Source organism: Rhizobium sp. LEGMi-198b, from assembly GCF_054114205.1.
In genome coordinates, this window is record NZ_JBSYVH010000004.1 from 507,691 (window position 1) to 564,010 (window position 56,320).

At 60.9% G+C, this 56,320-nt stretch carries 52 protein-coding genes, 1 tRNA gene and 1 pseudogene (2 of these 54 running past the window's edge); 29 read left to right on the plus strand and 25 right to left on the minus strand.

Annotated features, from left to right (window positions below; all coding sequences use genetic code 11):
* The 8 genes from ACXHXG_RS18940 to ACXHXG_RS18975 form a co-directional block, all read left to right on the plus strand.
* Positions 1–178 carry the 3' portion of a hypothetical protein gene (locus ACXHXG_RS18940; RefSeq protein WP_104824576.1) on the plus strand. It extends 38 nt beyond the left edge of the window, so only the last 178 of its 216 coding nucleotides appear in the window; the start codon falls outside the window, past its left edge; it ends in the stop codon at positions 176–178.
* 225 nt (positions 179–403) lie between these two features.
* Complete coding sequence (locus ACXHXG_RS18945) at positions 404–1,300, plus strand: LysR family transcriptional regulator (protein WP_104824575.1); 897 nt, start codon at positions 404–406, stop codon at positions 1,298–1,300.
* A 117-nt stretch (positions 1,301–1,417) separates the two neighbouring features.
* Positions 1,418–1,897, plus strand: a complete 480-nt coding sequence (locus tag ACXHXG_RS18950) for a formate dehydrogenase subunit gamma (protein WP_104824574.1) — start codon at positions 1,418–1,420, stop codon at positions 1,895–1,897.
* Entirely contained in the window at positions 1,894–3,450 is a 1,557-nt protein-coding gene (locus tag ACXHXG_RS18955) for a formate dehydrogenase beta subunit (protein ID WP_104824573.1), read from the plus strand. Before ACXHXG_RS18950 ends, ACXHXG_RS18955 begins: the two co-directional genes overlap by 4 nt.
* Positions 3,451–3,456: 6 nt before the next feature.
* A complete protein-coding gene (gene fdhF, locus ACXHXG_RS18960; protein WP_104824572.1) occupies positions 3,457–6,336 on the plus strand; it encodes a formate dehydrogenase subunit alpha in 2,880 nt (959 codons plus the stop codon).
* A gap of 52 nt (positions 6,337–6,388) precedes the next feature.
* A complete protein-coding gene (gene fdhD, locus ACXHXG_RS18965) occupies positions 6,389–7,216 on the plus strand; it encodes a formate dehydrogenase accessory sulfurtransferase FdhD (RefSeq protein WP_457900251.1) in 828 nt (275 codons plus the stop codon).
* Positions 7,206–7,463, plus strand: coding sequence for a formate dehydrogenase subunit delta (locus tag ACXHXG_RS18970; protein WP_104824570.1), 258 nt, complete (start codon positions 7,206–7,208; stop codon positions 7,461–7,463). The genes fdhD and ACXHXG_RS18970 overlap by 11 nt, the downstream gene beginning before the upstream one ends.
* Before the next feature lie 118 nt (positions 7,464–7,581).
* Positions 7,582–9,240: an OFA family MFS transporter gene (locus ACXHXG_RS18975; protein ID WP_457900252.1), complete on the plus strand. Its 1,659-nt coding sequence runs from the start codon at positions 7,582–7,584 to the stop codon at positions 9,238–9,240.
* An 85-nt stretch (positions 9,241–9,325) separates the two neighbouring features.
* On the opposite strand, the gene ACXHXG_RS18980 is transcribed toward ACXHXG_RS18975, so the two are convergent.
* The 3 genes from ACXHXG_RS18980 to rocF all read right to left on the minus strand — a co-directional run bounded on the left by ACXHXG_RS18980 (position 9,326) and on the right by rocF (position 12,094).
* Positions 9,326–9,802, minus strand: a complete 477-nt coding sequence (locus ACXHXG_RS18980) for a chemotaxis protein CheW (RefSeq protein WP_104825238.1) — start codon at positions 9,800–9,802, stop codon at positions 9,326–9,328.
* A gap of 134 nt (positions 9,803–9,936) precedes the next feature.
* Positions 9,937–11,139: an ornithine--oxo-acid transaminase gene (rocD, locus tag ACXHXG_RS18985; protein WP_285168385.1), complete on the minus strand. Its 1,203-nt coding sequence runs from the start codon at positions 11,137–11,139 to the stop codon at positions 9,937–9,939.
* Positions 11,140–11,158: 19 nt separating this feature from the next.
* Positions 11,159–12,094, minus strand: a complete 936-nt coding sequence (gene rocF, locus ACXHXG_RS18990) for an arginase (RefSeq protein ID WP_457900253.1) — start codon at positions 12,092–12,094, stop codon at positions 11,159–11,161.
* 197 nt (positions 12,095–12,291) lie between these two features.
* On the opposite strand from rocF, the gene ACXHXG_RS18995 reads away from it, so the two are divergent.
* Positions 12,292–12,720, plus strand: coding sequence for an Lrp/AsnC family transcriptional regulator (locus tag ACXHXG_RS18995; RefSeq protein ID WP_028751246.1), 429 nt, complete (start codon positions 12,292–12,294; stop codon positions 12,718–12,720).
* 222 nt (positions 12,721–12,942) lie between these two features.
* On the opposite strand, the gene ACXHXG_RS19000 is transcribed toward ACXHXG_RS18995, so the two are convergent.
* The 3 genes from ACXHXG_RS19000 to ACXHXG_RS19010 all read right to left on the minus strand — a co-directional run bounded on the left by ACXHXG_RS19000 (position 12,943) and on the right by ACXHXG_RS19010 (position 19,786).
* Positions 12,943–17,133: a translocation/assembly module TamB domain-containing protein gene (locus ACXHXG_RS19000; RefSeq protein WP_457900254.1), complete on the minus strand. Its 4,191-nt coding sequence runs from the start codon at positions 17,131–17,133 to the stop codon at positions 12,943–12,945.
* Positions 17,134–17,196: 63 nt separating this feature from the next.
* Positions 17,197–19,122 carry an autotransporter assembly complex protein TamA gene (locus ACXHXG_RS19005; protein WP_457900255.1) on the minus strand — a complete coding sequence of 642 codons (1,926 nt, stop codon included), beginning with the start codon at positions 19,120–19,122 and terminating at the stop codon, positions 17,197–17,199.
* A gap of 367 nt (positions 19,123–19,489) precedes the next feature.
* Positions 19,490–19,786, minus strand: coding sequence for a YMGG-like glycine zipper-containing protein (locus ACXHXG_RS19010; RefSeq protein WP_104824564.1), 297 nt, complete (start codon positions 19,784–19,786; stop codon positions 19,490–19,492).
* Between the two features lie 301 nt (positions 19,787–20,087).
* Here ACXHXG_RS19010 and ACXHXG_RS19015 point away from each other — a divergent pair, with 301 nt between their 5' ends.
* From ACXHXG_RS19015 to hemA, 4 genes are all read left to right on the plus strand, one after another.
* Positions 20,088–20,576 carry a (2Fe-2S)-binding protein gene (locus ACXHXG_RS19015; RefSeq protein ID WP_283047738.1) on the plus strand — a complete coding sequence of 163 codons (489 nt, stop codon included), beginning with the start codon at positions 20,088–20,090 and terminating at the stop codon, positions 20,574–20,576.
* Between the two features lie 83 nt (positions 20,577–20,659).
* A complete protein-coding gene (locus tag ACXHXG_RS19020; protein ID WP_457900256.1) occupies positions 20,660–23,005 on the plus strand; it encodes a xanthine dehydrogenase family protein molybdopterin-binding subunit in 2,346 nt (781 codons plus the stop codon).
* A gap of 19 nt (positions 23,006–23,024) precedes the next feature.
* On the plus strand, positions 23,025–23,819 hold the full coding sequence (locus ACXHXG_RS19025; RefSeq protein WP_283047734.1) for an FAD binding domain-containing protein: 795 nt from the start codon (positions 23,025–23,027) through the stop codon (positions 23,817–23,819).
* Between the two features lie 214 nt (positions 23,820–24,033).
* Positions 24,034–25,245 carry a 5-aminolevulinate synthase gene (gene hemA / locus ACXHXG_RS19030; RefSeq protein WP_104825237.1) on the plus strand — a complete coding sequence of 404 codons (1,212 nt, stop codon included), beginning with the start codon at positions 24,034–24,036 and terminating at the stop codon, positions 25,243–25,245.
* 81 nt (positions 25,246–25,326) lie between these two features.
* On the opposite strand, the gene ACXHXG_RS19035 is transcribed toward hemA, so the two are convergent.
* Complete coding sequence (locus tag ACXHXG_RS19035; RefSeq protein ID WP_457900257.1) at positions 25,327–26,241, minus strand: pyridoxal-phosphate dependent enzyme; 915 nt, start codon at positions 26,239–26,241, stop codon at positions 25,327–25,329.
* A gap of 38 nt (positions 26,242–26,279) precedes the next feature.
* Positions 26,280–27,473, minus strand: coding sequence for a 1-deoxy-D-xylulose-5-phosphate reductoisomerase (gene dxr / locus ACXHXG_RS19040; protein ID WP_457900258.1), 1,194 nt, complete (start codon positions 27,471–27,473; stop codon positions 26,280–26,282).
* A 204-nt stretch (positions 27,474–27,677) separates the two neighbouring features.
* On the opposite strand from dxr, the gene ACXHXG_RS19045 reads away from it, so the two are divergent.
* On the plus strand, positions 27,678–27,944 hold the full coding sequence (locus tag ACXHXG_RS19045; protein ID WP_104824557.1) for a BON domain-containing protein: 267 nt from the start codon (positions 27,678–27,680) through the stop codon (positions 27,942–27,944).
* 50 nt (positions 27,945–27,994) lie between these two features.
* Here the strand turns inward: ACXHXG_RS19045 and ACXHXG_RS19050 are convergent, their stop codons facing one another.
* From ACXHXG_RS19050 to ACXHXG_RS19070, 5 genes and pseudogenes are all read right to left on the minus strand, one after another.
* Complete coding sequence (locus tag ACXHXG_RS19050; RefSeq protein WP_457900259.1) at positions 27,995–28,495, minus strand: P-loop NTPase family protein; 501 nt, start codon at positions 28,493–28,495, stop codon at positions 27,995–27,997.
* A gap of 94 nt (positions 28,496–28,589) precedes the next feature.
* Positions 28,590–28,904 (minus strand): BrnA antitoxin family protein, encoded by a 315-nt coding sequence (locus tag ACXHXG_RS19055; RefSeq protein WP_457900260.1) that lies wholly within the window; start codon positions 28,902–28,904, stop codon positions 28,590–28,592.
* Positions 28,898–29,148, minus strand: a pseudogene (locus ACXHXG_RS19060) (BrnT family toxin). The gene ACXHXG_RS19055 and the pseudogene ACXHXG_RS19060 overlap by 7 nt, the downstream one beginning before the upstream one ends.
* A gap of 594 nt (positions 29,149–29,742) precedes the next feature.
* Positions 29,743–29,819, minus strand: a tRNA-Arg gene (locus ACXHXG_RS19065).
* A 118-nt stretch (positions 29,820–29,937) separates the two neighbouring features.
* Complete coding sequence (locus ACXHXG_RS19070) at positions 29,938–31,098, minus strand: M20 aminoacylase family protein (RefSeq protein WP_457900261.1); 1,161 nt, start codon at positions 31,096–31,098, stop codon at positions 29,938–29,940.
* Between the two features lie 216 nt (positions 31,099–31,314).
* Here ACXHXG_RS19070 and ACXHXG_RS19075 point away from each other — a divergent pair, with 216 nt between their 5' ends.
* Together ACXHXG_RS19075 and ACXHXG_RS19080 are read left to right on the plus strand one after the other, a co-directional pair.
* Complete coding sequence (locus ACXHXG_RS19075; RefSeq protein ID WP_457900262.1) at positions 31,315–32,481, plus strand: D-alanyl-D-alanine carboxypeptidase family protein; 1,167 nt, start codon at positions 31,315–31,317, stop codon at positions 32,479–32,481.
* 13 nt (positions 32,482–32,494) lie between these two features.
* Positions 32,495–33,685: a CobW family GTP-binding protein gene (locus tag ACXHXG_RS19080; protein ID WP_457900263.1), complete on the plus strand. Its 1,191-nt coding sequence runs from the start codon at positions 32,495–32,497 to the stop codon at positions 33,683–33,685.
* A gap of 222 nt (positions 33,686–33,907) precedes the next feature.
* Here ACXHXG_RS19080 and ACXHXG_RS19085 read toward each other — a convergent pair whose 3' ends face one another.
* From ACXHXG_RS19085 to ACXHXG_RS19105, 5 genes are all read right to left on the minus strand, one after another.
* Positions 33,908–34,141, minus strand: coding sequence for a sulfurtransferase TusA family protein (locus ACXHXG_RS19085; protein WP_457900264.1), 234 nt, complete (start codon positions 34,139–34,141; stop codon positions 33,908–33,910).
* Positions 34,134–35,411 carry a L,D-transpeptidase family protein gene (locus ACXHXG_RS19090; protein ID WP_457900265.1) on the minus strand — a complete coding sequence of 426 codons (1,278 nt, stop codon included), beginning with the start codon at positions 35,409–35,411 and terminating at the stop codon, positions 34,134–34,136. Before ACXHXG_RS19090 ends, ACXHXG_RS19085 begins: the two co-directional genes overlap by 8 nt.
* 231 nt (positions 35,412–35,642) lie before the next feature.
* Positions 35,643–36,596, minus strand: a complete 954-nt coding sequence (locus ACXHXG_RS19095; protein WP_285168402.1) for an acetyl-CoA carboxylase carboxyltransferase subunit alpha — start codon at positions 36,594–36,596, stop codon at positions 35,643–35,645.
* 63 nt (positions 36,597–36,659) lie between these two features.
* Positions 36,660–37,616, minus strand: a complete 957-nt coding sequence (xerD, locus tag ACXHXG_RS19100) for a site-specific tyrosine recombinase XerD (RefSeq protein ID WP_285168403.1) — start codon at positions 37,614–37,616, stop codon at positions 36,660–36,662.
* A 14-nt stretch (positions 37,617–37,630) separates the two neighbouring features.
* A complete protein-coding gene (locus ACXHXG_RS19105) occupies positions 37,631–37,798 on the minus strand; it encodes a hypothetical protein (RefSeq protein WP_028754795.1) in 168 nt (55 codons plus the stop codon).
* A 160-nt stretch (positions 37,799–37,958) separates the two neighbouring features.
* Here ACXHXG_RS19105 and ACXHXG_RS19110 point away from each other — a divergent pair, with 160 nt between their 5' ends.
* The 3 genes from ACXHXG_RS19110 to ACXHXG_RS19120 are packed head-to-tail and all read left to right on the plus strand — an operon-like array spanning position 37,959 to position 40,986.
* Complete coding sequence (locus tag ACXHXG_RS19110; RefSeq protein WP_283047712.1) at positions 37,959–38,549, plus strand: shikimate kinase; 591 nt, start codon at positions 37,959–37,961, stop codon at positions 38,547–38,549.
* The gene (aroB, locus tag ACXHXG_RS19115; protein WP_104824545.1) at positions 38,546–39,679 is read left to right on the plus strand and encodes a 3-dehydroquinate synthase; all 1,134 of its coding nucleotides are present in this window, start codon (positions 38,546–38,548) and stop codon (positions 39,677–39,679) included. The genes ACXHXG_RS19110 and aroB overlap by 4 nt, the downstream gene beginning before the upstream one ends.
* Positions 39,676–40,986 carry an HlyC/CorC family transporter gene (locus tag ACXHXG_RS19120; protein WP_104824544.1) on the plus strand — a complete coding sequence of 437 codons (1,311 nt, stop codon included), beginning with the start codon at positions 39,676–39,678 and terminating at the stop codon, positions 40,984–40,986. Before aroB ends, ACXHXG_RS19120 begins: the two co-directional genes overlap by 4 nt.
* Positions 40,987–40,990: 4 nt before the next feature.
* Here ACXHXG_RS19120 and ACXHXG_RS19125 read toward each other — a convergent pair whose 3' ends face one another.
* Complete coding sequence (locus tag ACXHXG_RS19125; protein WP_457900266.1) at positions 40,991–41,278, minus strand: BolA family protein; 288 nt, start codon at positions 41,276–41,278, stop codon at positions 40,991–40,993.
* A 105-nt stretch (positions 41,279–41,383) separates the two neighbouring features.
* On the opposite strand from ACXHXG_RS19125, the gene ACXHXG_RS19130 reads away from it, so the two are divergent.
* The 4 genes from ACXHXG_RS19130 to ACXHXG_RS19145 all read left to right on the plus strand — a co-directional run bounded on the left by ACXHXG_RS19130 (position 41,384) and on the right by ACXHXG_RS19145 (position 46,417).
* On the plus strand, positions 41,384–42,004 hold the full coding sequence (locus tag ACXHXG_RS19130) for a J domain-containing protein (RefSeq protein WP_104824542.1): 621 nt from the start codon (positions 41,384–41,386) through the stop codon (positions 42,002–42,004).
* A gap of 309 nt (positions 42,005–42,313) precedes the next feature.
* Complete coding sequence (gene cobS / locus ACXHXG_RS19135) at positions 42,314–43,303, plus strand: cobaltochelatase subunit CobS (protein ID WP_104824541.1); 990 nt, start codon at positions 42,314–42,316, stop codon at positions 43,301–43,303.
* Between the two features lie 18 nt (positions 43,304–43,321).
* Positions 43,322–45,214 (plus strand): cobaltochelatase subunit CobT, encoded by a 1,893-nt coding sequence (gene cobT / locus ACXHXG_RS19140; RefSeq protein ID WP_104824540.1) that lies wholly within the window; start codon positions 43,322–43,324, stop codon positions 45,212–45,214.
* Between the two features lie 186 nt (positions 45,215–45,400).
* On the plus strand, positions 45,401–46,417 hold the full coding sequence (locus ACXHXG_RS19145) for an esterase-like activity of phytase family protein (RefSeq protein WP_457900267.1): 1,017 nt from the start codon (positions 45,401–45,403) through the stop codon (positions 46,415–46,417).
* A gap of 47 nt (positions 46,418–46,464) precedes the next feature.
* Here the strand turns inward: ACXHXG_RS19145 and ACXHXG_RS19150 are convergent, their stop codons facing one another.
* Together ACXHXG_RS19150 and rpmB are read right to left on the minus strand one after the other, a co-directional pair.
* Positions 46,465–47,100, minus strand: a complete 636-nt coding sequence (locus tag ACXHXG_RS19150) for a queuosine precursor transporter (RefSeq protein ID WP_457900268.1) — start codon at positions 47,098–47,100, stop codon at positions 46,465–46,467.
* Between the two features lie 117 nt (positions 47,101–47,217).
* Positions 47,218–47,520, minus strand: a complete 303-nt coding sequence (gene rpmB, locus ACXHXG_RS19155; protein WP_104824537.1) for a 50S ribosomal protein L28 — start codon at positions 47,518–47,520, stop codon at positions 47,218–47,220.
* 237 nt (positions 47,521–47,757) lie between these two features.
* On the opposite strand from rpmB, the gene ACXHXG_RS19160 reads away from it, so the two are divergent.
* On the plus strand, positions 47,758–48,534 hold the full coding sequence (locus tag ACXHXG_RS19160; RefSeq protein ID WP_457900269.1) for a DUF3108 domain-containing protein: 777 nt from the start codon (positions 47,758–47,760) through the stop codon (positions 48,532–48,534).
* Positions 48,535–48,583: 49 nt separating this feature from the next.
* The gene (yddG, locus tag ACXHXG_RS19165; protein ID WP_260303177.1) at positions 48,584–49,483 is read left to right on the plus strand and encodes an aromatic amino acid exporter YddG; all 900 of its coding nucleotides are present in this window, start codon (positions 48,584–48,586) and stop codon (positions 49,481–49,483) included.
* Between the two features lie 21 nt (positions 49,484–49,504).
* Here the strand turns inward: yddG and ACXHXG_RS19170 are convergent, their stop codons facing one another.
* The 3 genes from ACXHXG_RS19170 to gloB form a co-directional block, all read right to left on the minus strand.
* A complete protein-coding gene (locus ACXHXG_RS19170) occupies positions 49,505–50,617 on the minus strand; it encodes an esterase (RefSeq protein WP_457900270.1) in 1,113 nt (370 codons plus the stop codon).
* A 174-nt stretch (positions 50,618–50,791) separates the two neighbouring features.
* A complete protein-coding gene (locus ACXHXG_RS19175) occupies positions 50,792–51,217 on the minus strand; it encodes a cupin domain-containing protein (protein ID WP_457900271.1) in 426 nt (141 codons plus the stop codon).
* Positions 51,217–51,987, minus strand: coding sequence for a hydroxyacylglutathione hydrolase (gloB, locus tag ACXHXG_RS19180; protein ID WP_457900272.1), 771 nt, complete (start codon positions 51,985–51,987; stop codon positions 51,217–51,219). The genes ACXHXG_RS19175 and gloB overlap by 1 nt, the downstream gene beginning before the upstream one ends.
* 53 nt (positions 51,988–52,040) lie before the next feature.
* Between gloB and ACXHXG_RS19185 the strand changes: the two genes are divergently transcribed.
* From ACXHXG_RS19185 to ACXHXG_RS19195, 3 genes are all read left to right on the plus strand, one after another.
* The gene (locus tag ACXHXG_RS19185) at positions 52,041–52,820 is read left to right on the plus strand and encodes a class I SAM-dependent methyltransferase (RefSeq protein ID WP_104825233.1); all 780 of its coding nucleotides are present in this window, start codon (positions 52,041–52,043) and stop codon (positions 52,818–52,820) included.
* A gap of 103 nt (positions 52,821–52,923) precedes the next feature.
* Positions 52,924–54,033, plus strand: coding sequence for a histidinol-phosphate transaminase (hisC, locus tag ACXHXG_RS19190; protein WP_457900273.1), 1,110 nt, complete (start codon positions 52,924–52,926; stop codon positions 54,031–54,033).
* Positions 54,030–54,959, plus strand: coding sequence for a prephenate/arogenate dehydrogenase family protein (locus ACXHXG_RS19195; protein WP_283047690.1), 930 nt, complete (start codon positions 54,030–54,032; stop codon positions 54,957–54,959). Before hisC ends, ACXHXG_RS19195 begins: the two co-directional genes overlap by 4 nt.
* 44 nt (positions 54,960–55,003) lie before the next feature.
* Here ACXHXG_RS19195 and ACXHXG_RS19200 read toward each other — a convergent pair whose 3' ends face one another.
* Positions 55,004–56,017 carry a DUF2125 domain-containing protein gene (locus ACXHXG_RS19200; RefSeq protein WP_104824529.1) on the minus strand — a complete coding sequence of 338 codons (1,014 nt, stop codon included), beginning with the start codon at positions 56,015–56,017 and terminating at the stop codon, positions 55,004–55,006.
* A gap of 51 nt (positions 56,018–56,068) precedes the next feature.
* Between ACXHXG_RS19200 and ACXHXG_RS19205 the strand changes: the two genes are divergently transcribed.
* A protein-coding gene (locus ACXHXG_RS19205) for a gamma-glutamylcyclotransferase (protein WP_104824528.1) crosses the window boundary here: on the plus strand, positions 56,069–56,320 show its 5' end (the start). The gene runs 282 nt beyond the window's last position; only the first 252 of its 534 coding nucleotides appear in the window; the start codon lies at positions 56,069–56,071; its stop codon lies beyond the right edge, outside the window.

A 56,320-nucleotide genomic window follows, 5' to 3' on the forward strand; every position in this document is an offset into this window, starting at 1 on the left:
AGATCCGATGATCCGCCAGATGCTCCGTGCCGATCGCGTATCGTTGAGCGACTTTGCGAAACTTCTGGAAAAAACGGCCCGTGCGAGAAATGCTGCCTCTGCCGAACAGGATGCGATACCGTTTATCCCTCGCGTTTTCATTGAGCGCTCATCGGCTGGTGGCGAGACCGCTCTCTAGGGAATCTTCGGAGGGGCACGATTTCCGACGACAGCAGTAGAAGCTAGTGAATGCAGCCGGATTTGGCGAAAGCCTTTCCGGCTGCATTCTTACTTGCGCCTTCAGAGGCAGGAACGGGGTGTGATTGCTGGAGGAGTGCGGTGAACCGCCCCAATGCCTCACTTCTATTTTCCAATGTTGCGCTGATGCCCTGGCCCGTTTAACTCTCGCATTCAGGAGAGTTAAATGATCGATAAGCTGGAATTCTTCATCGCGCTTGCCAACCAGAAGCATTTCGGCCGTGCTGCGGAGGAATGCGGGGTGACGCAGCCGACATTGTCGGCGGCGATCAGGCAGTTGGAGGATCAGCTCGGCGTCATGCTCGTCAGCCGCGGCTCGCGCTTTCAGGGGCTCACGCCGGAGGGCCAGCGGGTGCTGGAATGGGCGCGACGCATCGTCGGCGATACCAGAACCATGCGCGAGGAAATGCGGGCTGCGCGCAAGGGGCTTGCCGGCCATCTCCGCATCGCCGCCATTCCGACGGCGCTTGCCATGGTGCAGAAGATCACCGCGCCGTTTCAGGAGCGGCATCCCGACGTCACCTTCTCCATTACCTCGCGCAATTCGCTGCAGGTGCTGAGCCTGCTTGAAAACCTCGAGATCGATGCCGGCATCACCTATCTGGAAAACGAGCCGCTCGGCCGCGTCACCAGCGTGCCGCTTTATGCCGAGCGCTATCATCTGATAACGGCGGCCGGCAGTCCGCTGGCGGAGCGCACAAGCGTAACGTGGAAGGAAGTGGGCGATCTTCGGCTTTGTCTATTGACGGCCGATATGCAGAACCGCCGGATCATCAACCGGCATCTCGGCGAAGCCGGCGCGACCGCCCGGCCGACGCTGGAATCCAATTCGATGATCGTGCTGTTTTCCCATGTCCAGACCGGACGCTGGGCGAGCATCATGCCGAAGAATATCGCCGATTCCTTCGGCTTTCCGGCCGATATTCATAAGATCCCCATCACGGAGCCGGAGGCGGAGCATCTCGTCGGCCTGGTAGCCACCCATCGCGAACCGTTTACGCCGCTTGTCTCCGCTTTGCTGCACGAGGCACGATTGCTGGCCGAAGGCAATAAGAGTCGATAGGAGTTTTCTATCGACTGACGGGATTACCTTATTGATCCCCCGCCTCTTCCTTGCGATTTTTGTTTGGTGAGCACGCGTCGACGCCTGTTTACGGAGGAAAGCCTGGGAGGGCTGCATATGAATTTGCATCTTGGTTCGGGCGAGATCGCGGCCCGCGCCGGCGTTATCATCGACAGCATGAAGTCGATGGAAGGTCCGCTCCTGCCGATCCTGCACGGGATCCAGGAGGAATTCGGTTATGTGCCGCAGGATACGCTTCCGTTGATCGCCAAGGCCCTGAACCTATCGCGCGCCGAAGTGCATGGCGTGATGACCTTCTACCATGATTATCGCGATCATCCCGCTGGCCGTCATGTCCTGAAGCTCTGTCGTGCCGAAGCCTGTCAGTCGATGGGCGGCGATGCGCTGGCCGAGCACGTCAAGCGGCTGCTTGGTATCGATTTTCACCAGACGACGCTGGATGGCAGCGTGACGCTGGAGCCGGTCTACTGTCTCGGCCTCTGCGCCTGCGCGCCGTCGGCGATGCTGGACGGCGAGCTGCACGGCCGCCTGGACGATGAGGCCGTCGAAGACCTCGTGAAGGAGGCGCGCCGATGACGGTGAAGATTTACATTCCCCGCGATGCTGCCGCTCTTTCCCTCGGTGCCGAAAAGGTGGCGAAGGCGGTCGCGCAGGAGATCGCCAGCCGGGGTCTTGATGCGCAGATTGTGCGCAACGGCTCGCGCGGCATGTTCTGGCTGGAGCCGCTGGTCGAGGTCGAAGTCGACGGCAAGCGTATCGGTTATGGGCCGGTGAAGGCCAAGGACGTGGCTGATATTTTCGATGCCGGGCTGATCACCGGCGGCGCTCATCCGCTCTGTCTTGGGGAGGTCGAAAACCTCCCATTCCTCAAGGAACAGACCCGTCTCACTTTCGCCCGTTGCGGCATCACAGATCCTCTTTCACTGGAAGACTATGAAGCCCATGGCGGTCTGAAGGGGGTGCGTCGCGCCGTCGACATGGCGGCAGGCGATATCGTCAAGGAGGTCACCGATTCCGGCCTGCGCGGTCGCGGTGGTGCAGGTTTCCCGACCGGTATCAAATGGAAGACGGTGCTCGACGCGCCGGGCGACCGCAAATACATCGTCTGCAATGCCGACGAGGGCGACAGCGGCACCTTCGCCGACCGTATGATCATGGAAGGCGATCCCTTCGTGCTGATCGAGGGCATGGCGATCGCCGGCCTAGCGACCGGCGCGACCAAGGGTTTCGTCTACACGCGCTCGGAATATCCGCATGCGATTGCCGTCATGACCGAGGCGGTCGAGATCGCCAGAGCTGCCGGCATTCTCGGTGCCTCGGTGCTTGGCTCCGGCAAGGCTTTCGATATGGAGATCCGCAGCGGCGCCGGTGCCTATGTTTGTGGCGAGGAAACGTCGCTGCTCAACAGCCTGGAAGGCAAGCGCGGCGTTGTGCGCGCCAAGCCCCCGCTGCCGGCGCATAAGGGCCTGTTCGACTGTCCGACCGTCATCAACAATGTCATTTCGCTCGCCTCCGTCCCGGTCATCATGGACAAGGGGGCTGCCTTCTACCGCGATTTCGGCATGGGCCGTTCGCGCGGCACGATTCCTCTCCAGATCGCCGGCAACGTCAAACATGCTGGCCTCTATGAGACGGCCTTCGGCCTATCGCTTGGCGATATCGTCGACAGGATCGGCGGCGGCACGAGGTCTGGCAGGCCGGTGAAGGCGGTGCAGGTCGGCGGGCCGCTGGGGGCTTATTTCCCTCGCAAGCTCTTCGATACGCCCTTCGACTATGAAGCCTTTGCGGCCAAGGACGGGCTGATCGGCCATGCCGGCATCGTCGTCTTCGACGATACGGCCGACATGTTGAAGCAGGCGCGTTTCGCCATGGAATTCTGCGCGGTGGAAAGCTGCGGCAAGTGCACGCCCTGCCGTATCGGCTCGATCCGCGGCGTCGAGACGGCAGACAAGATCGCACGCGGCATCGAGCCGGAACAGAACCGGGCGCTGCTTGCCGATCTCTGCAACACGATGAAATTCGGCTCGCTTTGCGCACTCGGCGGGTTCACGCCCTATCCGGTCATGAGCGCGATGACGCATTTTCCGGAGGATTTCTCTCCGGTTCCCCTGATTGAAGCGGCGGAGTAAGACCAGATGTCCCTTGTTTCCGAAATTGATTACGGTACTCCAGCCTCCCGCTCCGAAAGCATGGTGTCCTTGACCATCGACGGGCAGCAAATCACCGTGCCGGAAGGCACCTCGGTCATGCGCGCGTCGAGAGAAGCCGGGATCATGGTGCCGAAGCTGTGCGCCACCGACATGATCGATGCCTTCGGCTCCTGCCGCCTCTGTCTGGTCGAGATCGAGGGAAGGGCAGGCACGCCGGCTTCCTGCACGACGCCGGTGGCGCCGGGCATGGTGGTGCACACACAGACCGGACGATTGAAGGATATTCGCCGTGGCGTGATGGAGCTTTATATCTCCGACCATCCGCTCGACTGCCTGACCTGCGCCGCCAATGGCGATTGCGAATTGCAGGACATGGCAGGCGCTGTCGGTCTGCGCGACGTGCGCTATGGCTACGACGGCGACAATCACGTCAAGGCACGCAACAACGGCGACATCAATCAGAAATGGATGCCGAAGGACGAGTCCAATCCCTATTTCACCTATGATCCGTCGAAATGCATCGTCTGCTCCCGTTGCGTGAATGCCTGTGAGGAGGTGCAGGGCACCTTCGCGCTGACTATCGAGGGCCGCGGTTTTGGCTCGCGCGTCTCGGCGGGCATGCATGAGCATTTCATCGATTCGGAATGCGTTTCCTGCGGCGCCTGCGTGCAGGCTTGCCCGACCGCGACTCTGACCGAGAAATCGGTGATATCGATCGGCCAGCCGGAACACTCCGTCGTCACCACCTGCGCCTATTGCGGCGTCGGCTGCTCGTTCAAGGCGGAAATGCGCGGCGAGGAACTGGTACGCATGGTGCCCTGGAAGGACGGCCAGGCCAATCGCGGCCATTCCTGCGTCAAGGGCCGCTTCGCCTATGGCTATTCGACCCACAAGGACCGCATCCTCAATCCGATGGTTCGCGAGAAGATCAGCGATCCCTGGCGCGAAGTCACCTGGGATGAGGCGTTTGCGCACATCGCTACGGAATTCAAGCGCCTGCAGTATCAATACGGCCGCGACTCCATCGGTGGTATTACCTCGTCGCGCTGCACCAATGAGGAGACCTACCTCGTGCAGAAGCTGGTGCGCGCCGGCTTTGGCAACAACAATGTCGATACTTGCGCCCGCGTCTGCCATTCGCCAACCGGCTACGGCCTCGGCCAGACCTTCGGCACTTCGGCCGGCACGCAGGATTTCGACAGCGTCGAACATTCCGATGTCGTCGTCGTCATCGGCGCCAATCCGACGGACGGCCATCCGGTCTTCGGTTCGCGGCTGAAGAAGCGGCTGCGCCAGGGCGCCAAGCTTATCGTCATCGATCCCCGCCGCATCGATCTGGTGCGCACGCCGCATGTCGAGGCGAGCTATCACCTGCCGTTGAAGCCGGGCACCAATGTCGCCATGCTGACGGCGCTCGCCCATGTCATCGTCACTGAAGGCTTGTTCGACGAGAAGTTCATCCGCGAACGCTGCGACTGGTCCGAATTCGAAGATTGGGCTGCCTTCGTCGCCGAGCCGCAGCATAGCCCGGAGGAGACGGAAAAGTTCACCGGCGTTCCCGCCGATCTCGTGCGTGGCGCGGCCCGCCTCTATGCCAAGGGCGGCAATGGCGCGATCTATTACGGCCTTGGCGTCACTGAGCACAGTCAGGGCTCGACGACCGTTATGGCGATCGCCAATCTCGCCATGGCGACGGGCAATATCGGCCGTCCGGGCGTCGGCGTGAACCCGTTGCGCGGCCAGAACAATGTGCAGGGCTCCTGCGACATGGGGTCCTTCCCGCATGAGCTGCCGGGCTATCGCCACATCTCCGACGATGCGACGCGTGACATCTTCGAAAAGCTCTGGGGCGTAAAGCTCAACAACGAGCCCGGTCTGCGCATCCCCAACATGCTCGATGCCGCCGTCGATGGCACCTTCAAAGGCATCTACATCCAAGGCGAGGATATTCTGCAGTCCGATCCGGACACCAAGCATGTCGCCGCCGGCCTTGCCGCCATGGAATGCGTCGTCGTTCACGACCTCTTCCTGAATGAGACGGCCAACTACGCCCACGTCTTCCTGCCGGGCTCGACCTTCCTCGAAAAGGACGGCACCTTCACCAATGCCGAGCGTCGCATCAATCGCGTGCGCAAAGTCATGACCCCACGCAACGGCTATGGGGATTGGGAAGTGACGCAGAAGATGGCGCAGGCCATGGGCCTTGCCTGGAACTATACGCATCCGTCCGAGATCATGGACGAGATCGCCGCGACCACGCCGAGCTTCGCGCTTGTCTCCTATGACTATCTGGAAAAGATGGGCTCGGTGCAGTGGCCATGCAACGAGAAGACGCCTCTTGGCTCGCCGATCATGCATGTCGATGGTTTCGTGCGCGGCAAGGGCAAGTTCATCCGCACGGAATATGTCGCGACCGACGAACGCACCGGCCCGCGCTTTCCGCTGCTGCTCACCACCGGGCGTATTCTCAGCCAGTACAATGTCGGCGCCCAGACGCGGCGGACGGATAATGTTGTCTGGCATGCGGAGGACCGGTTGGAGATCCATCCGCACGATGCCGAACAGCGCGGCATCCGCGACGGCGATTGGGTCAAGCTCGCCAGCCGCTCGGGCGACACGACGCTGCGTGCGCTGATTACCGACCGCGTGGCTCCTGGCGTCGTCTATACGACCTTCCATCATCCGGACACGCAGGCGAATGTCATCACCACCGATTATTCCGACTGGGCGACGAACTGCCCGGAATACAAGGTGACGGCGGTGCAGGTTTCGCCCTCCAACGGCCCGTCGCAATGGCAGATCGACTATGACGAACAAGCGCGGCAATCGCGCCGGATTGCTGGGAAGCTGGAGGCAGCGGAGTGATATCCGATGGATTGACCCCTTCTCCCCGTCGGGGAGAAGGAAGGGTCGCCACATGACCCGTTTCACCCCCACCACGACCGTCCCCGAAACTGCCCGCCGCAATGGCCTGGTACGCTCGGGTACGCGCACCGTGCCGGAAGAAGTTCCGATTGCCTTTTCCTATGGCGGCACGTCGCATGCGGTGATGATGGGTACGCCTGCCGATATCGAGGATTTTGCGGTCGGCTTCAGCCTGACCGAGGGCATCATTACCAATGTCGATCAGATAGCCGCGATCGAGCCGATAGAGGACGAGCGGGGGATCGATATGCAGATCACTCTGGTCGATGACGCGGCCGATGCGCTGCGCGTCCGGCGGCGGCATATGGCCGGGCCGGTCGGCTGTGGGCTCTGTGGCATCGAATCGATCGAGCAGGCGGTGCGCGAGGTGCCGGATGTTTCGAAGGTCGCTCTGACAATCTCGTATGGGGATATCGTCAAAGCGGTCGCTCTTTTGAGCGACGCGCAGGTGTTGAACCATGAGACCCGCGCCGTGCATGGGGCGGGCTTTTATATCCCGGCCGAGGGATTGATCGCCGTGCGTGAAGATGTCGGGCGCCATAATGCGTTGGACAAGCTCTGCGGCGCCCTCATCCGTTCCGGCCATAAGGGGCCTGAGGGCGTCGTTGCCGTCACCAGCCGCTTGTCGGTCGAGATGGTGCAGAAGGCTGCGATACTGGGCAGCTCCGTCCTCATTGCCATTTCCGCGCCGACCGCACTTGCCATCCGCACCGCCGAAGAAGCCGGCATGACGCTGGTAGCACTGGTGCGCGGCGACGATTTCGAGATTTTCACCCATCCGCAGCGCATTACCCCAGGGAGCATCGCCGATGTCGCCTGACGAAACACCCCACGGCAAAACGTCAGCCAAGCTCGTCTATATGGCGAACCAGATCGCCACTTTCTTCAAAACGCAGCCAGCCAACGAGGCGGCACAGGGCGTTGCGACGCATATCAATAAATTCTGGGATCCGCGGATGCGGCGGCAGTTTTTCGAAATAATTGATAATGGAAATAGTGGATTGGATCCCTTGGTGCTGGAGGCAGCCCCATTGATCCATAGGCCGGAGCCAGTCAAGCAAGACTGATCCGGTCAAATATTAGATATTCTTAATAAGAAGGGAGGATGGCGGAATCTGCCTATTAATGCAATTTAAGGTAGAATACTTGAGAAGTTCCAGTCTCTGAATCAAGGAGGAGTTGTTCATGACGACTGCGGAAACAGATATTTCAAGAGAACAGATAACATCAGGTTTGCTCGATCGGGAGCGCATTATCGCCAAACCCGGCTTCAATCGATGGCTGGTGCCGCCGGCAGCTCTGGCGATCCATCTTTGCATTGGCATGGCTTATGGTTTCAGCGTCTTCTGGCTGCCATTGTCGAAAGCGCTCGGCATATCGACGCCGCCGGCCGAATGCGCTGGCCTCAATCTTCTTTCCGCCCTCGTCACCACGAGCTGCGATTGGCGCGTCAGCGATCTCGGCTGGATCTATACCTTGTTTTTCGTATTGCTGGGCTCTTCCGCTGCCATTTGGGGCGGCTGGCTGGAGCGGGTCGGGCCGCGCAAGGCGGGCGTCGTCTCCGCTTGCTGCTGGTGCGGTGGCATTCTGGTTGCCGCGATCGGCGTCGTCTTCCATCAGCTTTGGCTGATGTGGATCGGCGCCGGCGTCATCGGCGGCGTTGGTCTCGGTCTTGGCTATATCTCGCCGGTGTCCACGCTGATCAAATGGTTTCCCGACCGGCGCGGCATGGCGACGGGCATGGCTATCATGGGCTTCGGAGGAGGAGCGATGATCGGCGCGCCGCTCGCCAACCTGCTGATGACCAGCTTCCGCAGCGACGGTTCAGCCGGAGTCTGGCAGACATTCGTCGTCATGGCGGCGATCTACTTCGTCTTCATGATGGGCGGCGCCTTCGGCTACCGCCTGCCGCCGGCCGGCTGGCGCCCGGATGGATGGACGCCGCCCGCCGCCAAGAGCACGATGATCACGACCAAGCACGTGCATCTGCGCGACGCCCATAAGACCAAGCAGTTCTGGCTGATCTGGACCGTGCTATGCCTCAACGTCTCGGCTGGCATCGGCGTCATCGGCATGGCTTCGCCGATGCTGCAGGAAATCTTCGGTGGTGCGCTGATCGGTCTGCCGGATGTGACGTTCGCCGCTCTGAGCAAAGACCAGGTGGCCGCCGTCGCTGCGATCGCCGCGGGCTTTGCCGGTCTCCTATCGCTGTTCAATATCGGCGGTCGCTTCTTCTGGGCATCCTTGTCCGATAGAATCGGGCGCAAGAACACCTACTATTGCTTCTTCGTTCTCGGCATCGCGCTCTATGTCCTTGCACCGTGGGCAGCGGGCATTCACAGCAAGGTGCTGTTCGTGGGTGCCCTTTGCATCATCCTGTCGATGTATGGCGGCGGCTTCGCCACGGTTCCCGCCTATCTCGCCGATATCTTCGGCACGCAGTTCGTCGGCGCGATCCATGGCCGGTTGCTCACCGCCTGGGCGACGGCCGGCATCATCGGTCCGGTGGTGGTCAACTATATCCGCGAGGCGCAGAAGGCCGCCGGTGTCGAAGGCGCGCAGCTTTACAGCTTCACCATGTATATCCTCGCCGGCATGCTGGCACTGGGTCTGATTGCCAACTCGCTGGTGAAGCCGCTCTCGGACAAATGGTTCATGTCGGATGGCGAGGTTGCGGCCTTGCAGGCGAGAACCGCCGCCGCGAACGCCGGTCCCACCGGTTCCTTCGGCATCGGCACGGGCGGCCTCGATGCCAGGGCGCTGATCGCCTGGGCGATCGTCGGCATCCCGCTGCTCTGGGGCGTCTGGGTGACGATCAAGAGCACATACGCGCTGTTTGGCTGAACCCCGGCACGGCGACTGCATGCAGAAGCCGTCCTGGAAAACCGGGGCGGCTCTATTCATAGAGAATGGTATGAAGAACGAGCGTTTAGGCGGCGAGTTCTTCCGTTTCGTTTTCCTTGAACATCTTGGCGAGGTTCAGGAAGCAGATCATGCCGCTTTCGGTGGCGATGATGCCTTCGCAGAAGGCGCGATCGAAGGAAGCCGTGACCTCAGGGACCGGCTGGACCTGGCTCGAGGAGATCGTCAGGATGTCGGAAACGCGGTCGACCAGCATACCGATGACCATGTTGTGGACTTCGGCGACGACGATGGCGCTGCGCTCGTTTGCGACCGTGCTCTTCATGCCGAGCTTGTAGGCGAGATCGATGATCGGAATGACCGAGCCGCGCAGGTTCATGACGCCGATGACATCGGCCGGCGCATGCGGGATCGGCGTCGACGGCGCCCAGCCGCGGATTTCGCGGATCGTGGTGGTCTTGACGCAGAACTCCTGATCATGAAGCCGGAAGGCAATGATCTCCAAGGTGTCGCCGCTGAAGCTGGTGGAATTGATCGTGGCCATGAACATTCTTCCCATTCAAGTATGGCGCCAAAACTGACGCGTTATCATGAGAATAACGCAAGAATGTTGCTCAAACCTAAACCTGCCGAAGAGATTTCGGCAGGATATACTTTAGGTACTTCTCAAGATCAGGCCTATTGGGCCAGCACCTTGTCGATCTGTTCCAGTGCCCAATCGACCTGATCGCGGGTGATGACCAGGGGCGGCGCGAGGCGGATCGTGTGGTCGTGCGTGTCCTTGGCGAGCAGGCCGATATCCTTGAGCTGGTAGCAATATTGTCGTGCCCCGCCGGCTTCCGGCACCAGCTCCACCGCCATCATAAGGCCGCGGCCGCGGACGTCCTTGACGATATTCGAACGGATCGAGCGCAGGCCTTCGAGGAAATAATCGCCCATGACGGCGGCGTTCTCGATCATGCCTTCTTCAGTCAGGACGCGCAGCGCGGCGCGAGCGACGGCGCAGGCCAGCGGATTGCCGCCGAAGGTGGAGCCATGCTGGCCGGGCTTCAGGACGCCGAGCACTTCTGAATTGGAAAGCACGGCGGAAACGGGATAGAAGCCACCCGACAGAGCCTTGCCGATCAGCGTCACGTCGGCCTCGATGCCCTCATGCTCCTCGGCGAGCAGCTTACCCGTGCGGCCGAGGCCGGTCTGGATCTCATCGAGGATGAGGGTAACGTTGTTGACGGTGCAGAGTTCGCGCACGCGGGTGAAGTAGCCGGGCGCGGGAATGATGACACCGGCCTCGCCCTGGATCGGCTCGATCAGCGCTGCGACGGTGTTTTTGTTGATCGCGGCAGCAAAGGCCTCAGCATCGCCGAAAGGAACGGTGCGGAAGCCCGGCGTATAGGGGCCGAAGCCGGTGCGGGCATCCGGATCGGTCGAGAAGCTGATGATGCTGAGCGTCCGGCCGTGGAAATTGTTGGAGCAGACGATAATCTCGGCCTGGTTTTCCGGAACGCCCTTCACCTCATAGCCCCATTTGCGCACCGCCTTGATCGCGGTTTCGACGGCTTCGGCGCCGGAGTTCATCGGCAGGATCTTGTGCGAGCCGGTCAGCGCCGCCAGCTCCTCGTAGAGATAGGCGAGCTGGTCGTTGCGGAAGGCGCGGGAGGTGAGCGTCAGCTTGCCGGACTGCTCGATCATCGCCTCGCGGATTTTCGGATGGCAATGCCCCTGGTTGACCGCGGAATATGCTGACAGGCAATCGAGGTAGCGCTTGCCGTCGGTGTCCCAGACATAGACACCTTCGCCGCGGGTCAGCACGACATCGAGCGGCTTGTAATTATGGGCGCCGAGGCGCTGTTCAGTGGCGATAAGATCGGTTGATGCGCTCATGGTAAGTTCCCCCCGAGAATTATGCTGCCCGTGTCGGGCGATCGAAAATGCGTCGTCCGAAGAGGCTCGCCGCCATCTCCACCAGGACGCGGGCGCTCTTGCCGCGGTCGTCGAGGAAGGGATTGAGCTCGACCAGATCGAGCGACGAGACGAGGCCGCTGTCGGACAGCATTTCCATGATGAGATGGGCTTCGCGGAAAGTCGCGCCGCCCGGCACCGTCGTCCCGACACCGGGCGCGATATCCGGATCGAGGAAATCGACATCGAAGCTGACATGCAGCAGGCCATTGGCGGCGCTGATGGTGTCGAGCACCTGGCGCATGATGGCTGCCACGCCCTGCTCGTCCAACGAGCGCATATCGAAGACGTTGACGCCATGCTCGCGGATTTCCTGGCGCTCGTGCGGGTCGACGGAGCGTATGCCGACCTGGAATACCTTCTTCGGATCGACCAGCGGGCGGGAGGCCGGCAGGATATCGGCAATCTCCGCTTCGCCGCAGAAGAAGGCGACCGGCATGCCGTGAATATTGCCCGATGGAGATGTGGCCGGCGAATTGAAGTCTGAATGCGCGTCGAGCCAGAGCACGAACAGCGGCCGGCCAACCTCAGCCGCATGGCGCGCCATGCCGGAGACGCTGCCCATGGAAAGGCTGTGATCGCCGCCGAGGATCAGCGGGAAGCCGCCCGATGAGGCAACTTCGTAAACCTTGGCTTCCAGAGCGCGGGTGAAGGCGCCAACGGTCTTCAGATTATGCGCTTTCGGATGGTCCGGCAGGTCGGCGGCGGGGGCCGGATGCAGGTCGCCGCTGTCGGTGACGCGATGGTCGAGTTCGGTCAGCATCGTCTCGATGCCGGCGATGCGCAGAGCCGTCGGGCCCATGCCGGCGCCGCGGCGGCCGGAGCCTTCCTCGAGCGGAACGCCGATCAGCGTGATGGATGTGGATTGTACGTTCATCGGCGGTCCTCCGTTCAGCGCATAAGCCCGAAAAGTGCAGAGCGACTTTCGAAAGGGCTTATGCGCGATCCAAGATACAGGTTGGCTGTCGGTGTTGATTATCAGCGACGGAGATGACAGCAAAAAGATGGAAAATTGTCAAAAATTGAGTAGTCTTCGACAGATTGATAAATGCCATTTAGCAGAATGATAAGTCCATGGATGATCTCGATCGTGACCTCCTGAGCGCGTTGCGCCACAACGCCCGCACCTCCGTCTCGTCGCTTGCGGCAGCGACCGGCGCCTCACGCGCCACCGTGACGGCGCGCATCGAACGGCTGGTCGACAATGGCACCATCACCGCCTTTACCATCAGAACCGGCCACGAGGCCCGCTCCGCCGGGGTGCGCGCCATCGTCATGATCGAGGTGCTCGGCAAATTGGCGGATAAGGTCGCCGATCAGCTTCGCGGCCTGCCGCAGGTGAGGGCGCTGCACAGCACCAACGGAAAATGGGATTTCATCGCCGAGCTGGAGGATCGCGATCTCGCTTCCTTCGACGAAACGCTGCGCAGGATTCGCTTGATCAACGGTATCAACACGACGGAGTCCAATATCCTGCTGAAGACGAGCAAGATGGGATTTTAAACATTCTTTCCAAGGAGGCACCACCCGCCCTCGCCCTTTGAGGCTCCAGCCCCCTTCGACAAGCCCAGGAGGCTTGCGGGTGAGGACTGATCTCTTGCGTGCTCCAAAACTCTCTCAACCTCACCCTGAGGTGCTTTGACGTTTAAGCGTCAGCGAAAGCGGCAAGGCCTTGAAGGGCGAGGTGGCCGCGGATTGGCTTGAGCAGAAAGTCGTGTGATCTCCTCAATACTCATGCTCATAAACAATCCCGGCTTCGCCTGCCCCATCCGAGCCGGCTGCGCCCCGTAGCTTAACGCCGCGGCCTACGTCGAGATTGATGATCGCCTTGGTGTTGTTGGAGGCGCCCTGCTGCAGCTCGATATAGGTGCGCTTGTTCAGATATTTACCGGCGCCAACCTGGGCCTGGCCCTTTGAGTCCGTCGTGATGTCGAGATCGTCGACGCCGAGATGGCTGCGCAGCCCCTCGAACAAGGAGGTGGAACGGCCGCCGGCGAGCTGGCTCGCGGCATCGGCGAGCTGGGCGATCTGCAGGGCTGAAAGCTTGGACATCGATTGACCGAAGATCAGTTGCGCCAGCACCTCGTCCTGCGGCAGGGCAGGCGACGAGGAAAAGCTGATCTTCGGGTCGGTAGCCAAACCCGTGACGTCGACGGTGATGGTTGTGGAATTCACGGTCGATGTGGCTTCCATGTCGAGGGCAGGCGTCAGGTCGCCACCGAAGGTGATCTTGCTGCTGTTGGTGAAATCCAGACGGCGGCTGAGGATAGTCAGGCGTCCGCGCCGCATGGTGAAGCCGCCGGAGACGATCGGATTGGCGGCCGTGCCGCGAACGGTGATGTTGCCGCCGAGTTCCGCGTCGATGCCGCGGCCGCGGACGAAAATCTGCGCGGGCGCGTCAAGCTGCAGGTCGATACCGAGGGTGGTGGATTTATCGCGCGGGCCCTGAGGCTTCTGGTCCCTGAACTGGGCGCTGACGGCGGCGGGTGCGTTCTTGTGTTTGATATTGATCTCGGAGAGCGAGGCCGGCAGCTTTTCCGGCACGGTGATCGATGCCTTGTTGAGCCTCAGACTTCCGGTGAGCGCCGGTGCGGTCAGCAACGGCCCCTTGATGTTGAGGGTGCCGTTGATGGTTGCGGTCACCAGCGTGCCGTCGACATAGGTGGCATCGTTGAATTTCAACTGGATGTCGGCGGGAAAGCCGCTGTCCGGAACAATGCCGACCGTGCCGCTTGCCGATACGCTGCCGCCGCTGGCGAGATTGCCGTTGAGCCGCGAGATCACCGCCTGCCTGCCGTCGAGCGTGACGGTGACGGCGAGGCCGTTGAGGGTGAGATTGCGACGGACATCGACGAGTTTGGAGCCGTCGGTGGTGATCGTGCCGGTGATGGCCGGTGCGGCGGTCGTGCCGGCGATCCGGATGTCGATCTTCGCCGTGCCGGTCATGCTGAGGCCCTGCGCGGCAAGCTGCCCGGCCACCGCGTCGAAGGGCAGGGTGCCGGAGAATCTCATCCCCAGGGCCTTGCTGCCGGCAATGGCGACGGTGCCGCCGCCGTTGAGCGCCAGGCCATTCTGGCCGGTAAGGTTCGTGTCGATGGTGACGGTATTGTTCGCGAACTGGCCGTTCGCCTTGATGCCGAGCGGGCCGAGCCCGGCCGATTTCGTCTGGCTGGTCGCCGCACCGGACCAATTGGTCTGAAAGGCGACGACGGGTGCAGCCGGCTTGCCGGTCACCGTCACCTTGCCGGAGATCGCACCTTCGGCGGCAAGCGTCGGGGCGAAGACATTGGCGAGGCTGGCGGGCAGGTTGGCGATCTCAGCAGTGATATTCAGCGCTTGTCCAGCCGTGCCGTTGACCGTCACCGAACCGCCGCCGGTCTGGATGGTGAGGCCGCTCAGCGATGCCGTGCCGTCTTTGACGACGATCTTGGTCGGCGATGCCAGCTTGACCGGAATGGTGCGCGGCGCGCCGGTGAAATTATCGAGGCTGACGACCGTCTGGCCACCGCCGGTTTCGATATTGCCATTGGCTGTCAGCGGCGCGTTGTCGTAGTTCGATTTGAGATCGAAAACCGTGCGGTTGCCCTGCTGCGTGAAGGTCAGCCCGAGATTGGCAATACGGTTGGCGCCGGAGGCGATGGCGTCGGCGCGGATGCTGCCATTGGCGGAAAAAGCCTTGAGGTCGTCGACGGTCAGCGCGATGGCCGGCTTGTCGATCGAGAGATCGTCGCGGCGAATGCCGCTGCCGTTGGCGTTGACCTTCAGGCCGATCTTGCCATTGGCGTTGGAGAGATCGATCGAACCCTTGAGATCGCCGTCGGCCTTCTGCCCCGCGAGGGCTGCAAGCAGGCTGAGGTCAGGCAGATCGAAGTTCAACGCGCCCGACGGTTCGAAACTTGGCGAAAGATACAGCTTGCCCTGCAGCTTGTTGGCGCCGACTTCGACGGCGAGCTTGGGAATGCTGGTGCGGCCGTTCTGCGAGGTCGCATCGGCGGTAATGCTGATCGGTTTGCCCTCGATTGCGCCGCTTGCCTGTACGCTCGCTTGCGGCGCATTCGGATCGGCGGTTCCGGTCAGCGCTATATCGAGCGTGTCCAGCAGGCGGCCGGCCAGCTTGACGTTGACCGCTTTCAGCGTCGCATCGATGCCGAGCGCGGCCAGCGGGCCCTTGGCTTTCAGGCCAATATCCGCTTGTCCTTCGGCATTGGGGACGAGCTTGGAGAGATCGAGCAGTTTGCCGGTGATATCCGATGTCAGCGCCTGGCCATCGAGCGCGGCACTGCCGCTGATTTCGGCAACATTCGATTTCAGGGCCAGGTTGGAGAGGTTCATTTTCGTCGGCACGGTGCCGGCGACCTGGCCCTCCAGCGAGATCGTCCCCTCGAACTTGTCGGACACACCGTCCGGCAGTACGGCGGGCAGCGCAAAGATCTTGAAGTTGCCGGTGAGCGACTTCGATGACAGCGTGTATTTGCCGTTGATGGTGCCGCCGATGCTGGCGCTTTCCAGCGTCGTATTGTTGAAGCCGATCATGTCGGGCGAGAGTTGCAAGGGCGCCGTCAGCGCGACCGGCGCGCGGATAAGGCGGTTGAGGTCGGGGCTGATGAAAGCGGTCTGGCCGATGACGAGGCGAAGCTGCAGCGGGCCGGAGCCGTTGGTCAGGTTGAAGGCGTCGCTCTTGGCGCTGAGGTTTACCTGGCCGATCTGGCCCTGCGGCGTGCTGACCCTTTCGAGCGAGGCCTTGGCATCGATCTTCACGGACTGCGCAGCGCCCGTCAGCGCGACATCAGCACGCGAAATCATCGCCCGCACTTCGCCGTCCTCCATCGGCCAGTGGAAATCCACAGGCCCCGATGTGCCGAGCAGGTTGGCGTTGAGGCTGTTATTGCCTGAGGGATCGAGCGTGCCGGAAGCGGCGATGACGACGCTGCCGGTGGCGAGATTGCCGGTCTGGATATCGATCTTGCCCTTGCCGTCGAAGGTAGCCGCAAGGTCGATCGTTGTCTGACCGGCAAAGAGAGGCCGGAAGGTCGGCGGCAGCAATGAATCGACGTCGCCGCCGCCCTTTACGTCGATACGATGCAGCCCGTCGGCGGAAAGGGCGTGATGGCCATTGATCGATACCGTCGGTTTGCCGTCGAGTGCTGCCTGCAGCTTACCGGCCCAGTTCGACAGAGGACCTTCGCCGGAAAGGTTGATATTGATCGCCGGGCCGCCCGGCAGATGCAGCATTCCGGCCAGCATTCCGTCACGCGGTTCAGCGATTTCGGCCTTCAGGTTCAGGCGGTTTTCGGCCGGCGCAAAAGCGATATCGGCGGAGAGCTTGGCGTCCGGAACGTCCTGGCGATTGGCATCGAGGATGAGGTCGACGCTACTGCTGTTCGCCTTGACGCTGCCGTTGGCGGCAAGCGCGAAATCCTGGCCGGCAACGGCCTGCCCGATGCGGAGATTCGGCAATGCGATGGCGCCGATATCGACGGCGATGGGCAGCGAGAAGCCTTTGCCTTCACTCGTCGTTGCTTGCGATTCCGCCGCCGGTTTTGCCGTTGACACCGGCAGGCGTTGAAAATCGACGGCGTCGGCGGCAACGCGGTCGGCATGGAAAGTGCCCGTCAGCAGGGAGACCGGCGACCAATCGATGGCGAGATTCTGCACCTTCGCGAAGGTGCCCTTGGTGTCGGCAACCGCAATCGAGCCGACGCGGAGGTTGCCGGTTAGAAGACCAGACGGCGCGGCAATCGTGATGGTCTGGTCCGGTGTCGAGACGAGCTTCGCCACCTGATTGACGGCATAGCTGGTCGCGGCGGGTACAAAGCCGACAATGAGCACGGCGGCGATCGCAAGCATGAGAATTGCCACGAACGCATAGGCGATGAGGCGCACCAATCTCCCGACAATTCGAATCAACATGCTCATGAGAGCGACAGTAACCTCAATTTTTGTAACCGCGTGCGGAACCGTCTGCGATCGTACGGCGTGTCAGAAGGCTTGACCGATGCCGGCATAGATGCCGTATGCCGTACCATTCTCATATTTCTTGAGCGGGACGGCGACGTCGAGCCTGATGGGACCGAAGGGTGTAGCGTAGCGCACACCGACGCCCGCGCCAATGCGAAGATCGGAAAAGTCAGGAAAAGTGCTGTCGGTGACGCTGCCCATATCGACGAAAGGCACGATGCCGATCGTATCGGTGATCTTGATACGGGCTTCAAGAGAGGCGGTGGCATAGGAGCGGCCGCCGAGCGCGTCGCCATTGGAATTGTAGGGCGTGATTTCCTGGTAGGCGTAGCCGCGTACCGAGCCGCCGCCGCCGGCATAGAAACGCCGGGTCGCCGGAATGTCCTCTATACTGTTGGAGCCGATCAGCGAGCCGAGAGAAAGCTTCCCGGCGAAGACGACATTATCGTTGGCGCCGACGCCCTGATAGCCGGAAATCGAGCCTTCGAAGGAGCTAAACACTCCGCCGCCTATTGCTTCATAGCTCGGCTTGGCGCTGATAGAGGCGCGGTAGCCCGCAGTCGGGTCCAGCTTGTTGTCGCGCGTGTCCCTGACATATTCGAGCGGGATCGCCAGCGTCAGATAGTTTTGATCACCGTAGGCATCGGTGCTGTCCTGCTCATAGCTAATTTCGCCGCCGCCGGAGACGGTATCCTGATCGGAGAGCTCGTAGGCGAGGCTCCCGCTCGCGGTGATGGTATCGGCATCATAGGCATCCGGATGCAGGCTTTGCATCTTCAGGCCGGCGGTAAAGGTTGCCGAGGGATACCAGGTCGCTGGCCGGACATAGGTAATGCCGGCGCTATAGTCGAGCTGTCCGACATCAGTGGTTTCGCCGATCCGGGAGACCGATCCTTCGATGCGCAGCGAATCCGCCCGGCCGGTCAGGTTGCGATGGCCCCAATAGCCTTGCACGCCGAAACCGTCGATCGTGGAATATTGCGCGCCGACACCGAAATAGCGCTGCTTGCCTTCAGCCACTTCGATGGTCATGGGAATGCTGCCGTCCGGGGCAAGCTTGTCGGCCTCGCGGATGGTGACGCTCGAAAAGACTCCGAGCTTACGCAGGCGGTCGGAAGCTTTCTTCAGCTCATCCGGCGAATAGGGCTTGCCCTCGTTGATGCGGGCATAGCGCTTGATGAAATCCGGATCGACCGATTTCTGGCCGCTGACGCCGACATTACCGATCGGCGCCATGGGCCCGCTTTCGACGCTGAGCGCCACGTCGACCCTGTTGGTCTCGTGATCGGCGACGACATCGCGCTTGATCAGCTTGGCGAGCGGATGACCTTGGTTCTTGAAGTCTGCGACGATCTTGTCACCGGCTTTCAGGATCGTCAGCGAGCCGGCGTCACCGCCCGGCACAAGCCCATAGCCGGCGGGGTCGAGATTGCGGGCATCGCCGAGCAGCTTGATCTTGCCTAGCGTGAAGACCGGGCCCGGATCGACGCTGATGGTGACTGCGACGGGCTTCGAACGGCCAAAGGTGGGATTCGGCGGCAGCGCATCGATATCGGTGCCGTTGACTGTGATGGTGACCACGCCGCCATAGCGCGCTTTTTCATAGAGGGTGGCGATCAGCCGGTCGCGATCATCGCGCGCCTTGATGACGACGCCGAGGTCGCCGGAGACGGGCTTTTTCTTGTCCGAAACCAGCATGGAGCTGTCGGTCAAGGCCTCCTTGAGATCCTTGTCGAGATTGTCCGTCTTGAAATCGACGGTGTAATGAACGGGATCGGAAACCTGGTCTGTCGTATCGTCTTCGCCCCAGAGCGTCATGCCGAACAGTTTGAAAGCAAACGCGTTTCCGGCATGGAGTGGGCCGAGCGCAATCGTTGCCGCAACCGCCATTACGGTGCCTGCTCGCCGATACGCAATACTCTTCCTCGGACCAGTTCTTTTATGCATACGCCGCTTTACGGTTATATAAGAACTTTCTCAGTTTGGCGTTTCCCCCGGGTTAACGCGCGGGCCACCATAGAGGCAAAACCGTCCCGCGTGTACCTTTTTAGACTCAAAAACCTGCAAAAGACCGCGGCGGAAATGAAAAATCCCGGATTTTCGTCCGGGACTTAGGGCTATTTCAGCGCTCTTTAGCGAGCAAATGGCGGTCGTCGCTCCCATGGTCATTGCTTCGATCCAGCGTTGAAATTGGCGTCATTTCCCTTGGGGCGACACCAGTTTTGCACCTCTTACAGATGAAAAGACGAGGAGCCGGAATCAAAAAGTCCCGGACCTCAGGGCCGGGACTTCGGTATCTTAAATCCGTATTGGATCAGTAACCGCCGCCATCATAGTAGCTGCGACGATAGCCGCCACGCGGGCAATCGTCGATGTAACGGCGGCCATAGCGGTCACGGTAGTAGCACTGGCCCGGCTGTTCGGCGACGCTGCCGATCACTGCACCCGAAACACCGCCAATCGCGGCGCCGACGGCTGCACCACGGACATTGCCGGTAACAGCGCCGCCGATGATGGCGCCAGATGCCGCGCCGATGCCGGCGCCTTGTTCAGTCGGGGTGCAGCTTGCGATAGACAAGCCGACCAATGCGAGCATAAGAGCTTTCTTCATATATTCTCTCCAACGTTAGTTAAGCCGGTACCCCCGGCCAACGCCGTCCCAATTTTTTCAGCTCCACCACGATGGGCTGTCCTTGCAGTCCCTGCAGCTACGAAGAAATATCGTGCAAAATATGTTTGTCCATTGGGCAGTTGCGGTTTTTTTGGTGCTAAACTCGATAGATCAACATTTGGCAAAGAAAAGGAACTAGACGGAGAGAAAAATCCACCGTCTTTCTAAAGTAGAGGTTGATTGCACTACAAAAAAGTCAAATGATGACTGTTGCCTCTGGAGGAGAGGCGAGGAGGAAAATATGTCAAAAGTGACTTTGACGGTGAACGGCCGGACGGTCGGCGGCGAGTGCGAGGATCGCATGCTGCTCGTCCATTTCATCAGAGAAAAGCTTGGCCTGACAGGAACGCATGTCGGCTGCGACACCACACAATGCGGCGCCTGCGTCATTCACATGGATGGCAAATCGATCAAGAGCTGCTCGGTCTTGGCCGTGCAGGCATCCGGCTCCGATATTACAACCATCGAGGGTCTGGCTGCCAATGGCGAACTGCATCCCGTTCAAGCCGCCTTCAAGGAGCATCACGGCCTGCAATGTGGCTTCTGCACCCCCGGCATGGTGATGACAGCCGTCGACATGATCAATCGCCATGGCGGCGCGCTGGACGAAAAGACTGTGCGGGCCGAACTTGACGGCAATATCTGTCGCTGCACCGGCTACCACAATATCGTCAAGGCGGTCCTTGCCGCCAATGCTGAGATGCATGCCGCCAAACAGGCGGCCGAATAAAATTTCACGGAGATTGTCTGGCGAACGCCAACGACCGTTATCTTGGCGGATTGCCGACCCCGGAACCCCAATGGGAGGATGTCATGGGCGTTGAAGGCATTGGCGCGCGCGTCGCGCGCAAGGAAGACAAACGATTTCTGACGGGTAAGGGGCGCTATACCGACGATATGGTGGCGCCGGGCATGAAATATGCCTATTTCGTCCGCAGCCCGCATGCGCATGCGAAGATCACCGGCATCGATGCCTCGGCCGCATTGGCCATGCCGGGCGTGATTGGCGTGCTGGATGGTAAGCAATTGCTGGCCGATGGCATCGGCAACCTCATCTGCGGCTGGATGATTCATTCCAAGGACGGCTCGCCGATGAAGATGGGCGCCTGGCGGCCGCTGGCTGTCGAGACGGTGCGCTATGTTGGCGATGCCGTGGCGATCGTCGTTGCCGATTCGCTTGGCGAGGCTCGCGATGCCGCCGAAGCCGTCGTCGTGGATTATGAAGAGCTTCCTGCCGTGATCGAGGCGGTCGAGGCGCTGAAGCCCGGCGCGCCGCAGCTCCATCCGGAAGCGGTCGATAATTTGATCTTCGACTGGGAGCTCGGCGATGCCGCGGCGACCGACAAGGCAATCGCCGAGGCGGCCCATGTCACGGAACTTGAAATCCACAACAACCGGCTCTCGCCGAATGCCATGGAGCCGCGCGCGACCCTCGGCATCTATGATGCCGGCGACGATCATTATACGTGCTACACCACCAGCCAGAACCCGCATGTGGCCCGGCTGGTCATGAGCGCTTTCTACAATGTCGCCCCGGAAAACAAGCTGCGCGTCATTGCGCCTGATGTCGGCGGCGGTTTCGGCTCCAAGATCTACATTTACCCCGAGGAGATCGTCTGTCTCTGGGCGTCGAAGAAGACCGGCGTGCCGGTCAAATGGACGGCAGACCGTACCGAGGCATTCCTAACCGATGCTCATGGCCGCGACCATGTCTCGAAGGTGAAGATGGCTTTCGACGCGCAAAACCGCGTTGTCGGACTGAAGGTCGACACGATCGCCAATCTCGGCGCTTATATGTCGCTCTTCTCTTCGGCGGTGCCGACCTATCTCTACGCGACGCTGCTTTCGGGCCAATATGCAATCCCGGCGATCCACGCCAATGTCCGCACTGTCTATACCAATACGGTGCCGGTCGATGCTTATCGCGGTGCCGGGCGTCCGGAGGCAACCTATCTGCTGGAACGTACCATGGAAACGGCGGCGCGCGAGCTCGGCGTTTCACCGGCGGAACTCAGGCGAACCAACTTCATCCGCTCCTTCCCCCATCAGACGCCGGTGATCATGAATTATGACGCTGGTGACTATGAGGCTTCTCTCAACGCCGCCATGCAGCAGGCCGATTGGGACGGTTTCCCGGCCCGCAGGGCGGCCGCGGAGGCGCGGGGTCTGAAGCGCGGTATCGGCATGAGCTGCTATATCGAGGCCTGCGGTATCGCGCCATCACAGGCGGTAGGGTCGCTCGGCGCCGGCGTCGGCCTGTGGGAATCGGCCGAGGTTCGGGTCAATGCGGTCGGAACGGTCGAGGTCCTCACCGGTTCGCATAGCCATGGCCAAGGTCATGAGACGACCTTCGCTCAGCTCGTCGCAGACCGTTTCGGCGTGCCGATCGATAGCGTGTCGATCGTTCATGGTGACACCGACAAGGTGCAGATGGGCATGGGCACCTATGGCTCACGTTCCGGCGCGGTCGGCATGTCCGCCGTGGTGAAGGCGCTCGACAAGGTGGAGGCCAAGGCGAAGAAGATCGCCGCGCATCTGATGGAAGCCGACGAGAGCGATATCGTCATCGAAAACGGCGAAGTCAAAGTCGCCGGTACCGACAAGTCGCTGCCCTGGTTCCAGGTGGCGCTGGCCGCCTATACGGCGCATAACCTGCCCGCCGGCATGGAGCCGGGTTTGAAGGAAACCGCCTTCTACGATCCGGCCAACTTCACCTTCCCGGCCGGCTGCTACATCTGCGAAGTCGAGGTCGATCCGGAAACCGGCAAGACCGACATTATCCAGTTCGTCGCCGCTGACGACTTCGGCAATATCATCAATCCGATGATCGTCGAGGGACAGGTGCATGGCGGTATCGCCCAGGGGGTCGGGCAGGCGATGCTCGAAGGCGTGCATTACGATGCCAGCGGCCAGTTGCTGACGGCAAGCTTCATGGATTACGCCATGCCGCGCGCCGACGACTTGCCGTCCTTCAACCTGTCGCACCAAAACACTCCTTGCCCGAACAATCCGCTGGGGATCAAAGGCTGCGGCGAGGCGGGCGCCATCGGCTCTCCGCCGGCGCTGATCAACGCCATCACCGATGCGATCGGCAACAATGCCCTGACAATGCCCGCCACGCCACTCAAGGTGTGGGAAGCGGCGCGGGCCGTCGTCTGAGACAAGAGGAGGAAAAGCCATGTATGCAACCAACTATCACCGCGCCTCCTCGGTCGACGAAGCCGTCAAGCTTCTGTCCGATGCGTCGGAGGGAAAATATGTCTCCGGCGGCATGACGCTGATTGCCACCATGAAGCAGCGTCTCGCTTCGCCGAGCGATCTCGTCGATCTCCGGCATATTCCGGCGCTGAAGGGCATCCGCGTCGACGGACGCAGGGTCACGATCGGGGCTGCGACGACGCATGCGGAGGTCGCCTCCTCGGCGGCGATCCGCGCCGTCTGTCCGGCGCTCTGCGATCTTGCCGGCATGATTGGCGATCCGCATGTCCGCCATATGGGCACGATCGGCGGCTCGGTCGCCAACAACGACCCGGCGGCGGATTATCCTTCGGCCATGCTGGGCTTGGGCGCCACCATCGTTACTGACAGGCGTCAGATCGCTGCCGACGATTTCTTCACCGGCCTGTTCGAGACGGCGCTGGAAGAGGGCGAGCTGATCACCGCCATAACCTTCGAGGCACCGGAAAAGGCCGGCTATGCCAAGTTTCCCAATCCGGCCTCGCGCTACGCCATGACCGGCGTGTTCGTCACCAAGGGAACGGGAGGTGTGCGGGTCGCAGTCACCGGCGCGGGTGCCGATGGGGTCTTCCGTCATGACGGGATGGAGCAGGCGCTTGCGGCGAACTGGTCGCCGGATGCGCTCGCCAACGTGGCGATCGATTCGTCGGCGCTGCTCTCCGATCTGCATGCCACGGCAGAATATCGCGCCAATTTGATCAAGGTCATGGCCAAGCGCGCGGCGGCGGCGGCATAAAGCCTCGTGAAAACTGCCGGAAGGGCGGCTTAGCTGCCTTTCCGGCTTCGAGGTTCCAGAAAGGTTCGATTGTCAATTCTCGGTGATTGACAATTGTTGTCTGGAATTGTTCAAAATTAAGGGCCATTTGCCGCAGCGAGTGCGAAAGCGATGCGGAGGGGTTGACGTGCAGACCGGCAATCATGAAAACGGTCGCATGGTTCTGGAGCAGATGATGGATTTCGAAGCATTTTTCAAAGGTGAACTGGACGGTCTACACAAGGAAGGCCGCTATCGCGTGTTCGCCGATCTGGAGCGTCAGCGCGGCAGCTTTCCGCGCGCGACCTGGCATACGCCCGAAGGCTCCAAGGACGTAACCGTCTGGTGCTCGAACGACTATCTCGGCATGGGCCAGCATCCCAAGGTAATCGAAGCCATGAAAGAGGCCATCGATCACTGTGGCGCGGGTGCGGGAGGCACCCGGAATATTTCTGGCACCAACCACTACCATGTTCTCCTGGAGCAGGAACTCGCCGATCTGCACGGCAAGGAAGCGGCGCTGATCTTCACCTCCGGCTATATTTCCAACTGGGCGACGCTCGGCACGCTCGGCGCGAAGATTCCTGGCCTGATCATCTTCTCCGACGCGCTGAACCACGCTTCGATGATCGAAGGTATCCGCTACGCCAAGTGCGACAAGGTCATCTGGAAGCATAACGACCTGCATGATCTCGAAGCCAAGCTGAAGGCCGCCGATCCGAAGGCGCCGAAGCTGATCGCTTTCGAGAGCGTCTATTCGATGGATGGCGATATCGCTCCGATCAAGGAGATTTGCGATCTCGCCGACAAATACGGCGCGATGACCTATCTCGACGAAGTGCATGCCGTCGGCATGTACGGCCCGCGCGGCGGCGGCATTGCCGAGCGCGAAGGCCTGATGGACCGGCTGACGGTGATCGAGGGCACGCTCGGCAAGGCCTTCGGCGTCATGGGCGGCTATATCGCCGCCTCGACCGCACTTTGCGATTTCATCCGGTCCTTCGCGTCCGGCTTCATCTTTACGACATCATTGCCGCCGGCATTGGCGGCAGGCGCAGTCGCCTCGATCCGACACCTGAAGGTCAGCCAGTTCGAACGCGCCCGCCATCAGGATCGGGTTCGCCGGTTGCGCGCGCAGCTCGATGCTTCAGGCATTCCGCACATGCCGAATCCGAGCCATGTCGTGCCGGTTTTGGTCGGCGATGCCGCCAAGTGCAAGTGGATCTCGGATCTGCTGCTTGATATGGGCGTCTACGTCCAGCCGATCAATTATCCGACCGTGCCGAAGAAGACCGAACGGCTGCGCATCACGCCGACGCCGCTGCATTCCGACGCCGATATCGACCATCTCGTCGGCGCGCTGCATGCACTCTGGTCGCGCTGTGCGCTGGCAAGGGCTGTCGCGTAAGTCACCGGTTACATTCTCATCCCTTCGTCAGGGCGCGGAAATGTCGTTTCCGCGCCCTGATTTTTTGAGTTCCGGCATCGATCAGGAGGTTTGCCAGGCTTGCAACTGCGTGAGGGTTGCGGTTGCTCCGCCGCAGGCGATCATCAGCACGCGCTCGAAGCGTGCCAACTGATCGGCATGGGCGTAGGCGACGGCCAATGCGGCACTGCAAGCCGGCTCCACAAGAACGCGGTGGTCGTCGAGGAAGCGCATGCAGGCGTCGACGGCAGCCCGGTCATTGACAACAACACAATCGACCGGCCTGTTCCGCGTAATCTCAAAGGCGCGTTCGGCGACCTTGCGAGCGCCAAGCGATGTCGCGATGCTGGTGATGGCCGGCAATTCCACCGGTTTTCCGGCTTTCACTGCGGCTGCGAGCGAGGCGGCACCTTCCGTTTCGGCGGCGATGATCGGAACATGCTGAAGACCGTTACGATCAAGTCCTTCCGAAATGCCGGCCAGCAGCCCGCCGCCGCCGACCGAAAGAACGACGGCGTCGAACGGCACGCCGGCCCTGACGACCTCGTCGATCAACGTTGCGTGGCCTGTCCAGACGAGCGGATCATCGAAGGGGTGGATGAACGCAGTTCCCGCGTCGACCGCCTGCAGCGCGTGTTCGTTTGCCTCCTGCCAGGATGCCCCGTGCACGAAAACCTCGGCGCCCTCCTGGCGGATCAACGATTTTGCCCGTTCGGTCGTTGTTTCGGGAACGAAGACCGATACGGGGATCGAAAGGCGACGACCGGCATAGGCCACCGCAATGCCGGCATTGCCGCCGGAGGAGGATACGAAGCGCCGCTTACCGCTTCTGGCATGATGTTCGCAGGCGGCCCCTATGCCGCGGATCTTGAAGGAGCCGGGCGGCTGGAGCGCATCCATTTTCAGCCAGATGGAGCATCCGGAAACCTGGCTGAGCGGTCGGGATTCGAGGAGCGGAGTTTCGAGGTGAAGTGCCATGGAGTGATCTCTCCGCAAAAGCGTTGTTGGCGAGGATGTTAGGCTGCCTTGTCGCGCTGGGCAATAAGCGCGCTGGCGCGGCCGCGTGCCTCATCATCGGCGGCAAAGACTGCATCCATCGTTTCGGCGCTGCCAATCCCGATCATTTGGTCCATGACCGCTTCGGCAATATCGGCCATTTCGAGGAAACCGATGCGTTCGTCCACGAAGGCTTGGAAGGCAATCTCCTCGGCGGCATTCATGACGGCGCCCTGCAGCCCGCCGCGTTGCAGTGCGGTGCGGGCAAGACGCAGTGCGGGGAAACGAACCTCGTCCGGCGCTTCGAAATCCAACCGGGCCAGTTTCGCAAAATCCAGCCGGTCGACATTGAGTTTTGTTCGGGACGGATAGGTCAGCGCATAGCCGATCGCCGTGCGCATGTCCGGACAGCCGAGCTGCGCCAGCACCGAGCCGTCGGTATAGCCGACCATCGAATGGACGATGGATTGCGGATGGACGATAACCTCGATCTGATCCGGGCCGACATTGAACAGATGTTTGGCCTCGATCATCTCCAGCGCCTTGTTGAACATCGAGGCGCTGCCGATGGAGATCTTCAGGCCCATGGACCAGTTCGGATGCGCGCGCGCGGTCGCTGCCGTGACATTGGCCATCTCGTCGCGCGACCATGTGCGGAAGGGACCGCCCGAGGCGGTCAGGATGATACGCTCGACCGCATGCTGCTGGTCGTCCTCGAGCGCCTGGAAAATCGCGCTATGTTCGCTGTCCACCGGGATCAGCCGGCCGCCGCCTTCGCTGACGGCACGGACGAAGAGTTCGCCGGCGGAGACCAGGCATTCCTTGTTGGCAAGCGCGATATCGGCGCCGCGGTGCGCGGCCGCAAGCGTCGGCGCAAGGCCGGCGGTGCCGACAATCGCCGCCATCACCCAGTCGGATGGAATGGAGGCGGCCTCGATGAGAGCGTTTCTGCCGGCGGCCACGGCAATGCCGGTGCCGGCAAGCGCATCCTTCAGAGCCTGATACCGGTCTTCATTGGCCGTGACGGCGAGAGCGGCGCCACAGGCTTTCGCCTGGCTCGCCAGGAGATCGATATTGTCGTGCCCGGTGATTGCGGCGATATCGAACGCCTCGCGCCCGCCCAATTGGGCGATGACGTCGAGCGTGTTTTGTCCGATCGAGCCGGTCGAACCCAATATCGTCAGGCGGCGCGGCGCCTTGCTCCCGATGGTCATTCCACGTGTCCGAATATTGCTGTGATCGCCCATGGCTCTACAGGGGATCGTGGGAGGCGGCAAGTCCGCAGCTATATTGGCGAGTCGCTCTCAGGTTCCTTCCTGCTGGAATGTCCGGGTTCAGCGGCAATTTTCGGGCTGCTAATGAACCAATACGCAGATACCGCGTTTCCCATCCGGCAGAGGCGCAGGAGAAGGGCAAAAATGGTTTTTAAAGCAGCTACGTTTCACGGCGTAAGGCCTGAAATAGAAAGCGAAAACGCCAAACGCTCGGCACTGGAATCCACCGTCGCCGATGCGCTCGCCGTCGCCGGCGGCCTCGACGCCTCCGACGTCACCGTGACCGCCGTCGGCCAGGAAATCCGCTTGGACGGAACAGCGGCAACACCGCAGGAAATCGAGCGGGCGACTGTGGTGGCCGAGGCCGTTCCGGGGGTGAGGCTGGTAAGGAACAGGATTTTGGTGGGGTGAGGGTCAGGGCACCCACCTTCCGACAACAGGGTTGGGGGACGCGCTACTGCCTATCTTGGGTTGGCAGCGAACTCAGCAAGCTCTTTCGGTGATCGAATGTGGATGATCCGTGCGTGGCCGCGGTGAGCTTCGATTGCGGCAAGCAGTTTTGGACGCATTTCCCGATGCAGCCACCACATCATTTTGAAGAGACGAATAGTAACCGGAAACATCGGGCATCCGTCAGGTCCATCCGGGCGGCCACGGAATAAAGATTTCACCTGGCGTTTGGTGGCCCACCAGTAATGAATCCATATCGGGTGATCCACGAAAACAATCGTATCGGCCATATCCATGCGACGTTCAACGGATTCCCACGACCCGTAGCCATCAATCAGCCACCGCTCTTGCGAAAGCCAGGCTTCATGAGACGCCACAAATTCGGACTTGGGCGTCTGGACCCAGTTCGGCTTCCACTGAATCTTGTCGATTGCGAAATAAGGCAATGCGTGCGCAGCGCTTAATGCCCTGCACATCGTCGACTTTCCGCCGCCCGCATTGCCGATTACCATCACCCGCGTCATGTTTGGAAGGTAGCCTTACAGGGCATCGAGGCAAAGAGTGCTGTGGTCGTTTTTAGCAGGGGGCCCAGACTCGGGATCAGGCTTATTTGAGCCCAGCAGCCTTGCGTAGCGCATGTGTCATATCACTTCGCCAATCCTTTCCCTTGGACTGGAATTGCTCAAGGACATCCGGATCTACTCGCAGGGTGACGGCGACTTTCGGTGCATCCATTTTTGGCCGCCCCCTGGCGCGCTTGATGCTTCCCATCAGATCCGGAAAGGCTTCTGCGAAGGGTTTCGCCTGAGCAAGTTGCTCATCCGTTGCTTCTGGAGCATCTGGATCGGACGCGATCATCTTTTGAATTTCGGCTTCTTCTTTCTCATTTAGAGGGCGCCGTGAAGAGAACTTCGTCACCATAAGAGCTTCCTTTCCTTGCGGCTTGCGGGGCGCATCGAAATGACCGAGATGGCTTCTGAGCCAAGCGGCTTGAATACGACGGCTGCAACGATTTGCCCGTCCAATTCACCGATGGCCATGGAGCGCCATCATTCGCGGGAACGACGATAGAACCTGCAAAGAATTCAATATCGAGATCGGCGAAGTCCAGGCCATGCTTGGCCAAGTTTGTTTCGCGCTTCAACTCGTCCCAGATAATCTCCATATAATTTTCGTACACGGAAATTCAATGGGCAGCAAGAATATTCGTACACGAAAAATGGAATAACCATGCACCTGACGATGCACTCATAAGCCGCTCCAAGCGAGTCAGGCGAACGGATTGTGGGATGTGCGTGCCTATCTTGGAGTGGCGGCGATGGCGATATCGGGAGGTTGCCGTTTGTCTTCAGCATAACCACATTTCCAGCGCTGCCGCTCTTATTCTCAATGATTCTTACAAGCCGCAGACGCTGAGGGACAGAATGCTAAGAATTTTGACGATCGTCTTTCGATGCATCTGGGCGTTCGCAATAACTGCTATCGCTATAGGCATAGGTGCGGCATATGGTTGGGAAAAGCATGGTCTGGTTGCGGCCATCGCGCTTGGATTTGTTGGTTTCGTGGTTAGCTGGCCCGCCGCATACTCACCCGCAGCGTTCTTTGAATTGCTCTTTCAACTGTTGGGCGAATTGCTAATGAATCTAATTTGATGACGCTCGATCGTGATGCTGTCGTCGACAGGGTGAACAAAGTGGAAGCGAGGGTTGTCACCGTTCAAAGCGAGGAGCCGGAATGAACCTAAGCCTTTGAAAACCAATGGTGATCCCGACGCGATTCGAACGCGTGACCCTCAGATTAGGAATCTGATGCTCTATCCTGCTGAGCTACGGGACCACTGACATTGATCCATACAAAAGCAAGGGCCTGAAGCCAAGCCCTTTTACGTCCTGGAGGCAATCTGCTTTTGCTTGTCCGTGCGCCATGGTCAGGCGCACGGAAAGAGGGTGGCGGCTCAGGCGTTCAGGCGCTGTTCGGCAAGCCGGACCCAATAGGAAATGCCGTGGGCGATGGCTTCGTCGTTGAAGTCGTAGGCCGGGTTGTGCAGGCCGGCGGTCTCGCCGTTGCCGACGAAGATGAAGGCGCCGGGGCGGGCGTTCAGCATGTAGGAAAAATCCTCGCCGCCCATCATGGGATCGATGTTGGGGATGACGTTGGCAGTACCCGCAATGTCGCGTGCGGCGGCAATCGCGTGCTCGGTCTCGTCGGCGTGGTTGACGGTGACCGGATAGTTGCGGTGGAACTGGATATCCGCCTCCGCGTCGTGGCTGGCGGCGATGCCGCTGACGATTTGCCGGAAGCGGCGTTCGGCGAGGTCGCGGATCTCGGCGTCGAGCGTGCGCACGGTGCCGACGAAGCTGGCGTCGTTCGGAATGACGTTATAGGCGTTGCCGGCATTGAACTTGGTGACCGAGACGACCACCGATTTCAGCGGATTGGCGCTGCGTGAGGCGATGAGCTGCAGGTTGGTGATGATCTGAGCGCCGATGGCGATGGGGTCGATCGTCGTGTGCGGCATGGCGGCGTGGCCGCCGCGCCCCTTGATGGTGACGGTGAACTCGTCGGTCGCCGCCATGATCGCGCCCTTGCGGATGGCGAACTGGCCGACCGGCAGGCCCGGCAGATTGTGCATGCCGTAGACTTCCTCGATGCGGAAACGCTCCATCATGCCGTCCTTGACCATGGCGTCGCCGCCGGCGCCGCCTTCTTCGGCCGGCTGGAAGATCACGGCGATGTTGCCGTTGAAATTGCGGGTCTCGGCGAGATATTTCGCGGCGCCCAGCAGCATGGCGGTGTGGCCGTCATGGCCGCAGGCATGCATCTTGCCGGGTGTCTCGGAAGCCCAGGGCTTGCCGGTGATTTCGGTGAGCGGCAGCGCGTCCATGTCGGCGCGCAGGCCGACGGTGCGGCCTTCGCCCCTGCCGCGGATCAGGCCGACGACGCCGGTGCGGCCGATGCCGGTGACGACCTCGTCGACGCCGAATGCCTTGAGCTTTTCGGCGACGAAGGCGGCGGTGTTTTCCACCGCATACATCAGCTCAGGCCTCGTATGGATATAGCGGCGCCATTCCGTCACTTCGTCCTGGAGTTCGGCGGCTCTGTTCAAAATCGGCATGCTGATTTTTCCTGCTGCTCAATATCGGATTCGGGTCTAGCAATTTCATCCGGCACACAGCCTCCACATCACATCGCACTTTTTGATGCCGCGCGTGTGATCACAAGGCTGTGATCGGCTGGCAATAAACTCGTCAATCGCCTTTGCCTTCTCTTAGCCATATAGGTTAAATAGGGGGAGCTTTCGAGAAAATTCCGGACTTCTGAAGGATAGACCGTGCTGACGAAGCAGAATCGTTTGTATGCCGCCCTGCGGCTGGTTCCCATGGCCGCAGCCGCATCCATGCTTTTCCTGTCGACTGCGCATGTGGCCGAGGCCAATCCGCATATTCTCGTCGATGTCAGCACCGGCCGCGTGCTCGATCATGAAGACGCCTTCAGAAAGTGGTATCCGGCCTCGCTGACCAAGCTGATGACGGTCTATGTCACCTTCCGCGCCCTCCAGTCCGGCCAGGTCACGCTCGACACGCCCGTCGTCATGTCGAAGCTTTCGTCTTCGCAGCCGCCGGCGAAGATGTATTTCAAGCCGGGGCAGAAGCTGACGCTCGACAATGCGCTGAAGATGATGCTGATCAAATCCGCCAATGACCTTGCCATGGCGATCGCCGAGACGGTTGGCGGTTCCGAGCCGGGCTTCGTCGCGCGCATGAATGCGGAAGCCGCTCGTCTCGGAATGCGTGACACGCATTTCATCAATCCCAACGGCCTGCCCGGCAAGGGTCAGTACACGACAGCGCGCGATCTTGCTGTTGTCAGCGTGGCGCTGCGCCGCGAGTTTCCGCAATATGCGGGCTATTTCTCGCTGGAAGGCTTCACTAACGGCGTCAAGCAGGTGCAGAACATCAACATGCTCATCGGCCGCTTCGATGGCGCCGACGGCATGAAGACCGGCTTCATATGCGCTTCCGGCTTCAACCAGATCGCCTCGGCCACCCGCAACGGCCGCACGCTGGTCTCCGTCGTTCTCGGCACCGACAGCCTTGCCGCACGCGCCGATGATTCCGCCAATTTCCTGGAAAAGGGTTTTGAGAACCAGTTCTCCGGGCGGGACACGCTGGCGAGCCTGCAGCCCTATGGAACGGGCCAAGACGAAGTTGCCGACATCACCGCCGATATTTGCAGCGCCAAGGGCGCACAACATCGAAGCGAAACCCGCGATCCCACCGGCCGCACGAAGGTGCAGTCGCCCTACATCCATGAAATGGATCACGAGCCGAATTTCGTCTATGCCGGCCTGATCGGCGGTCAGGACGTTGCGACCGCGAGCAAGGGCGACAAGGACGATGTGACGGCAAAGGGCGATAAGGCCGTGAAGGGCGACAAGATTGCCGCCACGGGCGATGTCACCGGCATTCCCATCCCCATGCCGCGTCCCACTTACTGATCGGACCTGAACCATGAGCGTTCCGCGGGAGAGGGTGCCGGTTTCGATCCTGACCGGTTTTCTCGGAGCCGGTAAATCGACATTGCTGAACCGCATCCTCAAGGATCCGGAGATGCGGGACGCCGCTGTTATCATCAACGAATTCGGCGATGTCGGCATCGACCACCTGCTGGTCGAAAGCTCCGGCGATTCCATCATCGAGCTCTCCGATGGCTGCCTCTGCTGCACGGTGCGCGGCGAGCTGGTGGATACGCTCGCTAATCTCATGGACGCCATGCAGACCGGCCGCATCCAGCCGCTGAAGCGCGTCGTCGTCGAAACGACCGGCCTCGCCGATCCGGCGCCGGTGATGCAGTCGATCATGGGCAATCCGATCATCGCAGCCAATTTCGACCTGGATGGCGTGATCACCATCGTTGATGCGGTCAATGGCTTGCAGACGCTCGACAATCACGAAGAGGCGCGCAAGCAGGTGACGGTCGCCGACCGGCTGATCGTCTCCAAAACCGGCCTGGAAGGCGCTGCTTCCATCGATATGCTGGAGAGCCGGCTGCGGGCGCTCAATCCGCGGGCACAGATCTTGAACGCCGACAGCGAAGAGGCGGGTCGTGCCGCCATTCTCGTCAACGGCCTTTATGATCCAGCGTCCAAGATCGCCGACGTTGGCCGCTGGCTGCGAGACGAGCTCGAGGCCGATGATGACCATGATCATCATCACGACCATGGGCACGACCACCACCATCATGACGAGGGGCACGGCCATCACCACCATGGCCACCATCATCATGGCCATCGGCATCAGCACGCCCATAATGTGAACCGTCACGACGAGTCGATCCGCTCTTTCTCGATCGTCGAGAACCAGCCGATCGATCCGATCGCGCTGGAAATGTTCATCGACCTCCTGCGCTCCGCGCATGGCGAAAAGCTGCTGCGGATGAAGGCGATCGTTGCCATGTCCGACAGGCCGGAGCGTCCGGTCGTGCTGCATGGCGTGCAGAATATCTTCCACCCGCCGGTGCGCCTGCCCGCCTGGCCCAATCCCGAAGACCGGCGCACGCGCATGGTGATCATCACCAAGGATCTGCCCGAAGACTTCGTGAAGGGCTTGTTCGACGCGTTCCTGAGCAAGCCACGCGTCGACACGCCGGATCGCGCCGCACTTCAGGACAATCCGCTGGCCGTACCGGGGATGCGATTTTAGTTTCACCCCGATGAGATCAAGCAACCCGCCTCGCCCTTCGAGGCCCCTGTGGGCCACCTCAGGGTGAGCCTGATCTGTGGGCATTGCCGCCCATAATCAGAGTGCAGTGTCAGGTGTGCCCAAGGAAAGCCGGACTCCCCCCATCCTCATGGTGAGGTGGGAGGCCTGAGCTTGTCGAAGGGCGACCCTCGAACCACGAGGATGGCCCCTGACTGCGAACGATCAACCCTTGCGAATAACGAAGCGATGACCGCCGTCGGTCTTCTCGCTTGTGAGCAAGGTATGGCCTTGCTCGTTGCAGAGATGGGGAATGTCGATGACGGCAAGCGGGTCCGTCGTCTCCACCGTCAAAACCGCGCCGCTCGGCATGCCGCGCAGGCGTTTTCCCGTTTTGATCGCCGGATATGGGCATTTCAGCCCGCGCAGATCGTAAAGCTCGTTGGTCGGGCTATTCACTCTTGGCCCAGAACTTCCAGAAGGGCGGCTTCTTGGCCGGCTCGGTCTGTGCGGTTTCGACGGGCGGGGGTGCATAGGCGAGCGGATTGACCATGGGGTTTGCCATCGGGATCGGCACGTTCACCGGCACGGCCGTGGCGACCACGGGGCCGCCGGCCGGAGCCGCCGGCTGCGCGGCAAGGCCGTTACCGGCCACGCGGATGCTTGCGGTCGTCGGATTGGCGACGGTGGTGCCGCGGGCAACCTGCTGTGCCGACTGATTGGACATCATCGTCTCCAGATCGGCCACTTTCATCATCTTGCCGGCCGCAAGCGCGGTGCCGGTCGGGGCATAGGCGAGATCGTGGCCCTTGCGCTGCTTGGCGACGATAGCCTTGCGTTCGGCTTCGGTCGGGTCATACCAGGCCATGCCGTCATATTTCTTCAGAGCGGCGCTGTAGTCGGCGTCATACTGCTTGTCGTGGCTCAGCAGCGCGGTCTGCAGGGCCGGCGGGGTGGTCATGACGGGGCATTTGCCACCGGCGTTGAAGGGGCCGGTGGCCTGCTGGTTGAAGACGTATTTCTTCTCGCAGACTTCAACTTCCGGCGGGCGCTTCGTCACTTCGAAATTGTCGTAGCCGACCTTCAGCATCTTCCAGAATTCGATATTGGGGCTGAGGCGATGCTTGACCATGTTTTCCGCGGTCATGCGGAAGGGGAAGGCCTCGAGTTGGATCGCCTTCTGGCCGCCTTTGAACGCGTCGCGCGCGAAGGCATAGATTTCCAGCACCTGCTGGTCGGTCATCGAATAGCAGCCCGACGAGGAGCAGGCGCCATGGATCATCAGATTGGCGCCGCTGCGTCCATTGGCCGCGTCATAACGGTTCGGAAAACCGGTGTTGATGGCGAGATAATATTTGGAATTCGGATTGAGGTTGGCCGGCGTCAGCATGTAGAAGCCTTCCGGCGCTTGCCGGTCGCCTTCCTTCACCTTCGGGCCAAGACGGCCGGACCAGGCGCAGATCTTGTAATCGGCGATGACCTCGAAGCGATTGCTCTGGTTCGCCTTGAGGATCTCCATCACGCCTTCTTCCTTGAAGATGCGGATCATGATCGGCGAATTGCGGTCCATGCCCTTTTTCGTCATGTCGGCAAGGATGTGGCTCGGAAGCGGCTGCTCGACCTTGTTTTTCACCGTCGACAGGTCGACCGACGCCGATTCCAGCGTGTCGTTACAGCCGGCGAGAGCCAGCGCCATCAGGGAAACATAGGCGAGGTGACGGAAGCGCATTCTGACTTAGCCCATAGACACGAAGAGCGGCTGCACGATCTGTTTCGCCGCCCCCAATCGAAACATGAAACAGAATCATAGACGGCTTATACTTGACAATTCCTTACCAGCCTATGACGCGCCCGCGGCATGGCCGCAAGCTTTTCTTTGTCATAAGCGTTTCGATAACAAGAATGTGGCCAAGATTTGGCCTCATTCCCGTTTTGAGAGATCACGAGTCTCTAACTGAAGTTAGAGATTGCGACCCATATTGAGGAATTTCTGGCGGCGGTCGCTGCGCAATTGTTCGCCCGAACGGCTGGAAAGTTCGCCGAGCGCGTTGGAAATCATGTCGCCCGTTGCCGCAATCACGGTCTGCGGATCGCGATGCGCGCCGCCGAGCGGTTCGGGGATAATGCCATCGATGATGCCGAGCCCCTTCAGATCCTCGGCCGTGATTTTCATATTGGTGGCGGCTTCCTTGGCACGGGTGGAATCGCGCCAGAGGATCGAGGCGGCACCTTCGGGTGAAATCACGCTGTAGATCGAATGTTCGAGCATATAGACGCGGTTGCCGGTGGCAATCGCGATTGCGCCGCCCGACCCGCCTTCGCCGATGACGACCGAGATGATCGGCACCTTGACGCCCAAGCACATTTCCGTGGAGCGGGCAATTGCTTCCGCCTGGCCGCGCTCTTCGGCGCCGACGCCGGGATAGGCGCCGGCCGTGTCGACCAGGGTAACAACCGGCAATCCGAAGCGATCGGCCATTTCCAGGATGCGGATCGCCTTGCGGTAGCCCTCGGGACGGGCGCTGCCGAAATTGTGCTTCAGGCGCGTCTTGGTGTCATTGCCCTTTTCCTGGCCGATGATGGCGATCGGCTGACCGCGGAAACGGGCAAAGCCCGCTTGGATGGCGGCATCCTCGGAAAACTTGCGGTCGCCGGCGAGCGGCGTGAATTCCGTAAACAGCGCGCCGGCATAATCGACGAAATGCGGGCGCTGCGGATGACGGGCGACCTGCGTCTTCTGCCAGGCATTGAGCTTCGAATAGATATCGGCCATGGCTTCGCGGACGCGAATTTCGAGCCGGCCGACTTCGTCGGACGTATCGATGCTCTCGTCTTCGCTTGCCAGTTTCTTCAGCTCGTGAATCTTGCCTTCGAGATCCGAGATGGGTTTTTCGAAGTCGAGATAATTGTGCATGAGGTGCGTTTCCGATCCTTTTGCCCGTGACGAGAGACGGCACGTATAGCCTGTGTGCCGGTCCTATTCCCGTTTTTTGGCCTGTTTGGCAAGGGGGTGATGCGTTTGCACCAGTTGGTGAAGCCGTTCTTCCAGCACATGTGTGTAGATTTGTGTGGTCGAAATGTCGGAATGGCCAAGAAGTTCCTGCACCACACGGAGGTCCGCGCCATTGGCGAGCAAGTGGCTGGCGAAGGCATGGCGCATGACATGCGGCGAGATCAACGAGGGCGTCAGCCCGGCGCGAATGGCAAGATCCTTCAGATCCCGCGCAAAGACCTGGCGCGGCAGATAGCCCTGCTTGGAGGCCGCGGGGAAGAGCCATGGACTTTCCGGGGCGGGCTGCTTGGCCTTTGCCGCCTCCAGCGCCTGTCGGCGGCCATAGGTCTTCAGCGCAGCGATCGCCGATTGCGACAGCGGCACCAGCCGCTCCTTGTTGCCCTTGCCGCGGATCATCAGGAAGCGCCCTTCCTGGTCCAGGACTTTCGCCGGCAGGGAAACGAGTTCGCTGACGCGCATGCCGGTGGCATAGAGCAGCTCCAGCAGAACCAGCATGCGTAGATGCTGCAATTGATCCGGGCCTTCGACGGCCGCTTCCTGTTCGGCCTGGGCGAGAAGGCGCGTCACCTCGTCGACACCCATGGTCTTCGGCAGGGCGCGGCCTTTCTTCGGCGCGTCGAGAATGCCGGTGGGATCATCGGTGCGCAGACCCTCGGCATAGAGAAATTTATAGAACTGGCGCATGGCCGACAGGCGGCGGGCCTGCGACGAAGGCTTGAAGCCCTGGCGGGAAAGACCGGAGAGATAGGCGCCGAGATCGTTCGATGCCGCTTCCGTCAGGCGGACGTTGCGCTCGGACAAAAAGGAATGGAGATCGTCGAGGTCGCGCTCGTAGGACTGCAGCGTGTTGACCGCCGCGCCGCGTTCGGCGCTCATCATTTCGAGGAAGGCTTCCATATGGACGCGGCTCAGGTCCTTCACGGCAAACTCCGCGCTCACGGCTTCACCGAGCCGGTCGCTGGCGGGTTGACGCGCTCAGACGGTATGCGGATCGTCACATCGCGCGGCTGCGGATCGACGAAGAGCACTAAGGCCCACATTGCTCCATAGACCGATCCGGCGATCACCGCACAGATGACAAGGAAGCGAAACAGGGTCGGCATTCAGAAACTCTCCTCGTCCCAATCATTGGTCCGACGCTATACTGTAATCATATCCGACAAGCGTTAGCCGAAGGATATTGCAGACATGTTTATGTTGCGGCGTCTTGACGCTACAGGCGCATTTGACGATACCGTTTCCAAACAAATTGTGAATGGGCCGATGAGTGAACAAGTACTGACCCTTGCAGAAAGCCTTAGAGACAGAGCGCGTGCCGCATTGGGTACGCGCAATCTTGTCCTCGTCGGGTTGATGGGGGCCGGAAAATCCTCGGTCGGCCGGCTGGTCGCGCATCAGCTCGGCATTCCCTTCGTCGATACGGATATCGAGATCGAGCGCGTGTCGCGCATGACGATCGCCGAGCTGTTCGAGGCCTACGGCGAAGACGAATTCCGGGCGCTGGAGACGCGGGTGATCAAGCGGCTGCTCAAGGGCGGCCCTCGCGTCGTTTCCACCGGCGGCGGCGCCTTCATCAACGACCGCACGCGCCGGCACGTCAAACGCAGCGGCCTGTCGGTCTGGCTGAAGGCCGATCTCGACGTGCTCTGGGAGCGGGTCAACAAGCGCGATACGCGACCGCTGCTTAAAACCGAAAATCCGAAGCAGACCCTCGAAAAGCTGATGAATGCGCGCTATCCGATCTATGCGGAAGCCGATCTCACGGTTTTGTCCCGCGATGTGGGCAAGGAAGTCATGGTCAAGGAAGTCCTTGCTGCCATCGTCGAGGGGAAAGAAGAAAGCAAGACACCATGAATGCGATCCCATCGGCATCGGCCGAGCGTCTCGTCCGCGTGCCCCTCGGCGAGCGCGCCTATGACATTCTGATCGGCCCTGGCCTGATTGCGCGCGCCGGCAAGGAAATCGCAGCAAGGCTGAAGGGCCGCAGAGCGGCTGTTATTACGGACGAAAATGTCGCGCCGCTCTATCTCGATGCCCTGATTGCGAGCCTTCAAGAAGCCGGTATTCAGCCGTCGAAGCTGGTGCTGCCGGCCGGCGAGAAGACCAAGAGCTTCGAGCATCTGATGGCCGTCTGCGATGCCGTGCTGACCGCCCGTGTCGAGCGCAACGATGCCGTCATCGCGCTTGGTGGCGGCGTGATCGGCGATCTCGCCGGCTTTGCTGCCGGCATCGTGCGCCGCGGCGTTCGTTTCGTGCAGGTGCCGACATCGCTGCTGTCGCAGGTGGATTCTTCTGTCGGCGGCAAGACCGGCATCAACACCCATCACGGCAAGAACCTTGTCGGCGTCTTCCACCAGCCCGATCTCGTGCTCGCCGACACCGACGTGCTGAATACGCTCAGCGAACGCGAATTCCGCGCTGGCTATGCCGAGGTTGCCAAATACGGCCTGATCGACAAGCCGGATTTCTTCGCCTGGCTGGAGGCCAACTGGAAAGAGGTGTTCTCCGGCGGCGAGGCGCGAATAGAGGCGATTGCTGCGAGCTGCCAGGCAAAATCCGACGTCGTCGTTGCCGACGAGCGCGAAAACGGTCCGCGGGCGCTGCTCAATCTCGGCCACACCTTTGGCCATGCGTTGGAGGCGGCCACCGCCTATGACAGCCGGCGGCTGGTGCATGGCGAGGGTGTTTCGATCGGCATGGTGCTGGCGCACGAGTTTTCTTCGCGCCTCAATCTGGCGAGCCCCGACGACGCGAACCGAGTCGAGACGCACCTGAAGGCGGTCGGCCTGCCGACGCGGATGGGCGACATTCCGGGCGAGCTGCCGCCGGCCGAGGTACTGATGGACGCGATCGCCCAGGACAAGAAGGTCAAGAGCGGCAAGCTAACCTTCATCCTGACCCGCGGCATCGGGCAATCCTTCGTCGCCGATGACGTTCCTTCCTCCGAAGTTCTCAGTTTCCTAAGGGAAAAACATCCGCAATGACGGTCGAAAGCACCCTGGCTGTTCTGTGGGAATATTGGCCCGAGATCATCTCGATCATCGCGCTGGTGCTGCTTTCGGCCTTTTTCGCCGGCTCGGAGACGGCGCTGACGGCGGCTTCGCGTAGTCGCATCCACACGTTGGAAGCCAACGGCGACAGCCGCGCCGGCATCGTGCGGCTGCTGATCGAGCGTCGCGACCGGTTGATCGGCGCGCTGCTGATCGGCAACAATCTCGCCAACATTCTGTCGTCGTCGCTTGCGACCAGCTTGTTCCTCGGCCTGTTCGGCAACTCCGGCGTAGCGATCGCCACCGCCGCCATGACGGTCATCCTCGTCATTTTCGCCGAGGTTCTGCCGAAGAGCTGGGCCATAGCGACGCCGGACCGCTTCGCGCTGAATGTCGCCGGTGCGATACGTCTCTTCGTCATCGTCGTCGGGCCGGTGTCGAGCGTCGTCAACGCCATCGTGCGTCAGATCCTAAGCATCTTTGGCGTCAATCTCTCCAGGGAAGTGTCAATGCTGTCGGCGTATGACGAGCTGCGCGGCGCCGTCGATCTGCTGCATCGCGAGGGTTCGGTGGTCAAGGCGGACCGCGACCGGCTGGGCGGTGTGCTCGATCTCGGCGAGCTGGAGCTCTCCGACATCATGGTCCATCGCACGGCAATGCGCGCCATCAATGCCGACGATCCGCCGGAAGTCGTGGTGCGGGCCATTCTCGACAGCCCCTACACGCGCATGCCGCTCTGGCGCGGTACGATCGACAATATCATCGGCGTCGTGCACGCCAAGGATCTGTTGAGGGCGCTGGCGGAGCGGAATGTCGAGCCGGAAAACCTCGATATCGTCAAGATCGCCCAGAAGCCCTGGTTCGTGCCCGACAGCACCAATCTTGAAGATCAGCTCAATGCCTTCTTGCGCCGCAAGCAGCATTTCGCCGTCGTCGTCGACGAATATGGCGAAGTGCAGGGCATCGTCACCCTGGAGGATATTCTGGAGGAGATCGTCGGTGATATTGCCGACGAGCATGATCTCGATATTCAGGGCGTGCGGCAGGAGGCCGATGGTTCGATCGTCGTCGATGGCGTCGTGCCGATTCGCGATCTGAACCGCGCCCTCGATTGGGATCTGCCGGACGAGGAGGCAACGACGATCGCCGGCCTCGTGATCCACGAATCAATGACCATTCCGGAAGAGCGCCAGGCGTTCACCTTCTACGGCAAGCGCTTCATCGTCATGAAGCGGGAGAAGAACCGCATCACCAAGATCAGGATCAGGCCAGCGGAAACGGAAGAGGGGAAGCCGGAGTAGCTGGTTACCACCGCACCGCTTCGCCCGGTGCTGCCGGCTCCACGGCCAGGGCATGGAGGCCGGCATCGAGTTCCGGCTTCAAAAGCTCGGTTATTGCCCTATGGCGGGCAAGGCGTGTCATGCCGGCGAACTTGGCGGAGACGATGCGAACCCTTATATGAGTTTCGCCCGTTCCGGTCATATCGGGCTGATGGCCGGCATGCATATAGCTTTCGTTGATGACAGCGAGACGCTCGGGCGCGAAGGCGTCGTTGAGCTTTTTCTCAATGCGGGATTGAAGCGTCGTTTCCATATTCCCGCCGTCACCTCGTTCGCGAAAAAGGTTTCACAAAGCCTGCAACATTCCCATTTGTCAATTCTTGTTGTGGGGTGGCTGAGGCCCCATAATTAGGGCGCCATGAGACTCGATTCAAAATATTTCGATCGCATTCGAACCCGCCGCAAGCGCGAGCCGGAGGCCGAACAGGCTCCGCCGACGTGCCAATGGGACGGCTGCGACAAAAAGGGTACGCATCGTGCGCCGGTCGGGCGCAATGCGGAAGGGCAGTTCTTTTTGTTCTGCTTCGAGCACGTCAAAGATTACAACAAGGGCTACAATTATTTCTCCGGCCTCTCGGACGGTGAGATCGCGCGTTACCAGAAGGAAGCCATCACCGGTCACCGTCCGACCTGGACCGTCGGCGTCAATAAGTCGGCCCGCAACAGCCCGCTGCAATCCGACATCCGCTCCGGCTCCTATTCCCGCGTTCGCGATCCCTTCGGTTTCGTCAAGGATGGGCAGGGGCAGGGCCGCGGCCCGCGTTTCCCGCAGGAGCGCAAGTTGAAGACGCTCGAGGCGAAAGCCTTCGACACGATGGGGCTGGGTGCCAATGCCACCAGCGCCGAGATCAAGAGCCGTTACAAGGAACTGGTGAAAAAGCACCATCCGGACGCCAACGGCGGCGATCGCGGTTCGGAGGAACGGTTTCGCGCGGTCATTCAGGCTTATCAATTGTTGAAGCAGAACGGTTTTTGTTAATTCCTGTCCTTGCTCTCCGTCTTCAATCAGGTATGGTCCAAATCGGCTGAGGCCGCAGGCGACTGCGGCAAGGTGCGCTTTTGGCTGGCTGCACCTCGGTCAACTTTCCGGGCGCGGCGTTTCTTGTCCGGGACTCAGTTCCAGAATGCTCGTAAGCGATCATTTCATCGCGCCGAGGTTTCGCTTCAGTCCCGGAGAAGTATCGCCGATGTCCCGACCGGACGGATGCGGACAATAAGCTGCGGCGTCACGGATGAAAAAAGCTGAGATTGATATGGCTGGGTGACAGTCGCCCGCCTTGGAGACATGATGAGCAAGATTGACCTTGATATTTCCGAGCTTCCCGACACGACCGTTTCGGTCCGTGAAGTCTTTGGAATCGATTCCGATATCCGCGTTCCGGCATACAGCAAGGGCGATGCCTACGTGCCCGACCTCGATACCGACTATCTGTTCGATCGCGAGACGACGCTCGCCATCCTCGCCGGCTTTGCCCATAACCGCCGCGTGATGATCTCCGGCTATCACGGCACCGGCAAGTCCTCGCATATCGAGCAGGTCGCAGCCCGCCTCAACTGGCCCTGCGTGCGTATCAACCTCGACAGCCATGTCAGCCGTATCGACCTCGTCGGCAAGGATGCCATCGTCGTCAAGGACGGCCTGCAGGTCACCGAATTCAAGGACGGCATTCTGCCCTGGGCCTATCAGCACAATGTCGCGCTCGTCTTCGACGAATACGATGCCGGCCGCCCGGATGTCATGTTCGTCATCCAGCGCGTGCTGGAATCGTCCGGCCGCCTGACGCTGCTCGACCAGAGCCGTGTTATCCGTCCTCACCCGGCCTTCCGCTTGTTTGCGACCGCCAACACCATCGGTCTCGGCGATACGACGGGCCTCTATCACGGCACGCAGCAGATCAACCAGGCGCAGATGGACCGCTGGTCGATCGTGACGACGCTGAACTACCTGCCGCACAACAACGAAGTCGATATCGTGCTGGCGAAGGTAAAGTCTTTCCGCACGGAGAAAGGCCGCGATACCGTGTCCAAGATGGTGCGCGTCGCCGATCTGACCCGCGCGGCCTTCATGAACGGCGATCTTTCCACCGTCATGAGCCCGCGTACGGTCATCACCTGGGCGGAAAATGCGGAAATCTTCGGCGATGTCGCCTTTGCCTTCCGTGTGACCTTCCTCAACAAGTGCGATGAGCTGGAGCGGCCGCTGGTCGCCGAGCAATATCAGCGCGCTTTCGGCGTCGAGCTGAAGGAAAGCGCCGCCAACATCGTGCTCGAAGCCTAAGAGAAGAGCCAGCAAGTCATGGCAGGTCGCGGAGACAATTCCAAAGCGAAGCCGGGCGCTCCGGTGGACATGGAGCCGTTGCGTCGGGCGATTACCGGCTGCGTGCGCTCGATCGCCGGCGATGCCGAGGTCGAAGTGGCCTTCGCCAACGAACGCCCGGGGATGACGGGCGAGCGCATTCGCCTGCCGGAGCTTTCGAAGCGGCCGACGGCGCATGAGCTGGCGGTGACGCGCGGCCTTGGCGATTCCATGGCGCTGAGGCTTGCCTGCCACGACGCCCGCGTCCACGCCACCATGGCGCCGCAGGGCGCCGAGGCGCGCTCCATCTTCGACGCTGTCGAACAGGCGCGCGTGGAATCGATCGGCGCGCTGCGCATGAGTGGCATGGCCGCGAACCTCAATTCGATGAATTCGGAGAAATACGCCAAGGCGAATTTCTCCGGTATCGAGCGGCAGGAAGACGCGCCGATCGGCGAGGCCATGGCGATGATCGTGCGCGAGAAGCTGACGGGTCAGCGGCCGCCGGAAAGCGCCGGCAAGGTGCTCGACCTCTGGCGTCCTTTCATCGAGGACAAGACCGGCGGCGAACTCGACAATCTGCTTTCTGCCATCAACGACCAGCAGAGCTTCGCCCGCGTCGTCCGCAATATGCTCACGGCCATGGACATGGCCGAGGAATACGGCGACGAGGACATGGAGCCGGATTCCGATGAGGAGTCTGCCGAGGAGGACAAGCCGAGCGGCGAAGATCAGGATGATCAGGACGTCGAGAGCGACGACGGTTCCGACTCCGCGCCCGCCGAGGACAGCGAAGCTTCCGATGAGCAGATGGACGACGGCGAGATGGATGGCGCCGAAATCTCCGACGACGACATGAGCGAAGAGGGCGAAGAGGATTCGGAGACTCCGGGAGAGACCCGCCGTCCGAATACGCCCTTCGCCGACTTCAACGAAAAGGTCGACTACCACGTCTTCACCGAGGAGTTCGACGAGACGACCACGGCGCAGGAACTCTGCGACACGGTGGAGCTCGAGCGCCTGCGTGCCTTCCTCGACAAGCAGCTCGCGCATCTTCAGGGCGCCGTAGGGCGGCTGGCGAACCGCCTGCAGCGCCGGTTGATGGCGCAGCAGAACCGCGCCTGGGATTTCGACCTGGAAGAGGGCTATCTCGATCCGGCGCGCCTGACGCGCCTGATCATCGATCCGATGCAGGCGCTCTCCTTCAAAATGGAGCGCGACACGCAATTCCGCGATACGGTCGTGACTCTGCTGATCGACAATTCCGGTTCCATGCGCGGCCGGCCGATCACGGTCGCCGCTACCTGCGCTGATATTCTGGCGCGCACGCTGGAACGCTGTGGCGTCAAGGTCGAAATCCTCGGCTTTACCACCAAGGCCTGGAAGGGCGGACAGGCACGCGAGAAATGGCTCGCCGGCGGCAAGCCGCAGACGCCGGGCCGGCTCAACGATCTCCGCCACATCATCTACAAATCGGCCGACGAGCCCTACCGACGGGCGAGAACCAATCTCGGCCTGATGATGCGCGAAGGCCTGCTCAAGGAAAATATCGACGGCGAGGCGCTGATCTGGGCCCATAACCGCCTGCTCGGCCGCCGCGAGCAGCGCCGCATCCTGATGATGATCTCGGACGGCGCGCCGGTCGATGATTCGACGCTGTCGGTTAATCCGGGCAACTATCTGGAGCGGCACCTGCGCGCCGTGATCGAGCAGATCGAGACGCGGTCGCCCGTGGAGCTGCTGGCAATCGGCATTGGCCATGATGTCACGCGCTATTATCGCCGCGCCGTGACGATCGTCGATGCCGACGAGTTGGCTGGCGCCATGACCGAACAGCTCGCGTCGCTGTTTGAGGATCAGGCCAGCCTGCCGCGTATGCGTCGCGCAAGCTGAACAGCCTATAGTCCAACCTGCATCGGCCTTCCGGCCGGTGCTTCCGCCGATTTTCCGCCTAGAGCTGTTCATCGCTTCACGGAATCGCTGAACTGCTCCATCTCTTTGTTTTCACGCAATTCCGGACGGAAAACCGCTACGCACTTTTCCTGGAATTGCTCTAGTTGCAAGGCCCCGTGAGAGCCCATGAAACGCCTTTGCCGCGCGACCATGCTTGTGATGCTGCTCGCCGGCTGCGGCTCTATGGATACGTCGGAAGGTGGGCCGGCGGAAATACACGCGACGGCGATAACGGCATTCAAGCCCGGTTCCGAACAGACACGGTTCGGTGCGCTCGAATTTCTCGGCGGTCTTGAACTCAGCTCCGGCAACGCACTTCTCGGCGCCCTCTCCGCCATCCGCTTCCGTCCTGATCAGCGTCATTTCGTTTCGGTCCTGGATACCGGTCATTGGCTGACGGGGGCCATCGAGCGCGATGAGGACGGCAGGCTGAGGCGCATTGTCGATGCCCACATCATGCCGATGATCGATCGCTTCGGCGAGACGGATGCCGGCAAAGGCGCGATGGATGCGGAAGGGCTGGCGCTGCGGGGAAACCATGTGCTCGTCAGCTATGAGCAGAATCATCGCGTCGACACCTATCCCGATCCTGGTTTCGAGACTTCTCCGCCCGACGGCAGCGTTCCGATCCTGATTCCGAAGAAACTATTGCGCGGCAACCGCAGCCTGGAAGCCCTGATGATTGCACCGCAATCGAGCCCGCTTGCGGGAGCAGCGGTGATCGTCGCGGAGCGTAGCCTGGACGATCAGGGGAACATGCTGGCGGCGATTCTGGACGGACCGTTGAAGGGCCGCTTTACCGTGCGCCATTATGACGATTTCGATGCCAGCGACGGTGTTTTCCTACCCGACGGCGATCTACTGCTGCTGGAGCGGCGCTTCGATCTGGCGCACGGTATCGGCGTACGTATCCGCCGCATCGCGGGCGGCGACATCAAGCCGGGCGCGGTCGTCGACGGCAACGTCATCTTCCAGGCAGGGTCCAATCTTCAGATCGACAATATGGAAGGGCTGGACGCCTTCCGGGCTGCCGATGGTACGATCCACTTGATCATGGTCTCCGACGACAACCATTCGATCCTGCAGCGAAGCCTAATGCTGGAATTCCGGCTGCGTGACGAGAAGCTGGTCAGCCAGAAATGAGAAAGCCTGCGACTTGCGGGCTTTCATGAAATCGCATGGGTAGCTGTTTACGCGGCGCGGACCGGCTGCGTCGGCTTCAGCACGTTCATCAACGCGCCATAAGGCAGCAGCATGACGAGGCCGACGGTCATCTTCACCGAGAAATCGCCGATCGCCCAGGAAATCCAGCGCGGCGCCGAGGTCGAGAAAGTGCCGAGAATTGGCGCCCAGTCGATTGCGAAGGGATCGTTGGGGCCGAAGAAGACGAAGAAGGGCGCGAAGGCGAAAGAGAAGAACATCACCGTGTCAAGCATCGAGCCGATCAGCGAACCGAACAGCGGCGCGCGCCACCAGGCCATACGGCGCAGGCGGTTGAAGACCGAGATATCGAGAAGCTGGCCAGCGAGATAGGCCGAGCCGGAGGCGATCGCGATACGCGGCTGCGCGGTGAAGAAGGATAGCGTAACGCCGACGACGAAGCCGGCGAAGACCACCTTGCGCGCGGCCCTCGGCCCGAACTGGCGGTTGGTCAGGTCGGTGATCAGGAAGGCGACGGGATAGGTGAAAGCGCCCCAAGTCAGGATGTCGGCAAGATTGATACCGGCGAGCTCAGCCTGAAGCGGATACTGCACGAGGATGTTGGAGGCGACGACGACGAGCGTCATTAGCAGAACGTAGACAAGCGTATAGCGTGACGTCAGCATTTTTTTATCCTGGGTGATGCCACCAGTTCGAGGAACAAACCGGACATGGAAAAAGGCTTGTCCGGAGGTTATCCGTGCAAGCCTTTCAGCCCGTATTATTTTTAGAAGCGCGGAAGCTTAGGCTGCTACGGCAGCAGCTTCAGCGGTCTTCTTGACGATCTGGCGACGCAGCAGGCGGGCGCGCATGCTGAGCTCGTTTTCGCTTGCCTTAATGAGGAAAGCGTCAAGACCGCCGCGATGCTCGACCGAGCGGAGCGCTGCAGCGGAAACGCGCAGACGGTAGCGCTGGCCAAGAACGTCAGAAATCAGCGTGACCTGGCAGAGGTTCGGCAGGAACCGACGCTTGGTCTTGTTGTTGGCGTGGCTGACATTGTTGCCCACGAGGACGGCCTTGCCGGTCAATTCGCACATGCGGGACATAGTACACCTACTTTTGTTTTTCTTGGCCATCGGATAGTCATCCCGGGCAAAACCCGGCGCGCAATCCAACAGGCCATAATTGGAAAGTTGCGGTTCTATAGTCAGAGCGACCGGCTACGTCAAGCCAAACCTTGAGCTTTCCCGCAATTCCGTCAAAAAGCTGCTGTTTTCTGATTGTCGCAGCAAGGGCATAAAGCGCCTATATATGCTGCCTGCTCGTTGTTGAAGGCTTTGGTCATGGTTCATTTTCGAAGGTGGCTTTTTGTTTCGGCCCTGCTGGCGTCGATGCCCTTGGCGGCATCGGCCGAGGAACTGCGGCATGAAACACAGTATCGCGTGTCGCTCGCCGGTTTTCCGATCGCGAGGGCGGATTTCAAGACCGAGGTCAAGGATAAGCAGTTTACCATCCGGGGCGATATTACGTCGGCGGGCCTTGCCGATCTCGTCACGTCGATCGATGCGAAAACCGATGTGACCGGCACGGTCGGCGATAACAAGCTGCAGGCGACGCATTACACGCTCTATTATAAGAGCGGAAAGAAGGAACGCACCTATGATGTCGCCTATACCGACGGCAATGTGACGTCGAATACGATCACGCCGGAGCCGAAGCGGCCGCAAAGCTGGATTCCGCTCAGCAACGGAGATCTGCACTCGGTACTCGATCCGATTTCCGGCATGATCTTTCCGGCGACCGCCAATCTCAACCTCTGCAATCAGACCTTGCCTGTCTTCGACGGCGAGATGCGCATGGATCTGAAACTGTCGCCGAAGGGATCGCACCCGTTTTCGACGGATGGTTTCAAGGGCAAGACGATTGCCTGTGGTGTACGCTTCACGCCGAAGAGCGGCTATAAGGGAACGCGCAAGGATTATCTCTATCTCGCCAAGAGCGACGGCATGGAGATCTGGTTTGCCAAGGCTGATGCCATGAATGTATATGCGCCTGTCTACGTCCGTATCCCGACGCAATACGGGACGGTGACGATTACTGCCGTGAAATACGGTAGCTAGACGGGCTTTCGATTCGGAAAGAGCCCGCGGCGACAGACTGGGGGCCGACTTGAAGTTTCGCGCAACATTGACGGGATTTGCGGCCATCGTGATGTGGTCGTTTCTGGCGTTGCTGACGGTGGCATCGGGTAAGATGCCGCCGTTTCAATTGCTCGCCATCTGTTTCGCCATCGGCAGCATCCCCGGCATCGTTGTTCTCGCCTTGAGGCCGGAGCGCCTGCAGTTGCTGCGCCAGCCGGCCAAGGTCTGGATCACCGGCATCGCCGGGCTGTTCGGCTATCATTTCCTCTATTTCACCGCGCTGCGCCATGCGCCGGCGGTCGAGGCGGGGCTGATCGCCTATCTCTGGCCGTTGCTGATCGTGGTCGGCTCGGCGCTCCTGCCGGGCGAGCGGCTGCGCTGGTACCATATCGTCGGCGCGCTGATGGGTCTTGCTGGCACGGTGCTGATCGTCGGCCGCAACGGGTTTCACTTCGAGGGTGCCCATGCCATCGGCTACGGTGCGGCATTTCTCTGCGCCTTCACCTGGTCCGGCTATTCGTTGATCACCCGCCGGTTCGAGGCGGTATCGACCGATGTCGTCACTATCTTCTGTCTGGTGACATCAGCCCTTTCCCTCGTCTGCCATCTTGGCCTGGAGGATACGATCTGGCCGGAAGCGGCGTCGCAATGGATTGCGGTATTCGGGCTCGGGCTTTTTCCGGTAGGCGCTGCCTTCTATGCCTGGGATTACGGCGTCAAAAACGGCGATATCCAGATTCTCGGCGCGGCGAGCTATGCTGCACCGCTGCTCTCGACGCTGATCCTCACTTTGTTCGGCTTTGCCGAACCTAGCTGGAGCATCGCGCTTGCCTGCATTCTGGTCACCGGCGGGGCGGTGCTGGCAGCGCACAGGATGATCCTGCGCCGGGACAATACCGGCCCGGCACAGGCGGAAGCGGCGCAATAGCTCCGCCCCGGTCGTTGCCGCCTATTCCTTGAAGACTTTTTGCAGGAATGCGATCAGCGACGGCCGCCAGACATCCATCTCATGCCCGAGGTCCGGGTATTCTTGATAGTCGTGTTTGATTTTCTTCTCTTCGAGCATTGCCTTCAGGCCGGCGACGTCCTTGCCGACGACCTGGTCCTTGCTTCCAACCGTCACCGTGAAGTTGCGTAGCTTGTTGATCTTGTCAGGCTCGCTCAGGGCTGCGTCAACGGCCTTGTTCGACACGGTGGTCGTGCTGACCCCGCTGAAGGTCGCGACCCAGCCGAAGGTGCCGAGATGCGAGAGGCCGGAAACGAGCGCCTGGTATCCGCCCTGCGACAGGCCCGCGACCGCACGTCCGTCAGCATCGCTGCGCACCTGGTAATGGCTTTTCATATAGGGGATGAGATCCTCGATGAGTTCTCGATCCGCTGCTTCGGCATTTGCCGGATAGAAGTTTTTCCGGCGTTCGGCGGCGGGGAAATTCTCCGCAACCGCATCCGGCACGTCGGTTTCCGTGTCCGGAATGACGACGATCATCGGCTCGATCTTCTTTTCCGCCAGCAGATTGTCGAGGATCTGGGGTGCCCGTCCCTGCGCAATCCAGGATGCGGCAGTGTCGCCGAAGCCGTGATAGAGATAGAGGACGGGAAGCGGCTTCGTCGGATTGCTGTAGCCGGGCGGTGTGTAGACATACATCTGGCGCTCCGAATCGAGCGCTTTGGAATGCAGTGTCACCAATCGCAGGTCGCCGTGCGGAACATTGCGAATATCGAGGATGCTGCCGGGCACGAGGATGAGGCTGGTATTCACCTGCCGCTGCGGCTTGGGCGAATTTGTGCCGGGATCGATGCTGCGAAAGCCGTCGACGTTGAAATAGTACTCATAGAGATTGGGCTTCATCGGCTCGGTCTTGGCAGCCCATATGCCGTCATCGCCGCGTTGCAGCGCGATCGGATCGTGCGAGCCGAGAACGACGGTGACGGCTTTTGCCGAAGGAGCGTAGAGGCGGAAGGTGATCGATCCGTCTTTGCCGACAGAGGTGACGAATTCCTTCAGCGGACGTTCCGCCGGCGGTGCGGCGGGAGCGTCAAGGGCAGCGGCGGGAAGGCTCATGACACAGCCCGCCAAAACAAACACGGGGAACAACAAGCGCACGAAAAAATCTCCTCCACATCAACCAATTTCTCTCTCCCCGTGTAAAGCTGCGGCAGTGCGAAGGTTTTTCAAGGCGGCTGTCCGCAAAGCAGCCACCTTGGGTCGTACGTGATATCAAAGAACGGGAAAAGTTCAGTCTGATGAAGGCTTCCAGCCGGGAGCGGCCATTTCGAAGCTGGAAAATTCGAAGCCCGGCGCGACCGTGCAGCCGACGAGGGTGAAATCGCCGAGAGTTTCGGCCGCCTGCCACCAATCGGCGGGGATGATCGCCTGCGGACGCTCGCCTTTTGCGAGGTCTATACCGAGGACGATCGTCTCGCCCATCTTGCCGTCGGCGGAGCGATACAGCGCAAGCGGCGCGCCAGCATAGTAATGCCAGACCTCCGCGGCGTCGCGCACCCGATGCCAATGCGAGCGTTCGCCCGCCTGCAGCAGGTAGTAGATCGCGGTCGAATGGCCGCGGTTACCGCCATGCTCGTCGCGGAACGTCTGTACATACCAGCCGCCTTCCGGATGCGGCTGCATGGAAAGTGCCGCGATGATCTCTTCCGGCCGCATCAGAAATTGTCCTTGCGCTTGCGGATTTCGGCAAAGACTTCTTCGTTGCTGCGGCTTTCCATCAGCAGATTCCTGCGGATCGACGGATCGGCGGCGCGCAGGAAGGGATTGGTTTCCTTCTCCAGCGCGAGCGTTGTCGGAATGGTGAATTTGCCTTCGGCCCTCAGGGCCTCGATATCGGCGGCGCGCGCCTTCAGCCTTTCATTGTCGGGATCGATGGTTACGGCAAAACGGGCGTTGGACAGCGTATATTCATGGCCGAAATAGATTGCCGTTTCATCCGGCAATACGGCGAGTTTCTGAAGGGATGCCCACATATCTGCCGCCGGCCGCTCGAACAGCCGGCCGCAGCCGAGCGCAAAGAGAGTATCGGCGGCAAAAAGCAGCTTGTCATCCTCGAAGTGGTAGCAGATATGGCCGGCCGTATGGCCCGGTGTCTCGATGACGTTGACGGTATGATCACCGAACTCGAAGGTGTCACCGTCGCTGACGGCGCGGTCGAGGCCGGGAATGGCGACTGCTTCATTGATCGGGCCGATGATTTCGCAGCCGAATTGCTCCTTCAGCGCCAGATTGCCCTCGACGTGATCGGTGTGGTGATGGGTGGTGAGGATGTGGGTAATCGTCCAGCCCCGACGCTTGGCGGCTGCCAGGATAGGCTCTGCTTCAGGCGCGTCGATCGACGCCGTGTAGCCGCTTTCTGGATCATGGACGAGCACGCCGAAATTGTCTGAGCGGCAGATAAATACCTCTAATTCCAAGGGTTTCATGGTCGAAATAGTCCTTATCGATGCGCTTGAATCGGAATGTAGGCGGTTCGGCCTTGAAGTCCAACGGGTGGCTGATAACATTTGTGGCGATGCACGCCGATATCGTCGATCTCCGCCAATTCTATCATTCCGAGCTTGGGCGCTTGGCCGAGCAGTCTATCGCCATGGCGCTTTCCTCGATCTGGTCGCGGCTGCCGGAAGAACGGCTTGTCGGCCTCGGCTATGCCGTCCCCTATCTCGATCGTTTCCGCGCCGACACCGAACGCACTTTCGCCTTCATGCCGGCAGGGCAAGGCGCCGTGAACTGGCCGGTGGATTCGGTTTCGGCGACAGCATTGATCTTCGACGAGGAATTGCCGCTGCCGGACAGTTCCATCGACCGGGTTCTGATGGTGCATTCGCTGGAATTCGCCGAAAGCCCGCGCGAGACGCTGAAGGAGCTTTGGCGAGTGCTGGCGCCTGGCGGCCGGCTCGTCATCGTCGTGCCGAACCGCACGGGCGTATGGGCGCGCATGGAGCATACACCCTTCGGCTCCGGCCGGCCCTATTCGCGAGGGCAGCTTACTTCGCTGCTGCGAGAGACCAACTTTACGCCGGGTGCGACCGCCGAGGCGCTGTTCTTTCCGCCCTCGAAGCTGCGCACCGTCCTGCGGCTCAGACGCGCCTTCGAACGGATCGGGCGTACGCTCTGGCCGGCTTTTTCCGGCGTCATCATCGTCGAGGCGCAGAAGCGGCTTTACCAGGGCCTGCCGGTCGCCGTCCGCGCCTCGCGCCGCGTCTTCGTGCCGGTGCTGGCGCCGCGCGGCATACCGACGACGCGCGACGGTGCATGAGCAGGCTTGCCAACTGGCAAACACTCGACAAATTCGTCAATCCGCATTAATGCCACGAGATGTCTAAAGCCGGAATTTTCCGGCCCTTCCCAAGGTCGATCCCATGAGCATGGAAATGAGCAAGCCCGTCCCGCGCCCCGGCATTCTCGATATCGCCGCCTATGTGCCGGGCAAGGAGCATGCGCCGGGCGTGGCGCGGGTGTTCAAGCTCTCCTCGAACGAGACGCCGTTCGGTGCAAGCCCCAAGGCCATCGAAGCCTTCCGCGCAGCCGGCGAGCATTTGGAACGCTACCCGGACGGGCAGGCCACGGAGTTGCGTCAGGCGATTGCCGATATTCACGGCCTGAACACTGCCAATATCCTCTGCGGCAACGGCTCCGATGAGCTGCTCGGCCTGCTCTGCCATGTCTATCTCGGCGCCGGCGATGAAGGCATCATCACCGAGCACGGCTTCCTGATCTACAAGATCCAAATCCTGGCCGCAGGCGGAACGCCGGTGACGGTCAAGGAGAAGGACCGTACCGTCGATGTCGACGCGATTCTTGCCGCTGTAACCGACAAGACCAAGATCGTCTTCATCGCAAATCCGGCCAACCCGACGGGCACTTATGTGCCGGTCAGCGAAATCCGCCGCCTGCAGGCGGGTTTGCCGAAGCATGTCATCCTCGTGCTCGACGCCGCCTATGCCGAATATGTCCGCCGCAACGATTATGAAGCCGGCCTCGAGCTTGTCTCCTCTAATCCCAATGTCGTCATGACCCGTACCTTCTCGAAGATCTACGGGCTTGCGGCGCTGCGCGTCGGCTGGCTGTATGGGCCGGCCGATGTGGTGGCTGCGCTGAACCGTGTGCGTGGCCCGTTCAATATGAACGCGGCCGCCATTGCCGCCGGTGCGGCCGCCATCCGCGACCAGGCCTTCACCCAGAAGGCGGTGGCGCACAATACGCTTTGGATCGAGAAAGTGACGAAGGCCTTCGAATCGATCGGCCTCGAGGTGACGCCGTCGGTCGCCAACTTCGTGCTCGTTCACTTCCCCGATATCGAGGGCAAACGTGCTGCCGATGCCGACGAGTTCCTGACCAGCCGCGGCTATATCCTGCGTGCGGTGCGTGCCTACGGCTTCCCGAATTCGCTGCGCATGAGCATCGGCACGGAAGAGGCCAATCTGGGCGTCATCGATGCCCTGACCGAATTCATGGGGCGCAAGGCATGAGCAGCGTGCAGTTCGACCGTATCGCGCTGATCGGCATCGGCCTGATCGGCTCGTCGATCGCCTATGATATCAAGCGGCTCGGCCTCGCCAAGGAAGTAGTAATCTCGACGCGGAGCGCCGAGACGCTGAAGCGTGCCGAAGAACTCGAACTCGGGGACCGCTATACGCAATCGTCGGCCGAAGCCGTTGGGGATGCCGATCTCGTCATCGTTTCCGTGCCGGTCGGCGCATCGGGAAGCGTTGCGGCGGAAATCTCCGCGCATCTGAAGCCCGGCGCCATCGTCACCGACGTCGGCTCGACCAAGGCGTCCGTCATCGCGCAGATGCAGCCGCATATGCCGGGCAATGTGCATTTCATTCCCGGCCATCCCATTGCGGGCACGGAGAAGTCCGGGCCTGATGCCGGTTTTGCCGGGCTGTTCGAGGGTCGCTGGTGCATCTTCACGCCGATCCCCGGCACCGACGAGGCCGCCGTCAAAAGGCTTCGCCATTTCTGGGAAGCGCTCGGCTCGCGCGTCGATGAGATGGATGCCGCCCATCACGACAAGGTGCTGGCGATCGTTTCGCATCTGCCGCATCTCATCGCCTATAACATCGTCGGCACGGCCGATGATCTGGAGACGGTGACGGAATCGGAAGTGATCAAATATTCCGCCTCCGGCTTCCGCGATTTCACCCGTCTCGCCGCGTCCGACCCGACGATGTGGCGCGACGTCTGCCTGCACAATCGCGATGCCATTCTGGAAATGCTGGCGCGTTTCTCGGAAGATCTTGCCTATCTGCAGCGGGCAATCCGCTGGGGAGAGGGCGACAAGATTTTCGATCTCTTCACCCGCACACGCGCCATCCGCCGCTCGATCGTCGAGGCCGGCCAGGACGTCGACGCCCCGGATTTCGGGCGTCACGCGCTGGATGTGAAGAAGTAGGTATCGACATAACCTTCGCCCCGCTGAGGCGAAGGTGTTGATTCTCAGATCGGCGGGATCTTGCCGAGCGGAATGAAGCCGCTGAGCGAGAGGCGGCCGCGATCGGCGGTGAGATCGACGGAGACCTTGTCGCCGCCGGCCGCGAGCGACTTCAGAAGCTTGGTGGCGGTGTCGATCATGTTTTTGGCGGCTGGGATCGTTGCTTTCAGGCTGTCGCCCCATGGTCCGATCTGATTGATCTCCAGTTTGAACTGACCGGACAGAAAGCCCTGATCGTCGAAATTGAAGGGGCCGGAAAGGGTCATGACGCGGCCGTCGCCGATATCGATCACCACCTTGCGAAGAACGCCTGCAGCACCATAAAGGCCGTGTCCGTCGCTGCCGTCGAGCAAGCCTGCCTTGCCGGTCAAGGTGATATCGGCGCTTGTCGATGCCGTCGGCAGCGTCTGCGGAAAATCCTTGATGACGGCATTGGCATTTTCGATGCCGATCGCCAGTTCCAGGTCGTCGCCGTTCTGGCGCGCGTGCATTTCGGTGTGCGCGGCGGTCACGTCGGCGCTCTGGCCGGTGAACGAGGAGACGATGCCAGCCTTTAGCCCATCGATGACGGTCTCGCTCTGCGCCACGCCACGGCCCTTGGCGATGAGATTCGATTGCAGATCCGTCCATTCGGCCGACACCGTCAAACCCTGCGCGGTGCGGATCTCGGCCGGCGATCTCAGGCTCCAGCCGACATGGTTCGGCTGATAGACCGGCGCCGAGGCATGGAGGTTGTCGAAGGAGGCGGAAACGCCCTTCACATGATCGTCGACGGTCACCTTGGCGCAGGAGAGGCCGATGGAGAAGGGAAAGCCGCTGAAGGCCATGTCGCTGCATTCGCCCGAAATGCCTGCGTCTTTCTGCTCGCCGAGCGCCTTCAGCACGGTCGTCTTCACCATCGTGGTCGCATAAAACCAACCGCCGGTATAAAGCCCGGCAAGGATCACGATCAGCCCCAGCCCGATGAGCCACATGCGTTTGCCTCTGCCGGATGCTACGCTCTGGCTTGACGCTGCCATGTTGTTCTCCAATGGTTGAACCTATGTGTTCACAATGATTTGGCGTTGGATATGGACGAATTTTGGGTATTTGGCTACGGATCACTCATGTGGAATCCGGGGTTTAGCTATGTTGAAAAAGCAGAGGCCTTGATTTTCGGCTACCGCCGCTCCCTTTGCGTCCATTCCTGGGTCCATCGCGGCACGGAGGCAAGTCCGGGCCTGGTGCTCGGCCTCGATCACGGCGGCTCCTGCCGCGGCATGGCATTCAGCATAGCAGCCGCCGAGCGGGACGAAGTGCTGAGCTATCTACGCGAGCGGGAG

Excerpts from the sequence above, each read along its gene's own strand:
- rocF (WP_457900253.1), bottom strand. The coding sequence starts at position 12,094 with ATGAACGTACAATCCACATCCATCACGCTGATCGGCGTTCCGCTCGAG.
- ACXHXG_RS19020 (WP_457900256.1), top strand. The coding sequence starts at position 20,660 with ATGGGCGTTGAAGGCATTGGCGCGCGCGTCGCGCGCAAGGAAGACAAA.
- fdhD (WP_457900251.1), top strand. The coding sequence starts at position 6,389 with ATGACCCGTTTCACCCCCACCACGACCGTCCCCGAAACTGCCCGCCGC.
- ACXHXG_RS19160 (WP_457900269.1), top strand. The coding sequence starts at position 47,758 with ATGGTTCATTTTCGAAGGTGGCTTTTTGTTTCGGCCCTGCTGGCGTCG.
- ACXHXG_RS19125 (WP_457900266.1), bottom strand. The coding sequence starts at position 41,278 with ATGGAAACGACGCTTCAATCCCGCATTGAGAAAAAGCTCAACGACGCC.
- ACXHXG_RS19175 (WP_457900271.1), bottom strand. The coding sequence starts at position 51,217 with ATGCGGCCGGAAGAGATCATCGCGGCACTTTCCATGCAGCCGCATCCG.
- aroB (WP_104824545.1), top strand. The coding sequence starts at position 38,546 with ATGAATGCGATCCCATCGGCATCGGCCGAGCGTCTCGTCCGCGTGCCC.
- ACXHXG_RS19045 (WP_104824557.1), top strand. The coding sequence starts at position 27,678 with ATGGTTTTTAAAGCAGCTACGTTTCACGGCGTAAGGCCTGAAATAGAA.
- ACXHXG_RS19035 (WP_457900257.1), bottom strand. The coding sequence starts at position 26,241 with ATGGCACTTCACCTCGAAACTCCGCTCCTCGAATCCCGACCGCTCAGC.
- hemA (WP_104825237.1), top strand. The coding sequence starts at position 24,034 with ATGGATTTCGAAGCATTTTTCAAAGGTGAACTGGACGGTCTACACAAG.
- rocD (WP_285168385.1), bottom strand. The coding sequence starts at position 11,139 with ATGAGCGCATCAACCGATCTTATCGCCACTGAACAGCGCCTCGGCGCC.
- ACXHXG_RS19110 (WP_283047712.1), top strand. The coding sequence starts at position 37,959 with ATGAGTGAACAAGTACTGACCCTTGCAGAAAGCCTTAGAGACAGAGCG.
- ACXHXG_RS19090 (WP_457900265.1), bottom strand. The coding sequence starts at position 35,411 with ATGCGCTTCCGTCACCTCGCCTATGTTTCCCTGATGGCGCTGGCTCTC.
- ACXHXG_RS19130 (WP_104824542.1), top strand. The coding sequence starts at position 41,384 with ATGAGACTCGATTCAAAATATTTCGATCGCATTCGAACCCGCCGCAAG.
- ACXHXG_RS18955 (WP_104824573.1), top strand. The coding sequence starts at position 1,894 with ATGACGGTGAAGATTTACATTCCCCGCGATGCTGCCGCTCTTTCCCTC.
- ACXHXG_RS19050 (WP_457900259.1), bottom strand. The coding sequence starts at position 28,495 with ATGGTAATCGGCAATGCGGGCGGCGGAAAGTCGACGATGTGCAGGGCA.
- gloB (WP_457900272.1), bottom strand. The coding sequence starts at position 51,987 with ATGAAACCCTTGGAATTAGAGGTATTTATCTGCCGCTCAGACAATTTC.
- ACXHXG_RS18950 (WP_104824574.1), top strand. The coding sequence starts at position 1,418 with ATGAATTTGCATCTTGGTTCGGGCGAGATCGCGGCCCGCGCCGGCGTT.
- ACXHXG_RS19015 (WP_283047738.1), top strand. The coding sequence starts at position 20,088 with ATGTCAAAAGTGACTTTGACGGTGAACGGCCGGACGGTCGGCGGCGAG.
- ACXHXG_RS18980 (WP_104825238.1), bottom strand. The coding sequence starts at position 9,802 with ATGGCCACGATCAATTCCACCAGCTTCAGCGGCGACACCTTGGAGATC.
- ACXHXG_RS19080 (WP_457900263.1), top strand. The coding sequence starts at position 32,495 with ATGAGCGTTCCGCGGGAGAGGGTGCCGGTTTCGATCCTGACCGGTTTT.
- cobT (WP_104824540.1), top strand. The coding sequence starts at position 43,322 with ATGGCAGGTCGCGGAGACAATTCCAAAGCGAAGCCGGGCGCTCCGGTG.
- ACXHXG_RS19005 (WP_457900255.1), bottom strand. The coding sequence starts at position 19,122 with ATGCATAAAAGAACTGGTCCGAGGAAGAGTATTGCGTATCGGCGAGCA.
- ACXHXG_RS18975 (WP_457900252.1), top strand. The coding sequence starts at position 7,582 with ATGACGACTGCGGAAACAGATATTTCAAGAGAACAGATAACATCAGGT.
- ACXHXG_RS18995 (WP_028751246.1), top strand. The coding sequence starts at position 12,292 with ATGGATGATCTCGATCGTGACCTCCTGAGCGCGTTGCGCCACAACGCC.
- rpmB (WP_104824537.1), bottom strand. The coding sequence starts at position 47,520 with ATGTCCCGCATGTGCGAATTGACCGGCAAGGCCGTCCTCGTGGGCAAC.
- ACXHXG_RS19200 (WP_104824529.1), bottom strand. The coding sequence starts at position 56,017 with ATGGCAGCGTCAAGCCAGAGCGTAGCATCCGGCAGAGGCAAACGCATG.
- ACXHXG_RS19120 (WP_104824544.1), top strand. The coding sequence starts at position 39,676 with ATGACGGTCGAAAGCACCCTGGCTGTTCTGTGGGAATATTGGCCCGAG.
- dxr (WP_457900258.1), bottom strand. The coding sequence starts at position 27,473 with ATGACCATCGGGAGCAAGGCGCCGCGCCGCCTGACGATATTGGGTTCG.
- ACXHXG_RS19145 (WP_457900267.1), top strand. The coding sequence starts at position 45,401 with ATGAAACGCCTTTGCCGCGCGACCATGCTTGTGATGCTGCTCGCCGGC.
- ACXHXG_RS19170 (WP_457900270.1), bottom strand. The coding sequence starts at position 50,617 with ATGAGCCTTCCCGCCGCTGCCCTTGACGCTCCCGCCGCACCGCCGGCG.
- ACXHXG_RS19195 (WP_283047690.1), top strand. The coding sequence starts at position 54,030 with ATGAGCAGCGTGCAGTTCGACCGTATCGCGCTGATCGGCATCGGCCTG.
- ACXHXG_RS19070 (WP_457900261.1), bottom strand. The coding sequence starts at position 31,098 with ATGCCGATTTTGAACAGAGCCGCCGAACTCCAGGACGAAGTGACGGAA.
- fdhF (WP_104824572.1), top strand. The coding sequence starts at position 3,457 with ATGTCCCTTGTTTCCGAAATTGATTACGGTACTCCAGCCTCCCGCTCC.
- ACXHXG_RS18970 (WP_104824570.1), top strand. The coding sequence starts at position 7,206 with ATGTCGCCTGACGAAACACCCCACGGCAAAACGTCAGCCAAGCTCGTC.
- ACXHXG_RS19105 (WP_028754795.1), bottom strand. The coding sequence starts at position 37,798 with ATGCCGACCCTGTTTCGCTTCCTTGTCATCTGTGCGGTGATCGCCGGA.
- ACXHXG_RS19150 (WP_457900268.1), bottom strand. The coding sequence starts at position 47,100 with ATGCTGACGTCACGCTATACGCTTGTCTACGTTCTGCTAATGACGCTC.
- ACXHXG_RS19025 (WP_283047734.1), top strand. The coding sequence starts at position 23,025 with ATGTATGCAACCAACTATCACCGCGCCTCCTCGGTCGACGAAGCCGTC.
- cobS (WP_104824541.1), top strand. The coding sequence starts at position 42,314 with ATGAGCAAGATTGACCTTGATATTTCCGAGCTTCCCGACACGACCGTT.
- ACXHXG_RS19055 (WP_457900260.1), bottom strand. The coding sequence starts at position 28,904 with ATGGTGACGAAGTTCTCTTCACGGCGCCCTCTAAATGAGAAAGAAGAA.
- ACXHXG_RS19010 (WP_104824564.1), bottom strand. The coding sequence starts at position 19,786 with ATGAAGAAAGCTCTTATGCTCGCATTGGTCGGCTTGTCTATCGCAAGC.
- ACXHXG_RS19000 (WP_457900254.1), bottom strand. The coding sequence starts at position 17,133 with ATGAGCATGTTGATTCGAATTGTCGGGAGATTGGTGCGCCTCATCGCC.
- ACXHXG_RS18945 (WP_104824575.1), top strand. The coding sequence starts at position 404 with ATGATCGATAAGCTGGAATTCTTCATCGCGCTTGCCAACCAGAAGCAT.
- ACXHXG_RS19095 (WP_285168402.1), bottom strand. The coding sequence starts at position 36,596 with ATGCACAATTATCTCGACTTCGAAAAACCCATCTCGGATCTCGAAGGC.
- hisC (WP_457900273.1), top strand. The coding sequence starts at position 52,924 with ATGAGCATGGAAATGAGCAAGCCCGTCCCGCGCCCCGGCATTCTCGAT.